Genomic DNA, 57,671 nt, shown 5'->3' on the forward strand with positions numbered 1-57,671 from the left:
GAAAAGTTGTATCACATTTCTTGATATGCTAAAATGAGAAGGAATTTGTGAAAAAGAGAGAGGATGATTGTTTTGACGAACATGACAACAGTAGAATTATTAGCAGTAAATACGATTCGTACCTTATCAATTGATGCAGTACAAAAAGCGAACTCGGGTCACCCGGGAATGCCGATGGGTGCAGCACCGATGGCATTTACATTATGGGCGGATCATATGAACCACAACCCTAAAAATCCAGAATGGTTCAACCGTGACCGTTTTGTACTTTCAGCAGGACACGGTTCAATGCTTCTCTACTCACTCCTCCATTTATCAGGTTATGATCTTGCGATGGATGACTTGAAGTCATTCCGTCAATGGAATTCGAAAACACCAGGTCATCCAGAGTACCGTCACACGGCAGGTGTTGATGCGACGACTGGTCCACTCGGACAAGGCATCGCGATGGCTGTCGGGATGGCGATGGCAGAACGTCACTTGGAAGCAAAATACAACCGTGACGAGTTAAACGTCGTCGATCACTTCACATACGGAATTTGCGGCGACGGCGATTTAATGGAAGGTGTTTCGGCAGAAGCGGCATCACTGGCAGGACATTTAGGTCTTGGTAAATTGGTCGTCCTGTATGATTCAAATGACATCTCACTCGACGGTGACTTGGATAAATCGTTCTCTGAAAACGTCCAACAACGTTTTGAAGCGTACAACTGGCAAGTCATTCGCGTTGAAGATGGAACGGATCTCGATTCGATTTCAAAAGCGATCGAAATGGCAAAAGCCGAAACAACAAAACCAACGTTGATCGAAGTCAAAACGGTCATCGGATTTGGTTCACCAAACAAATCAGGAAAATCCGCTTCACACGGTGCACCACTCGGAGACGCTGAAATCAAGTTGACGAAAGCAAGCTACATCTGGGACCACGAAGAATTCTACGTGCCGGACGAAGTCAAAGACTTGTTCGAAGAGCGGATCGTCAAACGTGGCGCTGACACGGAAGCAGCATGGGCTGAGAAAATGGAACACTACAAAGCGGCACATCCGGAATTGCATGCGGAACTCGTTCAAGCAATCGCCAACGAACTGCCAAGCAACTGGGAAGCAGATTTACCAACATATGATCTGACTTCTAAAAAAGCAACACGTCAGACAAGTGGTGAAGTCTTGAACGCCCTTGCGAAAAACATCCCGACAATCTTCGGTGGTTCAGCTGACTTAGCGGGATCAAACAACACGATGCTCAAAGGGGAAGCGGACTTCGATATCGATCCAAGTGGCCGTAATATCTGGTTTGGTGTCCGTGAGTTCGCGATGGCAGCAGCTGTCAACGGTATGGCGTTACACGGTGGTGTCATTCCTTACGGTGCGACATTCTTCGTCTTCTCGGATTATTTACGTCCAGCTGTCCGTTTAGCTGCGTTGATGGGTATCCAGTCGATCTTCGTCTTGACACATGACTCGATTGCCGTCGGAGAAGATGGTCCGACACACGAGCCGGTCGAACACTTGATGAGCTTCCGTGCGATGCCGAACTTGACGGTCTACCGTCCAGCAGATGGAAAAGAAACGATTGCGGCTTGGAAAACAGCGGTCCAATCGAAAAACAAACCAACACTTCTCGTCATGACGCGTCAAGGATTACCGGAACTTGAAGGTACGACGGTCGAAGGTGCTGAAAAAGGCGGATATGTGATCGCAGGTGACATCGAAACAGCGGATACGATCTTGATGGGAACAGGTTCTGAAGTCCATCTCTTGGTTGAAGCGCAACAACAGCTTGGTGAAAAGGTTGCCGTCGTCTCACTTCCATCATGGGAATTGTTTGAAGCTCAATCGGCAGAGTACAAAGAATCCGTCTTACCAAAACGGATCACAAAACGTCTTGCGATTGAAGCCGGTGCTTCACTCGGATGGTACAAATATGTAGGAACAGAAGGTCAAGTCATCGGAATCGACCGCTTTGGTGCTTCTGCTCCTGGGGATCTGCTCTTAAAAGAATATGGCATGTCTGTCGAAAATGTCTTGAACACAGTCAAGCAACTCGGTTAATGAAGAAAGGTGCGCAAGCGCGCACCTTTTTTTTGCATTATCTATGCAAAGGCTTTAAATTATAGTATAGTAAAAAGCGACGTTTGAAGTTAGAGGAGGAAGCAACTTGGCTACATGGATTTGGATTTTAATTGCCCTTCTTTGCTTGGTAGCTGGTGTCGCCCTTGGTTTCTATATCGCTCGCCGATACATGATGAACTATTTGGAGCAAAACCCGCCAATCAACGAAGATATGATTAAGACATTGATGATGCAAATGGGTCAAAAACCATCACAAAAGAAAGTCAACCAAGTGATGCGTTCGATGAGTGGTTCAATGAAATCACCAAAAAAATAATGACTTGTAAAAGGAGACCAGTTTGGTCTCCTTTTGTTTGCTATTTTTTAGGAAGATGGCTAATCTAAAATGTGAGACTATTAAAAATACTCAATCGATTTAAAAAAAGGGGGGACTTGTATGGGAGTCTTCAGGAAACTGAGTTGGTTTTTTCGACTCGAATGGAAGGCATACAGCCTGGGCATCATCTGTTTGATTTTTGTAGCCGGACTGGAACTGATTCCACCGAAAGTGATCGGTTCGACTGTGAACGGTCTGAGTGAAGGCAGTTTGACGAAGGATGACTTGATGAAGCTTGTCGGAACATTGGTGTTGATTGGGGTATCTACCTATGTCATTCGATATTTTTGGCGGTTTTTTATCTTTGGTGCCTCAATCCGGCTCGGGCGGTTATTACGGAGTCAACTCTATGGGCATTTTTCGGATTTAGACCAGTCATTTTATAAAAAGTACCGCAGTGGTGATTTGATGGCCCATGCGACAAACGACGTGCAGGCGGTCTCGATGACGGCGGGGGCCGGTATTTTGACACTCGTCGATTCGGTGACGATGGGGAGTTTCGTCATCATCACGATGGTGACGACGATCAGCTGGAAACTGACGGTCGTCTCATTATTACCGATGCCACTGATGGTCTATCTGACCTCACGTTACGGCAAGATGTTACACTCGCGGTTCCATGACGCCCAGGAAGCATTTTCCGATTTAAACGACAAGGTCGCGGAAAGTGTCAGCGGTGTCCGCGTCTTGAAGGCGACGGGAGAGGTCGAATCGGACGTCGGGACGTTTACATCATTATCGGACGACGTCGTTCAAAAGAACCGCCGTGTCGCGAAGATTGATGCCTTGTTTGATCCGACGATTTTTGGATTAGTCGGGTTGTCGTATATCATCGCCGTCGGATACGGTGCCTACTTACTGCAACAAGGTGAAATCCGGATCGGGGATATCGTTTCCTTTACTACATATCTAGGATTGTTAACATGGCCGATGCTGGCATTTGGTTGGTTGTTTAACATCGTCGAACGGGGACGGGCGTCCTACGACCGGATCGAGCGGATGCTTGCGATCGAACCGGAAATCAAAGATGCGAAGGAAGCGGCGACGACAGTCACGTCAACCGATTTACATGTCTCGATTGACCGTTTTCTTTATGATACGCAACCCGTCCTCCAAGAGATCGATGTGACGCTGAGACCGGGACGGACCCTGGGGATCGTCGGGCGAACCGGTGCCGGAAAATCGACGTTCGTTCGTTTATTGTCACGGGAATATGATGTCAAATACGGATCTATTTCGATTGGCGGCCAAGACATCAAACAATTGATGCGTGAAACGGTCCGGAAACAAGTCGCCATCGTCCCGCAGGATCATTTCCTGTTCTCGGCCACGATTGCTGATAATATTGCGTTCGCAAAACCGGATGCCTCGATGGAACAGATCATGGAAGCGGCTCGGATTGCGGCGGTCCATGAAGATATCCTTGGCTTCACGGAAGGGTATGCAACGATGGTTGGTGAACGGGGTGTGACGTTATCCGGAGGTCAAAAACAACGGATTTCGATTGCCCGTGCCTTACTCGCCGATTGTCCGATTCTCGTCCTCGATGATGCGTTGTCGGCCGTCGATGCGAAAACGGAAGAAGCGATCATCGATCACTTCCGGACTGCGGATGATAAACAATCACAAATCATCGTCGCCCACCGACTGTCTGCTGTCTCGCATACGGATGAGATCATCGTCCTCGATGCCGGCCGAATCATCGAGCGAGGGACACATGACGAGTTGCTCCACCGGGGTGGCTGGTATAAAGAAACCTATGACCGCCAGCAGCTCGAGTCACTCGTCGAACAAGGAGGTGGAACGTTTGAATCATGATATCAACGAAAAGGCGGTCCTGAAACGATTGCTCGGATTCGTCAAACCATTTAAAAAACAAGTGTTGGTCGCTTTTTTGCTTCTCCTGATTACGACAGGTGCAAAGCTTGGAGGACCGTATCTCGTCAAAATCTTCATCGATGACTATGTCACGGTCGGCAACTATCCCGTTCAAGAAGTGGCACTTTTGTTTGGGGTCTACTTGTTACTGCATACGACGGGAATCGTCGTCGATTATTTACAGGCGTTCGAGTTCCAAAAGATTGCCTTACAGGTCATTCAACGCCTGCGGATTGATGTGTTTCGTCATGTCATGCATCTCCGGCTCGGATACTTCGACCGCACACCAGCCGGCGTCCTCGTCTCGCGGATCACCAATGACACGGAAGCGATCAAAGAGCTGTACATCGGTGTTTTGTCGACGTTTGTCCAAAGTGGGGTCCAGTTGGTCGGGACGTACGCATTCCTCTATCTATTAGAGCCACGCTTAGCGACGATTGCCTTAGTGCTGCTGCCGCTGTTTTACTTCATCATCTGGATCTACCGCCGTTATTCAACAAGATATTATGCGGAAGTCCGGGATTTGTTGTCAAAAATCAATGGACAACTCAATGAATCGATTAACGGAATGGCGATCATTCAACAATTTCGCCAGGAAAAACGATTGATGGCAGAGTTCGAAGAAACCAACGTTGCCCACCAGGATGGGCGCTATAAAAACTTGAAGCTGGATAGTTGGTTACTTCGTCCCATCATCGAATTGTTGCTCGCGTTGACCATCGCAACGTTAGTCACCTATTTTGGTGTTTTATCCTTTTCCCAAACGGTCCAAGTCGGGGTCGTCTATGCCTTTATCAGTTACATGGAACGGATTTTCCAGCCGGTCCAGCAAATCATGCAACGCCTGTCTGAATTCCAACAGGCTGTCGTCTCGGCAGATCGGGTCTTCAAAGTGCTCGATACCGATGAGCCGGAACCTTCTAAATCGATAGCGGGTGATGCGGAAGTATCGGACGGACATATCGTCTTTGAAAATGTCCGCTTTAGTTATGACGGAGAAAAAGAAGTCTTGAAGGGGATCTCCTTTGAGGCGAAAAAAGGGCAGACCGTCGCTCTAGTCGGTCAGACAGGAAGCGGGAAAAGTTCAATCATCAATATCTTGATGCGGTTTTATTCGTATCAGTCCGGTCGGATTTTGATCGACGGTCAACCGCTCGAACAGCTACCGGAAGATGAACTGCGGCGGCATATCGGACTTGTCTTACAAGATTCCTTCCTCTTTACGGGAAGTGTCGCCGATAATATTCGTTTGTTTGATCCCTCGATTCCGTTCAAGAAAGTGGAGGAGGCCGCGCGATTCGTCCAGGCGGATGGGTTCATCAATCAGCTCGATGAGCAGTACGACAGCCCGGTTGCGGAACGCGGAGCAACGTTTTCTGCAGGGGAACGACAATTGGTTTCCTTCGCACGGACGATGGCACGGGATCCAAAAGTCTTGATTCTCGACGAAGCTACGAGTTCGATTGATACGGAAACCGAAGAAAAAGTCCAAGTGGCTTTAAAACGAATGCGGGAAGGGCGCACGACGATTGCGATTGCCCACCGCCTGTCGACGATCCAGGATGCCGACTTGATTTTAGTCCTCCATCAAGGAGAAGTCGTCGAACAAGGAAATCATCAGACGTTGATTGAAAAAGATGGATTATACAAAAAGATGTATGAGTTACAATCCGGACATGTGACATCTGTTTCATGACAAAAAAAGCCTGCCAGGCGATCTCGCCCGGCAGGTTGTTTGTGTTTAAAATTAGTAGACAGTGACTGTGACGTTTTGACGTCCCCAGTTGAGTGCTTCTTGTTGTGAACCAACGAGAAGGTCAAGTTTGTTACCTTGGATTGCGCCGCCACGGTCAAGTACGATTGCTTCACCGATACCTGAGATGTGCATGCGTGTACCGATTGGGTATTGTGCTGATGCTGCTACGATACGCATACCATTGTACGTGATCGTATTTGTTACATCATAACCGCTGGCAGTTAAGGCACGGCCGTTATAAAGCTGGCTACCATTGTTTGATGGATCATTTGTGTACGCTGTAACGTTCATCGTTACTTTCGTACCCGATTTAGCTGCTGTTGTTGTTTGTTTTGTTGCTGTAGCAGGTTTAGCTGCTGCCTTTGGAGCTGGTTTTGCAACAGGAGCTGCTTTTACTGCTGGTGCAGCTTTAGCTGTTGAACCTGCTAATGTTGTATAAGCGCTGTGTACGTAACGTGTTTTCCCGTCGATTGTTGTTTTGATCCAAGCACCGACTTTGCTTTCTACGTTAACGGACTGACCTTTATACAGGTTGCCTACATCTTTAGAGTTAGTAGTTGGTTGCGAACGAACGTTTAATACTGCCGTAGTGACTGTAGCTTTTTTAAAGTCGAACGAAGAACCGGCTGAAGTGTAAGTGCCGTGAACATAACGTTTTTGGCCGTTGATGTTTGTTTGAATCCAAGCACCAGAACGTCCTTCGACATTTAATTTTTGACCTTTATATACGTTACCTACATCCGCTGATGCCGTTGTAGGTGCTGTGCGTACATTTAATACCGCTGTATTTACCGTTACCGTCTCTGAGGCAGCCTCTGTCTCTTGGGCGAATCCTACTGATAGAGCCGTTGCTGCAAGACCTGCAGCGAAAACTGCTTTTTTCATTATTGATGTCCTCCTGACATATGCTGTGTTTACTGTTCCTACTTTACACGGCAATTCAGGGTTGTGCGTTTACAGGTCGGAGTCATTCAAGTTACAAACTGTGCTAGTGTGACAAACAGATTGCAAAAATGCGTGTTTTGTCACGCGTGGGTCATAATACATGGAAAAATGATTCCAATATAGGACTTTAGGTGGGGTATAGCGGAAATATTCTAACTATTCCTCTGACCAAAGACTCAAAAAAAAGAAATTTCGAAATGAAAAGCAGTAATGGAGGATAGGTTATGGAATCGGATGATTTTCAACCCGTTATATAGAAGAAACACGAAAAAACCGCTGACGCAGGAATATCGTCAACGGTTGTCTCTATATATTATGTTGGAGCCAAAGGAAGGGAACCTCCCGATGACACGTCTCGTAGATTCGGGTTATCCTAAAACCGAGTCGTTTGAACGTGGGTACGTATACTTTTGGACGAACCGAGAATATTCGAGCAGTAACAAATCCAGTTCGTGGCTCAGCTTTAAAACATGCGGGGAGGTGAAACTAGACCGATCGGCTTGATGATACAGTTCACTTCGCTTTGCTTCAATCGCTAAAGTCAATAGATGTTGGCTTGTCATAGCATCCTCCCTTACATTGGTGTCATATCCATATTCTAGCAAGTGCTTTTCACAAGCGCAACGCCATTTCCGTCGTTTTGTGTAAATGTAATTTTTTTGTAATTTCCGTCTTCGTGAATCTTTTTAATCTTTCGGAAGATAATAGGTGCTAAATGTTGATTAGTTTGGCAAAATAGAGAAGGAACTTCTTCTTATTAGAAAGGAGCTGCTGAAATGGAGCTCTCGCTTTGGTTAGCGTTCGGTGCAGGGGTATTGTCATTTGTTTCACCTTGTACGCTTCCGTTATATCCGGTTTTCCTATCGTACATTACCGGTGTTTCCGTAACGGATTTAAAAGAAAAAGGGGTCAGAGAAAAACGTTCATTGTTGCATACATTAGCGTTTTTAGTTGGATTTGCGATGGTGTTTGCGGTGCTCGGTCTGTCGACTTCGCTTTTAGCGGATGTCTTCATTACGTATCGGGATACGCTACGGATGATCGGTGCGCTCGTCATCTTCGTATTTGGTGTCGTCCTGCTGGGATTATGGCAACCGACATTTTTGATGCTTGAAAAAAAGCTCGATTTAGGTGAACGCAAGGGCGGTTACATCGGTACAGTCCTCGTTGGAATTGGTTTTGCTGCCGGATGGACACCTTGTACGGGTCCGATTTTGGCAGGTGTGATTGCACTCGCGGCGACGAATCCAAGTCAAGGGATGCTTTACATGTTATTTTATGTCTTAGGTTTTTCGATTCCATTTTTATTGATGGCCTTTTTCGTCGGTCGTTCGAGACTGTTCGTCCAGTACAGCTTGAAGATGACGAAATTTGGTGGGGCGTTGATGATGGTGTTCGGAATCGTCCTTTATTTTGATGGCTTAAGTGCCTTCGCAGCATGGATGAGTGATCTCGTTGGATTCACCGGATTTTAACAAGGAAGTGATGGGATGATTTGGGTATCAACAGGGGTAGCGCTCGTCATGGGATTGCTGATCAGTTTCATTCGTGTCAAAGCATCAGCTAAACCGACGAACGCTAAAAAAATCTTGATCCCGCCTTTTGCGATGTCGACGGGGATGCTGCAGTTTTTATACCCAGCCTCTCGTCTGACATGGACGGAAGTAGCGGAAGCATTATTGATTGGAGCCATCTTTAGTATTTTTTTGATCAAAACGTCCAACTTTTATGAAGCCGAAGGGCAGATTTATCTGCAACGTTCAAAAGCCTTTTTCATCGTCTTGTTCGGGATTTTGATCGTCCGGACGGTCGCAAAGTTCATCATCGGTGGTCAAATCGATATTTTTGAAACGGGAGGGATTTTTTATCTCGTTGCTTTCGGAATGATCGTGCCGTGGCGGATTGCGATGTATCTGAAATACAAACAAGTCAAGTCGGGGATTGTTCCAGTTGAACATTTACCGCAAAACTAAACGGAAGGATTCTCAAGCGAGAGTCCTTCCGTTTAGTTTTGGAAATAAAGTTCGTAATCGCGCCAGTCGATGGCGTGTTCGTTTAACGCTTTTTTCAAGAATTTATGATCGCGTTTCGGTGTCGCCGAGACATATCCTTTGACGACGAGTTCAGACGTCATCTTCGACGCACGCTCTTCAAGCGCGAACTGTCCGATCCGTCCGGCGATTTTTCGACGTGCCACATCCCGAAATGCGGTCGGAACGGGCATGACCAGTGCATTTAATAAATCAAGTGTTTCATCCGTCCATAAATGGCGGGTCTGGTCGATGTATTCATCTTCCCAGTCCATCATCGATTTGCCGTCTTCTTTCGGAAGTTTCTTTAGGAACTTCCGGAACATGAAGAAACCGCCGATTGCCATCAGTGTGATCATGATAAAGCCCCAGAGCAAAATTCCGTTCATGAACCATGCCATCCGTGACTCATCCCCCTTTCAACATCAACTATAGATTAGCATAATTTTTTTTGTCATGCTATGATAAATGACGGAGAAAGCGAGGCGGAACGATGTTACAACCTTATGTACAATTAGATGAGTCCGGACGACCACAAAAAGGACTGTTGCCGGAGACGGCGGATGGTCGCGTCGTCGAGTTTTATTATGATACGAGCGGAATGGACATTACCGTCATTTTCGTAACGATACCAGCTCAGGATGCCAGTCGGAAACGAGCGTTCACGGTCGGAAAGACGTTTAAGACGATTTCGACGCTGGAAGATTTTACGTTGTTGCGTTATGACTTAATGGACCATCAGATCCTCGCGACACTTGAGATGTTTGCCGATGGATCGAAGCGTCAAATCGATGCTTCGAGATTGCTCGATTACTGACAAAGAAGGAGACGCGGATCGCCGCGACTCCTTCTTTTTTTAGTGTCCGATCGAAATTTTTCCGTCCTCGATCTGCGCGATGCCGCCGATCGGGAACGTGAACAGAGGCATCGTATGACCAAAGTCAGCACCCGCGATGACCGGAATCGATGACAGGGATGGGTACAATTGAACTAAATACTGGAGGTGTTCGTCTGTCATCCGGGTCGTCAGTTGAAAACGACCGAAGACGATGCCACGGATCAAGTCGGCACCCGGTTGCGCCATCAAGGACGCAAAGTCACGGGCGAACGTCGCCGGATGTACTTCGTAATCGTCTTCAAGGAACAAGATGCTATCACGTAAGTCGGGGAAATAAGCAGTACCCTGCAATAAGTTGAGCGTACAGAGGTTCCCGCCCAGCAGACGACCGGCAGCAGTACCAGGTGAAAGGAAAAGATGTCCCGGGTTCGGAAGGGTGACGTCTTTACCGTCCACATGATCGTGCCAATTGTGACTTGGTTGAATGGTCATCGTCTTGTCTTCGAATAACATGTTCCGGAACGCCTGTAACGTGTAGGCATCACGAGAAGCGAGGGCACGTAACATCGGACCAGAATAGGTGACAAGACCACTTTTCGTAAAAATCGCCTGGCTGAGAGCCGTGATATCGGAAAATCCACAAAGTATTTTCGGGTTCCGGCGAATCAACTCGTAATCCAGTCCGTCAAGCAACTCATTCGAACTGAATCCACCACGGACACACAAGATGGCATCGATGGTCGGGTCGGCAAACGCCGTATGCAAATCCTCTAACCGACAGGCAGGATCACTGGAACCAAACGGATTGACTGCCCGGGCATGTTGGCTGATCGAGACGCAAAGACCAAGTGATTGAAGCACCTCGATCGCCCCGTCGAGGATGTTTGATTCGACGGTCGCTAAACTTGATGCCGGTGCCAACAACCGGACATGTGAACCGTCCGTAAGGCGTTTGGGGACGACGGCCGGAATTTGTTGTTCGATACATTCAATCCGGTTACCAAATGGGTCCTTCGTGAAAAACCGCCGGCGTGGTGCCAACCGGTCATCGAACTGAACGGGGTAACCGGCAGTTTGCAATCGAACCGCCACGTCATCCAGTTGAGAAAAGGTGAGACCGGGGTGTGCTTTTTTGGCCGGATGAAAGGGTTCTTCGATTCCGAGATGAAGAGCTGCCGCGTGTGACTGGAACCAGACACCCCCACTTGCTTGTACGCCAAGGGGCTTTTCCACTTCCTCCATATGTAAAAGCCCGGCATAAAAAGCCCGAGCTTGTTCTTCTGAGTCTTTCGGAGCGGCTAATTGTACATGATCTAACATCGCTACACGTCCTCTCAAGAAATTAAACGATGAACTCCGTCACCCGTTTGAGTTCACGTTCGACGAAATTCAAATAAAAGTGTCCATCAATCCGGCGGTCGAGCTCTTGGGCGACTTCATAAATATTCGAGCGGAGCACACCCAGATAAGCGACTTCTGCATGGCGGGCTGCGCGGTACGAAGCTGCATAATGAGCCAACAAGAATTGCAAGTATCCTCTATCCGTCAGCAGAGGGATCAATTGTTTTTTCTCTTCCATCAACCAGACATAGTTTGCGTCGTAATACATCTCGGCGTAGAGATGATACGGTTCATCGCCACCCGTGAACAGAGGTTTGACGCGTTTGACTTCTTGAATCAACTGTTCCGTCCAGTCGAATCGGTCTTTCTTTCGACTGATGAACAAAGGTAAGATATAAGGGTGGGCTTGATCGGGCATTCGTGAACAACCTCGTTCATGACGAATCGCTGCATAAAGCAGTAAGGCACGGTCCTCGAAACCACGTTCGATCGCATACGTCATTCGGCTGAATCCTTCACAAGACGGACAGTCACTTAATTCGTCGGGCGGAGCATCGATCCATTCCGCAAGATAATGGTCGGCCTGTTCTTCGTCACCGAGTTTGCTGTAGATCATAAATCCGATATAGTCCCGTGTCCGGAAAAAACCGCGGCTGTCACAAAAATCAACGAACCGGTCAAAATCTTCTTCTAATAAAGCGACGGGCATATCTTCCTGTTCGGCTGCATAAATTAAATAGGATTTATAGTTCCAGTACAGGTCAAGTTCCTGTTTAGGTGTTAACGTCAATTCCTCTTTTCGGACCCAGTCCATCAATAATGAAAAGGAAACCAAAAAGGAACGGAAGTGTCCCAAATCAAATTGATTTTGAGAAAACGTCCATAAAGCAAGGGGCCGGAGTGTAGCGTCCGTCGTATCCTCAAAGATCGTCCAGAGCGATTCGCCCCGTTCAAGTGAGGGATCGGCCTCTTTTAGGCGGAGATATAAACTGTTCAGTTCTTCATGAGGGTTCATCTGTACCCCTCCTTTCTTATATAAGTATACCACGCACGGATTCAGAAGGTGTCAGTGATGTCGGCGAACAAAAAAATGATTCCGCCCACGATTAGTCGCGGCTCGGAATCATTTCAAGGATTTGTCGATGTGTTGCGTGCGTTGGATGAAGTAGATCACGTATCGTGTAACTGTTCAAGACTTGATGAAACGCAGCAATCGCGTCATCAAAAGCTTCGCGTGCAGGGTCTAGCGAAGGAAGTTCAGACGTTCCTTCAAGTGGATCCAGAAAATGAGTTGTCGGTTCAAACAACTGCACCACGTCACCAATATAAATTTCATCCGGCGGACTTGCTAAACGGAATCCGCCACCTCGACCACGGACAGAATGAATCAATCCACTTTGTCCTAAACGATAGACGACTTTCATCAGATGATTTTTTGAAATGTCGTAACAGTCCGCTACTTCCAGGATTCGGACCAGTCGATCAGAGTGTGCCCCGGCAAATAACAGGGATCTGATTGCGTAATCCGTATAACGTGTCATGCGCATTTTCATCACCTACTTAAATACACATGTTAGAGAAGTTTGAAATGAAGTACAAGTTTAAATGTGTTTATCTAAAGATGCATTTTGAAGATTGAATTAAGCGAATCGGTCAAGCATAATAAACGAGGAGAGGTAGGTCATGTCATGCATTTCGATCAGGCGTTACATCTATTACAATCCGTCGGACCTGAAGTGGACCAAAAAGGCTTACGGATTGCCAGTCGTTTTTATAGACAGTTAGAAATGAAGCATAGCGCAGAATTACAGGAAATCGGACATCTCGAACTCCTGTCTCAAAGTATGGAACTACGGATTTTACGTCTGGGTCAACTGTTGAAACACGTGACGAACCAACAGGAATCAAGTGAATTGTTCAAGATGATTTTATTAAACGAGATCAATCAAACAAAATCGTTTATCTTAACCTATCCGGAAATCGTCAGTCGGGAGATCATCGAAGCGGTCCGGATCGAACTCGAGTTAGCACCGACGGCTCCCGTGCTCGAAGCCTGGCGGATCGTCCATCATCATCTGGTCGAGACGTGCCGCCATTTTTGCAAATACAAGCAACAGGGGGACTGGACACAACTGGATGTCTTGTTAGTCGCGGAAAGCCACCATCTCGGTGCGATCATCGACGAAGCGAAATATGCCTTGATGAGCGGACGGAAAACAACGATTTTACACGTTCGACCAACAAAACCGTCCTCGAAGGATCTGGTGGCGACACTCAACTTACTGACGAAACAAGGATTGATTTTTCACAGCATTCAGGCTGAAGGATGGGACGACGAAGTAGAGACGTTCTTAAAACTCATCTCCATCGACGATCCAATCGTTTTCGTCAGTGGTTCCGGTCGATTCATTGCCGAAGTGCAACGTACGTTAGATCCGTTGCCGGTGATTTTTGGACCATTTGTCGCAGACGGTGTGTTGCCTTCTTAATGGTTAGTTAAGAAAAACAAAAAAGATACGCCCCTAATTATATGGAATGCATCTGACATTCAGACAAAAAAAGAGTTTGTCCTATAAACGATTCGTATTCTCCAGTATTTTGCTCAGGCGGGGGGCAAGTCGCGTAACCATTATTCTAACGGACCAAGTTACCGGATCTTGCCTGCCTCTGGCAGCGCGAAACGCGCTTTTTCCCGTACGAGTAACGGAGAACGAATCGTTTTTTTTCTAAATTCAAAGGCACTTTCCGAAATCAATCGGAAGGTGCCTTTTTAACCATTAGTTGAGATTAAGCCGATTGCGACAACCGTTTGGCCCGCTGGATCGACCGGTCAAGTGCGAGGTAGACGAGTCCGGACAGACAACAAGCGATACCGACACCGGCTAACGCATATTGTCCGTTTCCGGAATCAAGGAACAGTGATCCGAGCAACGGTGCCGTCACACCACCGATCAGCCACTGGATACTCGCGGCCCCGTTGTACGTGCCGCGTAAGTGTTCCGGCGCGATCAAGGCGATGAACGTCATCTGGACCGGAGACATGATCATCTCACCGAGCGTATATAGAGCGTAGATGACAAGTAAGATCGTCACAAGGACGATGTAGTCCGTTCCGAGCGAAAACAGATAGGACGGGACGAAGGCGAGTAAAATCATACCGACTCCGAACACACACGCCCCAAGCAACATGACCTTCCCGAACGCTTTTCCGGACAAGCGCGCTGCGACCGGGAACTGGAACAGGACGACCATGATCCCGTTTAACCCCATCAAGTACGGAAATGGATTTTTGTCATTCGGAAGACCCGGTAAAGCTTCTTTCAAAAATACAGGCAACATACTTTCGACGAGCGAAAAGCCCATCGAGATGAAGACACCGGCAGCGATGAAGATTAAAAAGACATGATCTTTTCGTAAGACGGTGAAGGCGGATAATTGTGGTTCATCCCGTGTCTGTTCCAGCTGATCAGGTTTCGTCTCCGCGATAAAGAACAGCAGGACGAGAGCATAGAGGAAAAAGACGGCGGCGGCGGCGTAAAAAATTAACGACCGGTCGACGAACAAGACGGCGCTCCCGATCAATGGACCAAACGCGGCACCGACATTATGCCCCATCCGGAGGAGACCAAACGATTCGTTCAGTCGTTCGGGTGGCGTGACGTCAGCGACCATCGCGCTGGCTGCCGGGTGGAACAACGAGTTCGTCAGACCAAGCAAGGCATTCATCAGCAGCAACGGCCAAAACGAATCGGCGAATGAAAATCCGATCAACGCGATGACATCGCCGACGATCGAAATGACCATGAGTGGTTTTCGTCCATACAAGTCAGCGAGATATCCACCGACAAATGAACCGAACAACGAGGTGATCGGACCGGTCGCCATGATGATCCCGACTAAAAAGTACGAATCCAGCTGTTCCGAGTAATAGAGAACAAGAAATGGTGCAATCATGAACATCATGACCCCGGTAATCGTTTCCCCGACGAACCGGATCCAGATGTTACGATCAAGCTGTTTTAATGCAGTAAACATAAACAAAACCCCTTATACTTCCGTTTTTAGACCATGAAAAAGACGGATACGCACAATTATGGGCATACCCGTCCTGATATAAGAGGGCAGCATGTACGTATACGCATACGTACACCCTGCTTAATTAAAAATTAAACGATTGGGTGACGTACAGTTGTAGCCAATACGTAAATCGGTTGTTGCTGATTAAATGATTGTGACATTGTACGTCTCCTCCTTCTTGTAATAGTGAACGTCTTCGTCATCGTATAAAAGATTGGAATGTTTTGTCAACTAAAACTCTGAAAATTGAGTCAATAAAGTGAAATGGACGAGACTGCGAAAATTCGGTATGATAGACTAGTTGCGAAAATGAGCGAGTTAACCACTTTTTAAGAAGATTTTTAATATATAGGTGAAAGGAATTACCCTACATGACAAAATTACTCCAAACCGAAGTCGAGAAACGCCGGATCTTCGGAATTATTTCCCACCCGGATGCCGGGAAAACGACATTAACTGAAAAATTCTTACTCCACGGTGGCGCGATCCGCGAAGCGGGATCGGTCAAAGCACGAAAAAACTCGAAATTCGCAAAATCCGACTGGATGGAGATCGAAAAACAACGGGGAATCTCCGTTACGTCATCCGTCATGCAATTTGAATACGATAAAAAAATCGTCTCGATCATGGATACACCGGGTCACTCCGATTTCGGGGAAGATACGTACCGGATCCTGACAGCCGTCGACTCGGCGATCATGGTCATCGATGCCGCAAAAGGGATCGAGTCGCAAACGAAAAAACTATTCCAAGTCTGTCGGATGCGCGGGATTCCGATCTTTACGTTCATCAACAAGATGGACCGTCAAGCGCGTGATCCACTCGAATTGATGGAAGAACTCGAGGAAGTCCTCGGCATTCCATCAGTCGCCGTCACATGGCCGGCCGGATCGGGTCAACAGTTTGAAGGCGTCTATGACCGCGTCAACGAGAAGTTCCATTGCTTCAAGAATGACCGTCTGACGATTGATCTCGGCGAAGAAGGACTCGCAAACGATCAGTTGGCGTCAACGATCAACAACGAGATGTACGATACGTTGGTGGATGAAGTGGATCTGCTCGACGGAGCGGGAAATGCGTATGACGAAGAGTTGATTGCGAAAGGTGAATTGACACCGGTCTTCTTCGGTTCGGCCCTAGTCGACTTCGGAATCACACCGTTGCTTGAGCATTACCTCAACTTGTCACCGTCACCGACACCGCGTGAGTCGAACAAAGGACAAATCGAGCCGGCACAAGAATTCTTCAGCGGCTTTGTCTTCAAGATTCAAGCGAACATGAACCCGAATCACCGTGACCGGATTGCCTTCGTGCGGATCTGTACCGGGAAATTCGACCGCGGCATGGAAGTTGTCCTGACACGGACCGGCAAAAAAATGAAGTTATCCCAATCGACACAGTTCATGGCGGACGAGCGGGAAACGGTCAACGAAGCATTTGCAGGCGATGTCATCGGTCTCTATGATTCCGGCAACTACCAAATCGGGGACACGATCACAAACGGCGATCCGACGCTTCAGTACGAAGCGTTGCCGACGTTCGCGCCGGAATTGTTTTTGAAAGTTTTCACGAAAAACGCACTGAAATCCAAACAGTTCCAAAAAGGTGTCGAACAGCTCGCGCAAGAGGGTGCGATTCAGGTCTACAAGACGGAATACAACGAAATCATCCTTGGGGCGATCGGACAACTTCAATTCGAAGTCTTCGAGCACCGTCTGAAAGGCGAATATGGCGTTGACATCTTAAAAGATGCGGCGAACTTCCAAGTCGCGAAATGGGTCAAGGTGACGGAAATCAGTGAAGTCAAGAAATTGACGGATTCACGGACCGTCCTTGTCTACGACCGTTGGGAAAATCCGGTGCTGTTATTTGCCAATGACTTTGTGTATGAACGGTTTGTTCAGAAAAACGACGGTGTCATCACGCTCGTCGATTCGCCACAATTACTCAAAGACTAATTCAAACAAGGCGTGTCTTTCCGGTTTCAGCGGAAGATACGCCTTTTTTCGTTTTGCGAAGGCGAAACAAGGGTAAAAATTGGAGTCTGTAAAATCATATCTTGGTGAGAGGAATGGTGTTGACGATGGCTAAGAAATTTATCGGGATTTTCCATGATGAATCGAGCTTACATCAGAAAATGCAAGCTCTGAGAGAACAAGGTCATAAGGACTCTGATTTTTCCGTGGTTGGACGGGATGGCGCAGCGGATGAGGCATCGGGTGCTTCCTGGATTGATCAAGTCAAATCGAAGTTCAGTCACGAACCGCCGTTACGGGAAACGTTGAAGCGCGTCGGTCATTCCGATCACGAAGCAGAACAACATTATCAAGAAGTCGAGCGGGGTGGAATCGCGCTGTTCGCAAAAGACCGGCATGACGATCATGATCATGACCACTCACGTGATCATTTACATGATGAAGGGCATCGGCATGACGGAAAAGTCGAAAATCCGGGCGTCAACGATTATGAGTCGGAGCATGAATCCGATCACGACAAGAGCGATCGTTCGAAATGGAAAGCGGACGATCTAGACTAAATAGTAGACGTGAAACTGAGATACTCAGTTTTACGTCTTTTTTTAGGGGAAGTGAAGTTTGTTCATTACCGCTTTAAAAATCGCCGGTGCTATACTGAATGTATCAAAGAGGTGAAGAAAAATGAAAAAAACAGTAGCAACACTAGCCGGAATCGGCGTCCTTGGAGCAGTCTTCATGGCCCGTTATCCGTTATTTGGTCGCCGGCCGTCAAAAGCAGATCAACAGCAGTATACGCGGTCCCGTCAGTTTTCGAACGGAAAGTTTCAGAATGAATTACCGTTCCAACTGAAAATGGAATGGGAGACGATGAAAAGTATTTTAAAAGATTACGGTCGGGAATTACCATCGCTAAAGCCGGTCAAACCGTTACCGGTCGTCCCGTTTGAACGACGGACGGACGGAACAGAGCCGCGGATAACCTGGTTCGGACACTCGGCGTTCCTGCTTGAACTCGATCAACAAACGATTTTCTTTGATCCGATGCTCGGTCGTGCGCCGTCACCGTTCCCGAAACTCGGAGGCGGACGGTTCCAAACGACGGCGCCGGTCGATCTCGATTCGTTGCCGCCGATTGATCTTGTCATCTATTCGCATGATCATTACGATCACTTGGATTATCATTCGATCTTGGCGTTAAAAGACCGGGTCGGTCGATTCATCGTCCCGCTTGGTGTCGCAAGCCGTCTAAAAGGCTGGGGGGTAGATCCGGACCGGATTACGGAACTGGATTGGCACGAATCGGTCGAGACGAATGGTCTCCGTTTGACGGCAACACCAGCCCGGCACTACTCGGGTCGTAACGGGCTTGATCAATTTTCGACGCTTTGGGCGTCATGGGTAATTGAGGGATCGAAGAAAGTCTTCTTCAGCGGAGACAGTGGCTACGGTCCACACTTTAAGGCAATCGGGGAACAGTATGGTCCGTTTGATGTAACCATTATGGAATGTGGCCAATATGATACCCGGTGGTCGAGTTCACATATGTTGCCGGAACAGACACTCGCTGCGCATCTCGATGTCAAAGGGGATGTGCTGATTCCTGTCCATTGGTCGGCGTTTACACTGGCGTTTCATCCGTGGTACGAACCGGTCGAACGTTTACTGAAAGAAGCTGTAAAACATGAGGTGTCGGTCGTGACACCGATGATTGGCGAAAGTGTCACTGCTGCCAGTGAGACACGCAGATGGTGGCGTGAGGTACGGTAAAGTTAGATGAAATGAAACTTGTCTTCTTTTTCCGTGCTTTCCTCAGGCGAGACACGAGCCGTGGCGCCTGTTACTTTCGGACGAGGAGCCGGGTCTCGTTTGCCTCTGACAGCGCGAAAAGCACGCGCTTTTTCCTGTAGGAGTCACGGGAAGAAGCCGAGTTTAATGGACTACTTTCATATGATTTCAAACAAAAAATCCCCACTCTGTCGCGTTTTGCGAGAAAGTGGGGATTTACTTTGACGTATAGATTAACTGGCAAGTCGTTCTGATTTGGCATCGCGGCGTGAACGGAACCGTTCGATGACTTCAAACCCAAGCACAAGCATCGTGCCAATCAATAAGCCGTTACTGAAGAACGGACGTAACGTCAGCGGCAGGATTTCCGCCAAAACCGTCGATTGCAACAGAATACTGATTCCGATGACGGCACAAATCGCAAAGGCATGCTTGCGGCGACTGGTCGTCATGCTGCTTTCAGCAGACTGCCAGGCAATCAGGAACATGTGCGGTAACGTTGCGAGTAAAGCCGCACTGGCGACACTGCGCGGCAACGTCGCGATGATGCCGATGATACTCGGGAAAAACCCGACCAAGGCGATGACAAGTGAGGCAATCAAAAACGGACGGCGTTCCTTACTTCCCGTCTGGGCGATGAAACCACTTGTGATCGGCAACGGGACCGGAACGAGCGTCGAGAACGTCGCCGCGATCAAGTGAATGATCCCTTCGACCGTGAGCCCTTGATTCAAGGCCCCTTTTTTCTGAATCGTCGCTTCGACGGCGCTTAACGCGGCAATCAAGTTGACGATCAAAAGAATCGCAAACGGAATCGCGACCAAAAAGGCGCTGCCGTCAAATTGCGGCATCCCGAACGGTAAGGCGGACGGAACGGCAAAGATACCGGACGCTTCCGGTAACGACGGACGGCTGACCAACCAGCCGACGACTATTCCGATCATCAAGGCGAACGGCCGGAGGCGGGTCGGACCAAATTGACTGAGTCCGAGGACAAGCAGGAACGTCAGAATGCCGGCAAGACGTGTTGCTTCGACGGCGAGGACGGCACCAAGCATGACGCCTGTCAGTTGCATACATAATAAAAGCAAAAACGTTCCGCTGACGAGCGGCGTAAAGACCGGTAATAAAAAGCGGGTCCATCCCGTCAACCCGAGGAAAATCAAGACGACGCCGGCAATGACGACAGCGGCCATCGCAATCGTGAAGGCCGTCTTTGAATCGACCGGCAACGCAGCGATGACGACAAAGATGCTGACCCATGAGCCGGCCGGACCGGACACGATTGGTAAACGGTGACCAAACAATCCATGGAGAAAACAGGCAATCCCTCCGACAAAGAAGGAGCGTTGGACAAGTGCGGCCGTTTCGACACTCGAGAGATCAAACAGGCTCGCGACGACGATTGGCAAGGCAATCGTATTGGCTAATAAGAAAATAATCCACTGAATCGTGGACGTCGTACGTTTCACAAAAATCGTCTCCTTTAAAAATCGCTGATTTCAGCATCGTATCATATGATTGATGTTATGATTCATACATATTTATGATTGAAAACATATGAAAGAGATGATGAATATGGATTTACGCCAATATCGGTATTTTTGTGCGGTCGTCGAAGAACAATCCGTCACACGGGCGGCGGAACGACTGCGGATGGCACAGCCTGCTTTGACGCAACAGATCCGGAAGATGGAAGAGTTGCTTGGTGTACGGCTGATTGAACGGGCGGGACGCGGCATCCGGATCACGGCAAGCGGTGAGCGGCTGTATGAACGCGCCGTCTCCTTGTTGCGGTATGAAGCGGAAACCCGGATTGAAGTCAGTGACATCAAGGAAGGACGGACCGGCATCTTACGGATCGGGGTCAATACGTTGTCCGCCGGTCGATTGACGGGATGGGTGCAAGAGATGAAACGACGACATCCCCGGATCACGCTGCAAATTCATCAGGGCGAGTCCGCTGCCTTAATTGATCGTTTGAAGGATCATGCGATCGACGTGGCACTCGTCCGGCTGCCGATTGAGGCACAAGGTGTCACGATTGAGTGGATGGAAGAGGAACCGTTTTATCAAATCCATCATCCTGATTTTCCGGACGCCGATGTCATCATTCCGAGTCAGGAAGGACTTGGTGTCTTTCAGACGCTCAGCCAGCAGTTCGGGGTCGTCTCGCAGGAGACCTGTTCCGACGTCTTGACCTTGATTGGACTTGTCCGTTGTGGACAAGCGGTGACACTGTTACCGGAAAGTACGCTCCGCGAGCTCGACATGACGGGACTGGTGCGGGAAAAGTTACCGGACGCGACGAGTACGACGGCTCTTGTCTGGTTGACGGAAGACGGTCAATCGGCGCTGACCCAACAATGGGTCTCGATTGTGCACGAGTAAGAACGAATTGTTAAAAAAGGGATTTTATAGGATAATTGAACAAGAGACAGGAAGGTAAGGGGGAGGATGAAATGAAGACGATTCGCGGAAAATACGGCGAAGCGAAGATTTTTACCCACAACGTCGATGACATGACGATTGAACAAGTGACGGGGATGCTGAACGAAAACATTGCTGTCGACGGCAATGTCCGAATCATGCCCGATTGTCATGCGGGCAAGGGCTCGGTCATCGGAACGACGATGCGGATTCACGATAAGGTGGTTCCGAATCTCGTTGGTGTCGACATCGGCTGTGGGATGTTATGTACACAAATCAACCGTGAAGGAACAGCCGGCGTCGATTATGAGAAATTGGATGCTGCGATTCAGGCACTGGTTCCGAGCGGCATGTCCGTCCGCAATCAGCCGCACCGGTTGTCGGAACAGATTCCGTTTGACCAAGTGTTGGCACCATTCAACGAAACGCGGGCCCGATTGTCGATCGGTACGTTAGGCGGCGGCAATCATTTCATTGAATTGAATACAGACGAGGAAGACAATCTCTACCTCGTGATTCATTCCGGCAGCCGGAACCTCGGAAAAACGATTGCCGAACATTATCAAAAATTAGCGGAAGCGTCGCAATTCACCGTCGATACGGAGGTAATCGTCGCATCGCTGAAAGAACAGGGACGTGAACAAGACATCCAATCGACTTTGGTCGAGTTGAAGAGTCAATTCAATGAAACGAATAAAGATTTAGCGTACGTGTCCGGTTCCGATATGGACAACTACTTACATGATCTGAAAATCGCCCAACGCTACGCGGCATTAAACCGTCAAGCGATGACGGACGTCATTGTTGAAGCGATGGGCTGGTCGGTCACGGAACAGTTCGATACGATCCATAACTACATTGATCTCGAGCAGATGATTCTCCGGAAAGGTGCGATTTCAGCGCAAGCCGGTGAAGTCGCCATCATTCCGATGAACATGCGGGACGGTTCACTGATCGTCAAAGGAAAAGGCAATCCGGACTGGAACTATTCGGCACCACACGGGGCAGGACGGATCATGTCCCGTTCGAAAGCCTTTAAATCCGTTGACCTCAAAGAGTTTGAAGCGACGATGCAGGACGTCTGGTCGAGTTCGGTCGTCGAATCGACGCGTGATGAGTCACCGTTCGTCTATAAGCCGATGGAGGAAATCATCCTGAACACAATGGATACGGTCGAATTACTCAAAGTCATCAAGCCGCTCTATAATTTTAAAGCGAAGTGATTGGCGGAAGCCGGAGTTAACTTTTTTAAAAAAGTAGACATACCAAAATGCAACCTTTTGATTGGAAATGAATCAGAAGGTTGCAAGGTGTTTGCTTTCACAAAGGGAGTCAGGGAGAAATGAACTTATACGTGTCTTCGTCATGCGTACTCTTTACGAATCCAGCTTTTAGAAGTACGGATTGCGAGGCGTGATTATCAAGCTCGGTATAGGCGCAAACTTGTGTGACCTTCATGTCCTGCAGTCCGAACCGGGTAACTGTTTGGACGGCTTCTGTCATATAGCCGTAACCCCGAAAGTCCGGTTTTAATACATACCCAATTTCGGCGATGTTATTTTGATAGCCTCTGCAAAAACAGCAGTTCCCGATAAATTCGCCGGTCGACTTTAAATACAGTCCCCACGTAATGCCGTCCCCGTTGAGGTAATCAAGGGCAATCTGACTCAAAATCCGGATGACATCCCGGCTGTTCTGTGCCTGGTGACCATCATAGACCGTAATCTCAATCATGTGGTTCGCTTCACTTAACCGGATTTCTCTTAAGAGGAGCCGTTCGCTCGTCAGTTCAGGAAAGACGTCAAAATAGTATTTTTCTTTCACGGGGCATGCCTCCTTGAATTTGCTTCTTACCTCAAGTGTACGTTATCCGATCCGAATCGGAAGCAAAACATCATCAAAACTAAAAAATCCGTTCATTAATTCAGGAGGAGTTTACATGCAAAAGAAAGCCCTAGTCGTCATTGATATTCAAAACGACATGACAAAAAACTACAAAGAAGTCATCGGTACGATCAATCAGTCAATCGATTGGGCAGTTGGACAGGACATGCATGTGGTCTACATCCGACACGAAAATTTATCAGCCGGGACAAGAACGTTTAAAACCGGGACACGTGGTGCCGAGTTAGCACCTGATTTGAACATCGTGTCAGATCATGTATTCACAAAATATAAGGGGAATGCCTTAACGAGCGAAGCGTTTGCGGCATTCATTGAGCAAAATAACATCACCGATTTTTATCTGACCGGTGGAGACGCGACAGCTTGTGTCAAATCGACTTGTTTCAACTTACGTAAACTGGATTACGACGTGACGGTGATTACGGACGGCATCACGAGTTACGATAAAAAGAAACTTCCGGAAATGATTGAATACTATGCGAAAAAGGGCAGCAACATCATTCAGTTCAATGATTTACTTTCGGTTGATTAACGTTGTTGAAGGAGGTTGTTAACATGAAAAACGTCATTAAGTCACTGGTTGTTTTGTCCGCCTCATTAGGTCTGATGTTGACGAGTTATCCGCCAAACGAAGCCGTGGCAAAAACTAAAAAAGAAACGCAGCACGACATCTTTAAAAAGCTAAAATTGAACGCCTCGATGACCAGTGTTGCGGAAGTTATGTATGGCAAAAGCTACAAAAAACATCTGTGTGACCGCTCAGAAGATGAGGTGAAAGTAAATCTTTTATGCAGTGGAGAGGTATACGATTCCAATAAGTACGATAAGGATGAGAAACTAAAATATTTGAAGTATGAGTTTTATCTGTACCCGAATCCAAAGGTGCCGAATGAATCGGATGACCCGGATGAAGTGACGTTCCAAACCGTCCGGATGTTGCTCGTATTTAAGTCGAAAGAGCACAGCAAGCAGTTAAAGCTTGTCGAAAAACACTGGTTTGATTCATCCGTTGTGAATTCAACACGTGTCTACAATAATCAAAAAAATTAAAAAAGGCATGACGAAAAAGCAGTTGGATGACGTGCTGACGGGAACAGGGATCGGGAAACATGAGAGAGTCGCGTATATCGACTATTCAAAAGTCGGAAAGCAAGCTGGTAAAAAACAGCCTGTTTTTCCAAAAGCGTACAAGACGTATTCGTATTCCGTTTTGAATCAGAAAGAGAATGTCCTCTATTACTTCGAAACGAAGTACAGTCGAATGAAAAAAGAGTACGTCGTTTCGTATGTTGATACGTGGACGGAAGATAAAGAATAAAACCAATGAGAGAACTCCCGAATGAAGGAGTTCTCTCATTTTTAATCTCTATTTCAAACATTTTTTAAGGGGAATGGAATAATCAGCGGATCGTTTTTAAAGCACCGGCCCAAGGAATGACCTGGTCGAGCATTTGGTTAACGGAGTCTGCTTGAACCGGTGCTGCTTTTAACACCGCCCCATTCTCAAAATCAGTGAATAAGGAGAGGGCAGGGTGGACGCGGACGTCTGCAATCAACAATTCGCCTAAAATCCCGCGTAAATGTTCTGCTGCGCGTGCGCCGCCGACTGAACCGTACGAGACGATTCCGGCTGCTTTGTTATTCCACTCAACACGAAGGTAATCGAGGGCATTTTTTAAGGAAGCGGAAATCGAGTGGTTGTATTCCTGTGTGATGAAAACAAATCCATCTTGAGCGGCGATCGCTTCAGACCAGGCAGCTGCACCGGATGCATCGCCGTCTTTTTCGCCGAGCAACGGCAATTTGTAGTCTGCGATGTCAATGATCGTATAGTTGGCGTCCACACGTTTGTCCGCGATTTCTTTGACCCAGTTCCCGACCTGCGGGCTTAAGCGACCTTCACGTGTTGATCCTAAGATAATCCCAATGTTCAATTTTGTCATGTTCGTTTCCTCCTCTTGTTGTGGTGTTTCTTTTGAACCAAATAATTTACTGAATAGACTCAAGTTAATTCCTCCGGATTATAAATATTCTTTTTCGATTGTCCGCGTGCTTCGGACGGTATCAATCGGACGGACCATTTGTTCGATTTGTTGACGTTGTGATTCTAAGAACGGTGGCAATGATAATTTCTCTCCGACCGTTTCATACGGCTCATCTCCCATGAAACCAGGACCATCTGTTGCCCATTCGAACAGGATACCTTGGGCGACACGGGCATATAAGGATTCGAAGAAGAAACGATCGACGTAGCCGGATGTATTGAATCGTAAGTTCTGCATGCGGCTGATCCATTCATTTAAAGCGGCCGTATCTTCGACTCGGAACGCAACATGGTGAACGGTACCAAATCCTTGCTGTCCACTTGGAAGGAGGAGGTTATGCTCAACGATGACTTGCGCACCATTCCCGCCTTGACCCATTTCAAACAGATGCAGGGATCCTGCCTGATCGATCTCTCGCATCAACATCGCTTTTTCCAACACTTCTTTTAACCGGTCAAATTCGGCAATCCGGATATGGATCGGACCTAAACCGGTGATCGCGAATTCTAATGGGACCGGACCGTTTTGCCATGGAATGCCGGATGCAATGCCTTCATTATGCTCGTCTGAAATCAGCATGTACTGCTGGTCATCGAAATCGACGAACGAGAGGGTTTTCTTCCCGAATTGTTCTTTGATGCCGCGATGTTTGACGTCATATTTGTCAAACCGTTTGATCCAGTAGTCAAGTGCTTCATCCGTCGGCACGCGGAAAGCGGTTTTGTAGATTTCATTTGTTCCGTGTATTCTTTTTGGAATGCCCGGGAAGTCAAAGAACGTCATATCGGTACCGGCTGATCCTTTATCGTCAGCGAAGAATAAATGATAGGTCTGAATATCATCCTGATTCACCGTTTTCTTGACTAAACGCATGCCTAAGACGTTGGTGAAGAACGCATAATTTTTCTCGGCGCTGCTCGTGATGGCTGTTACGTGATGGATTCCTTTTAATTCATTCATGTAGATCGCTCCCTTAATCATCATTATCTCGAATTCGAGATATATAGGTAAAAAAATTTAATTGTTTTGGGCTTGGTAGCCTATTTTTTTAGCAGTCTTAATGAACAATTCGATTTCCGCCTGATCAATCCCTTGGAAAACCTGATTAATGGCTTGTTCATGTTCCGGAAAAATCGTATCCATTAAAGTTTGACCGTCTGTGGTGAGTTCCGCAAATGTCACACGCCGATCCTCCGGACAGGCTTTGCGAACGACGTAGTTCTTTTTTTCGAGCTTATCGATGACATAGGTGATGCTGCCGCTTGTGATCAATACTTTTTTTCCGATTAGTTGAATTGGCTGCCTTCCTTTATGATACAGCAATTCGAGTACGGAAAAATCTGTCGGATTTAGTCCGGACTTCGCAACATCCTGTTTGATGACTTCATGAAGCGCATCGACTGCGCGGACCATGACTGTCAGTGCTTTTAAGTTCGGATTCGGCTGTTCCATTTCGTTCACCTCTTTTTATCTTTAATTCATATATCTTTAATTCGAGATAAATATACCATCTGTTTTTTATGGCGTCAATGGTTTTGATTGGTTTCTGATTGCAGGAGCCTAGATTCATACAGCAGTATGAAAAGAGACAGCCCGTTGAATGCGGACTGCCTTTAAAGGGGATTAATACATCACCATTTCAGTTTATTTAAAAACGCAAGAATGTCTTGATTAATTGCGTTCATATCTTTTCCTAACGTCATCAAGTGTTTCGAATGCGCAAAACCTTTAATCGTTTTTTGATCCGAGGTTACGCTTTGGAAAATCGTTTCGGCACTCGTCTTGTACGAGGGATCATCCAATTCCCCGTACAGGACGCAAATAGGAGAGACGACGCGTGCCAACTGGTCTCTCGTCCGGTTAATGATTTGTTCAAAGTCGGTTAATGAATCGAAGGGGAGGTGATCAAGTTCAGCCATTTCAGAGGCAATCTGCTGGTCCTTTTTCCCTTCGAGTTGTTTATACCGCCGGGCATAATAAATTATTCGTTCTTTTAGAACGGCTGCTTCCTTGTACATGGGCACGGACATAGTGACGATACCGTTCACCTGCGACTCCTGTCCCATTTTTAGGGCAAGTACACCGCCGAGGGATAGTCCGACGACCGCTATACGTTCGTATCCCTTGTCTTTCAACAGTTGATAACCGTTGAGAGCATCCTGCCACCAGTCGGCTGGTCCGTGCGACAAAAGGTCTTCCGTCGGCAGTCCATGTCCACTCAGTGTTGGAGCGTAGCAAGAATACTGATTTTGTTGCAAATAGCTGCCAAGCTTTTTCATGTCATTCGGATTGCTCGTGAAAGAATGCAAGAGCAGAACAGCTCTTTCGCCGCCTTCGTAATAAAAGGGCTTCGGTGGTAATAATTTCATGGTTATGTGATTCCTCGTTTCGTAGTGTTCATTATTTTTATATCCAATAGTTACTATCGTTTCATTTTCCTGATTTGTTAACTTTATTCATTTTACTTGTGATAATTAGGTATTATCACAAGTAAAATGAATAAGTCTCTACTAAAACTATCGACATCAAAAACGCCCCCGAAAAACGGGGACGAAGCAATAATATTTTTTAATTAAACCGTCTCATCCGTAAACGTTTCACCGGTCCGGCGCACGGTCGCTCCGAGTTCAGCGGCAATCGCGTTGATCGCTTCCGAATCCTCGTTGACCTCGCTGATGATGATGACGCCGTAGTGGTCGGGATTGATCTGGTTGAGTGTGCGGTTAAACAAATCAAACGAATCGCGTTCGTTTTTTTCGTCACGGTTCGCGCCGATCAGATAACCGGCGACGGAACCGACGAGCATGCCGAACGGTCCACCGACAACTCCGACTGCCATCCCAATCATGGAACCTTTGAACGATTGATCCTGTTGCGTAAAGTCGATTGCATCGATGAACGAGAAGCCGTCCGTCTCATTGCGTTCGGCGAGGACCATCTGTTCCATTTCAATCTCTTTGATCGCTTCGAGGTCCTTGATCATCTCAAAACCGGTTTTTGCTTTTTCCAGATCGTTGAAAACGATCGTCGTAACGACGTGTGTTGCCTCATTTTTATATTGTGCCATAATTTCCGCCTCCAGAAAGTTCTGATGTCGTTCTACAATTTACTACTACCCGTAACAGAACCATTAAAAACTAGGAACCGTTGATCCGTGTAAGCATATGATTGATATAGTTTCTCAATTAGGTGATAAGAAAAACTTATTGGAGGTCTTTTGTTCTTTCAAATTGTAACGGGGCTCATATTATACTATGATAGAGCTGTACAAGTAAGCGGTATCAGGGGCTTGATGTCGTCAACACTTAAAGGGGGAATCAGCATGAAGCAAACGCAACCAACGCAAGACGTCTTTGGTGCACGCCGTTCGTTTGAAGCAAACGGTAAAAATTACAACTATTACAGCATTGAGAAATTGGAAGAACTCGGTCTGACGGAAGTCAAACGCCTTCCGTATTCCATCCGTGTGCTGCTTGAATCCGTCCTTCGTCAACAAGACGGTCGTTCGATCACACAAGAGCATGTCGAAAACTTGGCGAAATGGGGAACTGCCCAAGTATCGAATGATATCGATGTGCCGTTCAAGCCGTCACGCGTCATCTTGCAGGATTTCACAGGCGTACCGACTGTCGTCGATCTCGCATCACTTCGTAAAGCGATGCAAGACCTCGGTGGCGATCCATCTGTCATCAACCCGGAAGTTCCGGTTGATCTCGTTGTTGACCACTCGGTTCAAGTCGATGCTTACGGATTCGCCGGCGCACTCGCTGAAAACATGGACCTCGAGTTCGAACGGAACGAAGAGCGTTACAAATTGTTACGCTGGGCCACAACAGCATTCGATAACTACCGTGCTGTCCCGCCTGCAACAGGAATCGTCCACCAGGTCAACCTCGAGTACTTGGCATCTGTCGTTCTTGAAAAAGAAACAGCTGACGGTTCGGTTGACGTCTATCCGGATACACTCGTCGGAACGGATTCCCACACGACGATGATCAACGGACTTGGTGTCCTTGGTTGGGGTGTCGGCGGAATCGAAGCGGAAGCCGGTATGCTCGGACAACCGTCATTTTTCCCGGTTCCTGAAGTCATCGGTGTCCGCATCACAGGTGAAATGCACCCTGGAACAACAGCGACGGACGTTGCCCTTCGCGTAACGGAAATGTTGCGTCAACACAACGTTGTCGGTAAATTCGTTGAGTTCTTCGGACCATCACTTCATCTGATGTCACTGTCTGACCGCGCGACAATCGCCAACATGGCACCTGAATACGGCGCGACATGCGGATTCTTCCCGGTTGATACGGAAACGTTGACGTACCTCCGTCTGACAGGCCGCGATGAAGCCTTGATCGAAAAAGTTGAGAACTACTCAAAAGCAAACGGCTTGTTCTACACGCCGCAAAACGAAGATCCGACGTTCACGAAGACGGTTGAACTTGATCTGTCGACGATCGTTCCTGCACTTGCCGGACCAAAACGTCCACAAGACCGGATTGATTTGACGGACGTGCACACGTCGTTCCAAAAAGCATTGACGGCACCACAAGGAAACGCCGGTTTTGGTCTTGCGGAAGAAGAAGCAAGTAAAGTCGCTGTCGTTCAATTTAAAGACGAAGCGGTTGAGATGCGTACGGGAGACCTCGCGATCGCAGCGATCACGAGCTGTACGAATACTTCGAACCCTTACGTCATGATCGGTGCCGGACTCGTTGCGAAAAAAGCAATCGAACTTGGATTGACGGTTCCGAAATACGTCAAGACATCACTTGCACCGGGATCAAAAGTCGTAACGGATTACCTTGAGAAATCAGGTCTTCAACCGTACCTCGATCAACTCGGCTTCAACACAGTCGGTTACGGATGTACGACATGTATCGGAAACTCAGGCCCGCTTGACCTTGCCGTCGAAAACGCGATCCTCGGATCAGACCTGCTCGTCTCGTCTGTCCTCTCAGGAAACCGGAATTTCGAAGGACGGGTGCACCCGCTCGTCAAAGCGAACTACTTGGCATCACCACCACTCGTCGTCGCCTATGCGATTGCCGGAACAGTGGATGTCGACATCACGAACGCGTCACTCGGAACAGGCAAAGACGGACAAGAAGTCTTCTTCGCGGACATCTGGCCGTCACGTGACGAAATCCAAACGATCATCAACACCGTCGTCACGCCGGAAAGTTTCCGTGCGGAGTACGATTCGGTCTTCTCAGGAAACGAACGTTGGAACAACCTTGACGTGCCGACAGGCGATCAGTATGACTTCGATGCAGAGTCGACATACATCCAAAATCCGCCGTTCTTCGAGAACTTGGCGAAAGAAGCGGGTCATGTCGAAGCATTGAACGACCTCCGTGTCTTTGGTAAGTTTGCGGATTCGGTCACGACGGACCACATCTCACCAGCCGGTTCGTTCTCGAAAACAACACCAGCCGGACAATACCTTGTCAGCAAAGGTGTCGCACCAAAAGACTTCAACTCATACGGTTCACGCCGTGGTAACCACGAAATCATGATGCGCGGAACATTCGCAAACATCCGCATTCGCAACCAGGTCGCTCCAGGGACAGAAGGCGGTTTCACGACGTACTGGCCAACAGGCGAAACGATGGCGATGTACGACGCTGCGATGAAGTATAAAGAAGATGGCACAGGTCTTGTCATCCTTGCTGGTAAAGATTACGGGATGGGTTCATCACGTGACTGGGCAGCAAAAGGAACAAACCTGCTTGGCGTCAAAGCCGTCATCGCCGAGAGCTTTGAGCGGATTCACCGTTCGAACCTCGTCATGATGGGTGTCCTGCCACTCCAATACGTAGCTGGCACATCGGCTGACTCGCTTGGACTGACAGGTGAAGAAGCAATCAGTATCGCGATCGACGAGTCGGTTCGTCCACGTGACGTCGTCGAAGTCACAGCGACAGCTGCAGACGGAAAAGTCACGAAGTTCGAAGCGATTGCTCGTTTTGATTCAGAAGTCGATATCGACTACTACCGTCACGGCGGAATCTTACCGATGGTTCTCCGCGAACGCTTGCAAAACTAAACCGTTTACATTAACGTTTGAGGTGGGGGTAACCCCACCTTTTTTGATGCAGAAAGGGGCGAGGCCGTGAACCGCTTTAAGAAATGGTTTCAACCAAAAGAAGAACCGGAATTGCCTGTTCGCGATGTCACGCTCGATGAAGTCAAACGGGCGACACACAAATTTGAATTGACGTTACCGAAAGGGACGAACCGGACGATTCTACTCGACGACGAACAACGGATCGACATGACACGGCTGGCACCACATCTCGGTGTCCGTTCGACACAAGTTTTTTATATGTCACGTGAGACGTTTGCGATCATGGAGGCAAAAGACCGCTTGACGGTCTATGAGATGGATCATGTCCAAGTCGCGGTCGACCGTTATTTCGACAAAGAACGCAAGTTACCGCTCAAACCGTATTCGAAGACGTTTCAAGTCGATTGTGCGAAGTTATTTGAACAAGGGTATTTACGTGAGTTGCCTCATCAAACGTATTACCTCGTCGATGAATCGATGATCGTCTCGCTTGAACCAAAAACCGATTAAACGAAGATGGACTGCCGGATGAACGGGAGTCCATTTTTGAGTTGGCTATCGGTCGTTTGCTTGACGAGTCTGCTGCCGCTTGTATTCCCTGAGCGAAACGGAATCAATTGTTCAAAAGTCTGACGCATTTCTTCAGAAATGCAGGAATCTTGGACAAACCCTTTGTATTCTAAGCCTAAAACCGATACGATTAACATGAAACGAGACAAATCTAGGATGGTGTACATGGCATGACGAAACGAACGAGCACATGGATTGCAGTCGCAATCGTGGCAATGGCGATACTCCTTGCCTATAATTTTTATCTCCTGAATAAGACACAGACCGCAAACGAAGATAAGACCAAACCGGTCAAGCCGTTTTATACGATGTCACGCATCCAGTATGTCGAAAAGAAATTGTCGACGACGGAAGATGCGCTTGAAACACGGACGTATGAAGTTGTATTTGACGACAAAGGTCACTTCCGGACAGAAGTCATCGACGGTCCCTCGAAAGGGACGATGGCGATCTGGGACGGTGACATGTTCCGTGAATACAATGCGGATGGAAAATTGCTGAACGAAACCAAGGCTTCGAAAAGCGTCAGTGCACCGCGTCCGTTCCTCTCGCGTGGTTTTAATGAACAGATCATCAAGTTCATCGAAGACGGCGACTTCGGTCAAGTCGAAGGGGAAGCCGATATCGCAGGGCTCGCAGCAGACGTCTACGTCAAAAAAGAGCCGGCAAGCACGGTACCAAAAGAATGGATCAAACAATACCCGTCGTTCTTCGACAAGGAAGACAATTCGGAAGAAGCAACGTACTATGTTGCGTCCGACCGGTCAAAAGTACTTGGCGCCGAGTCGCGTAACAACGGAAAGCTGTTTTATTCCGTCAAGATGAAAAAACTCGAGACACTGGATACATTCGATCCGAACTGGTTAAAAGTCAATTGAGGACAAACCGACTTGCGCGTCACACCGTGACGCGCAAAGTCGGTTTTTTCGAGAAGTAGGAGGAATCAACTCAAGATGGAGACGTTCTCAAAAGAGGAGATGTTCAAACAGATTGCCGCATGGGAAGATGGAGCGAAGGTCGAAGAAGTCCTCGCACTACGTTATGCCCAAAGCAGCCGGCTCTTACAAGAAACAGAGGCGTTGGTCCGCATTTTAGCGTTGCTCGTCGAACACCGGTATATCATGACGGGACGCATCGATGCGTTAGCCGAAAGTTGGATGCAGGAAATCCGGCAACACGACCGCCTGCCGGAACGGCTGGAACAATTGCTGATCGAACAACAATTGCAGACAAGTTATCAATTACTGGTCGCACATACCTTCCCAACGATTCGCGAGACCGACAATGCCAATGCCAAACGTTCGGCGACGACGGAGCTGATTCAACAGACGGATCAGATTCTTCATGAAACGGAACAGGTCGTCGAGTTGACGGAACGCCTGCGGCGGATCGACGCCAGTCGCTGGTCGGAACTATTTGAAGCGGGGAAAGCGTTGTTGTTGTCGAGTGCGACGCTTGAGCAGACGGCAACCGAGTTTCTCAACAGCCTGCAGGAACGATTTTATTCGCGGGATGCATTCCGGGAGATGACGGAACTGAAGGCGACGGCAATCCAGGACTTACGGCGGGTCGTCTCGTTGTTGCCGGCTGAAATCAAACAGGTCGAACGGTCGGCGCTTGAGGAACTGGATGCGATGATCGGGCTCGAGGACATCAAGCTGCGTGTCCATCAAATGTACCGTTTTTTGAAGTACCAGCAAAAACGGACGGCAGACGGTTACCGGTCGAGTGACCAACCGTCCCTGCATATGATTTTCATGGGAAATCCCGGGACCGGCAAGACGACGCTCGCCCGGTTGATGGCAAAAATCTATCATGAGTTAGGTTTACTTGAACGACCGGAAGTCGTCGAGACGGATCGCTCGTCGCTCGTCGGCGCCTTCGTCGGACAGACGGAAGAACAGGTCATGAGTAAAGTCCGGGAAGCGGTCGGAGGTGTCCTGTTCATCGATGAAGCGTATGCCTTGAAGCGGGCCGGACAAAGCGGCAACGATTACGGGCAGGCGGCGATCGATACGCTCGTCGCAGCGATGACGAGTGGGGAGTATGCAGGACGGTTCGCCGTCGTCCTCGCCGGGTACCCGGAGGAGATGCGTGATTTTCTAAAGGCGAATCCCGGTCTCCGGAGCCGATTCCCGGAATCGAACCATTATCTGCTCGCCGACTATACCGATGCAGAACTGCTTGAGATCGGACGCTCGATTGCGACGGCAAACGATTATGTCTTGACGGAACAAGCCGAACGGGCGTTGCTCGCCCGACTTGAACGCGAACGGGTCGATGCCAGTTTCGGAAACGGGCGTGCCGTCCGGAATATCGTTCTTGACGCGATCTTTAAAAAAGGTGCGAGCCTCGGGGAAAGTGCCAGTCATGAGGACTTTGCCTTGCTCGAACAAAGCGATTTCGAACTTGTTGCATCAGACGATAATACCGTCGAGGAACGACTGGAACGATTGGTGGGTCTTCACCCGTTAAAAGCCGAAATCAAACAGATCCAAGCGTTGTTGTCGATGCAAAAACGCCGGCAGGAGGCAGGATTTAAGGTCTTACCGGTCGAACTGCATACTGTCTTCAGCGGAAACAGCGGCACCGGTAAGACGACGGTCGCGGCGCTTTATGCCGACGTTCTCCGCCAATGCGGTTACTTGAAGCGGGGGCACTTGAAAGTCGTCAGTCGGGCGGATCTCGTCTCGGGCTACGTCGGTCAGACGGCGCAGCAAACACGGGATGTCATCCGTGATGCCCTTGGTGGTGTCCTGTTCATCGACGAAGCGTATGCGCTGAACGGTGGGGCAAACGACTTTGGCAAGGAAGCGATTGATACGCTCGTCGATGAGATGACGAAACATGCCGATAATCTCGTCGTCGTCCTTGCCGGTTACGAGCAGCCGATGCAGTCTTTACTCGCCAGTAACCCAGGACTGAAGTCGCGTTTTAAACGTGAGTTCCATTTTCCGAACTATGAAAAAGGTGAGTTGATCGAGATCATCGTCAACTATGCGGCGGATTACGGGTACCGTTTGACGGAAGATGCGAAGCAGACACTCGAACAAGCGATCGAGACGGTCCCGAACGGAAATGCCCGGGCAGCGATCACGATCGTCGAGCGGGCCATCGCTAAACAATCCGTCCGATTAATTGACAAACTTAGCTTAACCGGTTCAGAATGGTCCTATCTTGAAAAAGAGGATTTTTAAGGGGGAAGCTGCATGCACACAATTGAAATACCAGTCCGTTACGCAGAAACCGATATGATGGGAATCGTCTACCATTCCAATTATCTCGTCTATCTCGAGATTGCGCGGACGGAACTGATCAAGTCACTGGGGCTCGACTACAAGGAAATGGAAGAAACGGGGTACGTCTCCCCGGTCACGAACGTCAACCTCGATTATAAACGGTCGTTGACATACGGTGATGTCGCACACGTCTCCGTCTGGATCGATCATTATGACGGCTTGCGGACGATTTACGGATACGAAGTGAAGAATGCTGAGGGGCAACTGGCCGTTTCGGCCAAGACGACGCACGTCGTCGTGAAAAAAGAGAACTTCCGACCAATTCGTCTGCCGAAAGTCTTTCCAAACTGGCATGCGATCTATGAACAAGTCCGTGCCGAAGATGCCGTGCTCGTCTCCAATTAAGTCTCAGCCCTCAGCAGGATTTCTTGCGTGAGGGCTTTTCTAATTGCCCGATTAGAGGTAACATAGAATAGCACCAAGGAAGTGGGGAATTAAAAATGAAAAAAATCGTAGCAGTCAGTACATTGGCGCTCCTCCTTGCAGGTTGTAATCCTGGGGATCAGGAAGCGGAAAAAGACACAAAAACAGAAGAACAGGCGAATCAAAACGCAGATGAAAAGGTCGCACAAGATAATGAAAAAAGTGATGCCGAGGTAGCGAAAGAAAAAGAAGCTGCTGAAGCCAAAAAAGAAGCCGAGGCAAAAGCCGCAGCGGAGAAAAAAGCAGAAGAACAAGCAGCCGCTGACCAAAAAGCAGCCGAAGATAAAGCAGCAGCCGACAAAAAGGCAGCTGAAGAAAAAGCCGCTGAAGATAAGAAGGATGAGTCGGCAACAGAAGAAAAAACAGATGATACAAAAGAAGAGAAGAAAGATGACGGAAAAACCGATTCTGTACAGGATCCGGAACCGGCGAAACCATCGAAACCGGAATCTGAGACACCAGACGTCGACAAATCGGATACAAAAGCCAATCTGTCCCTCGGCGAGTTAGTCGTCGTCAATAAAAAGTACAGCTTACCGATCGACTATAAACCGTCGGATCTAGTCGTGCCGGACGTCAGCTTTTCCTATTCAGGAGTCTTAGAACAAAGCTACATGCGGGCACCAGCAGCAAAAAAAATGGAAAAAATGTTCGCAGCAGCAAAAGCAGACGGCGTCACACTTAATGCCGTCAGTGGTTTCCGTTCAGGGGCACGACAAACGGTTCTCTACAACAACTATGTCGCCCGTGACGGAAAAGAAGCGGCGGATCAGTATTCGGCCCGTCCTGGTCACAGTGAACACCAAACCGGACTTGTCTTTGATATCTCTGCTCCAAGTGTCGGGAATGGTTTGACGGCAGCGCTTGGCGATACAAAAGAAGGAAAATGGATTGCGGACAACGCAGCGAAATATGGATTCATCGTTCGATATGACCGCGGCTTCCAGTCACGGACGGGTTACACGTATGAGCCGTGGCATATTCGTTACGTCGGTGTTGGTCCAGCCACACAAATTAAAAATAATGGACAGACTCTTGAAGAATATATGAAGGTCGGTCACTAATACGTTGGAGGTTGACCATGATTGAAATCATCGGGATTTTAATTTTAGGCTATTTGCTCGGATCGATTCCGTTTGCCCTGCTTGTCGGAAAATGGGGACACGGCATGGATATCCGCCAGCATGGCAGTGGGAATCTGGGCACGACGAATACGTTTCGGGTGCTTGGAAAAAAGGCGGGGATCATCGTCCTGATTGGTGATCTCGGTAAGGGCGCAGTAGCCAGTCTCGTACCAATTCTACTTGGATCAGAATTACATCCCTTGTTTGCCGGACTAGCGGCGGTCATCGGTCACATCTATCCAATTTTCGCGAAGTTCAAGGGAGGGAAGGCCGTCGCGACGTCTGGCGGAATGTTACTCGTTTCGAGTCCGATTCTGTTTCTCATCTTGTTGATTTCGTTTTTGACGACGTTACGATTCAGTCGGATGGTGTCACTCAGCTCGATCGTCGCCGCAAGCATCGGGATTGTCGCCGCCATCACGATCGGCATCGTCGAGCAGGACTGGATCGTGCCAACGTTCTTTACGGTCCTTGCGCTGTTCGTCATCTTTAAACACCGCGAAAACATCAGTCGGATCCGTCAAGGGACGGAATCGAAGATTAACATGTTCGCAAAAGATAAAAAAGAAATCGATTGATTCGAGTCGGTGGATGTCCTCCTTCCTGTCAGGAAGTGAGGGGATCCACCGACTTTTTTAGCTATTTCGGACAGCCGACGACTTTTGAAAGCCACTCTTTCTGAAAAATAAACGAATACAACAACATTTCATAGGAATTACACGTTTTTTTACACCGGATTTACAAGACCTTTACAGACGTTCGCTACACTAGAAGTAGTACTTGTCTGTGAAGGGAGTAGTTCATGTGTCGTTATTAGGAGAGGAACGAAAATCACAAATCATGCAATGGCTTGAAGAAGAAGGAAAAGTCATGACGAAGGATTTGATTGACCGCCTGGATGTCTCCGGGGAGACTGTCCGGCGTTATCTCGAGGAACTCGAGCGGGAACGGCAACTGAAACGGGTCTACGGGGGAGCGATCTATCAAGGGGGCAAACAAGAGTCGCCGGTTTCAAGACGGACCGATCAATTGTCCCGCCGGCTGGCGCGGTATGCGAAAGGCTGGCTTGCGGACTACTCCTGTATCTTTTTAGGCAAAGGGGAGCCGGTCGAACATCTGTTACCGTATTTGAGCGGCAGCGCAACGATTGTCACGAATTCGCTGTCGATCGCCAGTCATCTCGAACAGTGCCGGGAAACGGGACCGTTCCACGGCGAGATTCGATTACTCGGCGGAACCGTCGATTCATATGGACAGACGGTTGGGGTCGAAGTTTTGCAGGCGCTTGACGCCTACGCGTTTGACGCGTCTTTTTTGACGTTCGACGGAGCCGAAATCGAACGGGGATTCGTCAGCGATGACATCGAGTCGTCATTGATTCAAAAAGCCATCATTGGTCGGACGAAGGATGTCTATGCCTTTTTAGCGTGTGACGAATTCGAGGGCAACCGGAAATATAAAGTCGCGGAATTCCGCCGCGCTAAAATCGTTCTCAGTCCGTCGACCTATCCGCCGTCTTGGGAGATGAAGCTGTTTAATGAACGGGTGAATTGGACCGTCGTCTCATGATACACTAGGGTGGGAGGGATGTATCATGTTAGAAATCATTGCAGCCACAGTAGAAGAAGCAACAGCCGCCGAGCGGGCGGGAGCCGACCGGCTTGAACTCGTCTCGGCCTTATCAGAAGGCGGATTGACGCCGAGTTACGGATTGATCCGGCAAGTCTTGTCTTCGGTCGAGATTCCGGTCCACGTCCTCGTGCGACCGCACAGCAAATCGTTTGTTTATTCGAAAGCCGATCAGGAAACGATCATCACGGACATTGATTTGATTCGGGAACTCGGAGCAGCCGGAATCGTCGTCGGTTCATTGACGGCAGACGGACGTGTTGACGAAGGATTCCTTGGACGAATCATCAAACATAAGGGCGATTTGTCGCTGACGTTCCACCGGGCAATCGACAGCAGTCGTGACATCGTGGAAGCAGCTGAAGTATTGGCTGATTTTCCAGAAGTCGACCGGATCTTAACGTCAGGCGGACACGCGACGGCACTGGAAGGTCAAGCCGTCATCGCCCAGTTGATTGAGCAACACCCCGACTTGATCGTCTTGCCGGGTTCCGGCATCACGGTTGAGCGGGCGGAAGAATTACTTAAAGCAACCAATGCAACCGAGTTACATGTTGGATCCGCTGTTCTCGTCGACGGTCAAGTTGATCCTGATAAAGTCGCTGCTCTGAAACAGCTGCTTGCGCGTTAAAAAGAGCTTTAGCTTTAGGGTTTGAGGAAGAAATCATTCTGCTTTTCACTCGCTTTCCTCAGGCGAGACACAAGCCAGTTTCCCTGCCCTTATGGTCAGGGAAGCGGGTCTTGTTTGTCTCTGACAGCGCAAAAAATGCGCTTTTTCCTGTAGGAGTCTCATGAAGCGAATCATTTCTTCGAAACGAATGTAGGGAGGCGGACTTTCAAATCCGTCTCCCTATTTTTTGTGAAAATAACGATTGGATTCATTATTTCATTTTGATAGGTATTTAGCTGCTCTCATTTCCGACAAGAAATGCTTACGGAGAGAACAAAGTCTTATTAGAGCCAGCTGTCCAAAAATCGACACATCTTGAAGGAATCGAGACAGGGATTGCTATTTTTTCAAGACAGACTACGGTAAACTATAACAGGAAAGTTGAAAGGTAAAGGAGTTCATCATGACAAATCTACAGTACAAACAAGCTGCACTTGCGACGCTAAAAGGGAAGTGGCTGACAGCGCTCAGCATCTCGATCGTTTATTTCTTGATCTTTGCCCTGGCAGCCAGCCGGATGTCGTTTGATCAGGACAATCTCGACAGTATGCTTCGCTTCGTCGCCTTGAACATCGTCGTGACGATCGTACTCGCGCCCGTCACGGTTGGACGGACGATTTCCTATCTACGTCTCGTCCGCGGTGAGACAGCAGGCATCGGCACGTTATTCGAGGGCTTTGCGTCCGTCCGTTTTTACCTGAAGGTGATGGCTGCCTATACGATGGTCACCTTGCTCGTCTACCTCGGCTCCTTTTTGGTTGTTCCAGCGATCTATTTCTATTTGATGTACCGATTGGTTCCGTTTTTATTGGTCGACCGACCGGATCTGTCGTTTTTCCAGGTCCTTGGGGAAAGCCGACGGATGATGTATGGTCATAAGTGGCGTCTCGTGAAGCTGTACCTCAGCTTCATCATCTGGGGCATCCTCGCCTTACTCAGTACCGTCGGAGTTGTCCTGTTGACACCGTATTTCGATACGACGATGGCACATTTTTATGAACAATTGAAAAAAGAACAACAGACAGCGACACGTTCAGCGTAAAAAACGAGTCTGACCTCCCATCACTGGGTAGTTCAGACTCGTTTTGTCGTGCCGTCGCTTAACGTGACGGTGTTTTTTCTTTTAGTAACAAGTAGAGGGCTTGTGTACCGGATTCCGCGTGACCGGATGCTGCCAGTTCCTCATACAATTTCTTGACGAGTGCAAGGCCCGGTGTCGAGATGCCCATCTCATCGGCGCGTTCGAGCGCTAAATTCATATCTTTGATGAAGTGTTTGACGAAGAAACCAGGCGAATAATTTTCCGCAATGACACGCGGTATCAGATTTTCAAGCGACCAGCTGCCGGCCGATCCACTTTTGATCGTCGCAACGAACTGCGTCGGATTGATCCCGGATTTTGTGACGAACAACAGCATTTCAGCCGTTCCGATCATCGATCCCGCAATCGCGATCTGATTGGCGAGTTTAGCCGACTGACCTTGTCCCGGACCACCAAAGCGGGCAATCGATGTGCCCATCGCCTCGAACAATGGTTTGACCGTATCGAAGGCTGCTTCTTCGCCACCGACGAGAATCGCGAGTGTCCCGTTTTTTGCACCGAGATCCCCGCCTGTGACCGGTGCGTCAAGGGCGGAAAGTCCTTTTTCTGCCGCTTTCTCCGCAATCTGAATCGCAAGCGCCGGGCTTGATGTCGTCATATCAATCACGATCGTTCCCGGTTTCGCCGATGCCAGGATGCCGTCCTCAGCGAAATAAATCTGTTCGACATCTTGCGGATACCCGACGATCGAGATGACGACGTCGACATTTGTTACGGCTTCCTGAATCGTATCGACGATGACAGCACCGTCCTGCTCAAGTGGTAATCCTTTTTCCTTGGTCCGGTTATACCCTTTGACGGAAAAACCGGCTTTTAATAAGTTACGAACCATGCCTTGACCCATGACACCTAATCCGATGAAGCCGATTGTTTTTGTCATCACTTACTCCCCCTTGTTGTTTCGGTTTGCCCGATGAATTGTTGCGTTACGAGTTTATTATACAAGACATTCGACTCGACGAGAGAGTCATGCGTCCCGATGCCGGAGACCCGTCCTTGTTCAAGAACAACGATTTGATCGGCGTGACGGACCGTTGCGAGACGATGGGCGATGACGAATGTCGTCCTTCCTTCCATCAAACGTTCGAGGGCTTCCTGGACGACCCGTTCCGATTCCGAGTCAAGACTCGATGTCGCTTCATCGAGTAATAACAATTCGGGATCACGGAGCAACGCACGGGCGATCGCGATCCGTTGCCGTTGTCCACCGGATAGTTTGACACCCCGTTCACCGATTTCCGTTTCGTATCCGTTCGCGAACGAGCGGATGAATTCGTCAGCATTGGCCATTTCAGCCGCTTCCCGGATTTGTTGTTCCGTGACATCCCCCGTTAATCCATACAACAGGTTGTCACGAATCGTCCCGGACAAGACAGGAGAATCTTGGGCGACATAGCCGATCGCATTACGCCAGCTCGCGAGCTCGAACTGGTCGATTGCATGTGGTCCCAGTTCGATCTGACCAGACGTCGGCAGATAAAAACGTTCGAGTAAGGCGAATAAGGTCGATTTCCCGGAACCACTCGGACCGACGATTGCCGTCGTTTGACCACGTGGCAAGGAAAAGCTGACGTCATGCAGCAAGGTGGTGTCATCATAACCAAAGGACAATTGATTAAAATGAACAGCTGAAAATGGTCGTTCGACGTGTCGTGTCCCGTCGTGTTCCGGCTGTTCTTCCAGGAGTTCGGAAATCCGTTCTGTCGCGCCACGTGCTTTTTGTAATTTAGAGATGAACTCCGTCATCATGATGAGAGGAGACATGATTTGGAACAGATACAATGAAAAGGCGACGAGCTCACCGGCCGTAATCTGATTGGTCGAGACGCGGTAGGCGCCAAAGCTGATGATGACGATCAACATCGAGGTCAGGGCGACATTAAAGACAGGTAACAAGATGGCTTGGACTTTCCCTTCCTTGACACCAAAACCAAACAGATGCTCGATCCGAGTCCGGCCCCGATCCATCTCGTATTGTTCCGTCGCTTGCGATTTGATCAAGCGGACTTCACCTAACATCTCCGCGAAAAATCCGGACAAGCCGGCCAGTTCTTTCTGAGTCTCGCGGGAAATTTGATGCAGTTTCCGGACGAGCGGAATGATGATCAGTAACGTAAACGGGACGGCAATCACCATGACGAGCGTCATCTGCCAGTCGAGGAAAAATAAAATCGTGATTGCACCGACGATCGAGACGATTGACGTCAACAGACGGACGAGTTGTTCCGATAATAATTGTTGTAAGGTCGTCGCATCATTGTTGAGACGGGAGACGAGTTCACCGGACTTCGTTTCGTCGTAGAACGGAATGGGTAAACTTAGCAAGTGTTTCCACAACATTATCCGTAAATTAGCGACGATTCGTTGTCCCGCTACCTGGAGCCAGTAGATCGAAAACGCATTGCTGACCATCTGGATGACGAAAACGAGCACGAACAAGGTAATCAATCCCGGTGTGATCCGGTCGACGGAAAAATTATCAATCAACGATTTTAAGAACCAGGGAATCATCAGGGCGGCAAGCGCTTGAATGATCGAGACTGTCACGGCAGCAGACAATAGGCCGACAGGTGGTTCACTTTTTTTGAGTAGCGATAAAAATGATTTAAACGTGGCAGGTTTCAAGTTGGCACATCCTTTCCTACCTATTGTCTGTTCTAAAGGAATTACGGTCAACTTCGAACGATTCACTTGACAGTAATTCCTTTCGTCACGGACACTAAAAGAAAGTGTTGGGAAATAAGGAGTGACATGAGACGTGAGAATATGGATTGATGCAGACGGATGTCCGGTCGTCGATCTGACGATTCGTCTGAGTACAGGGTATGAGGTTTTTTTAGTTTGTGATACCGCACACCAATTTAGCCGAGAAGGCGCGACGACGATTACGATTGGTCAAGGGGCGGATGCCGTCGATTTTGCCATCGTTAATCGAATGGCTCCAGGCGATATCGTCGTGACTCAAGATTACGGTCTTGCAGCATTGTCACTGGCACGGAAAGGGCGCGCAATCGATCAGAATGGGCGGATCTTCACGAACGAGAACATTGATTTTCTGTTACATACACGGCATGTCGGACAAGAAATTCGACGTGCGGGCGGACGAACAAAGGGACCAAAGAAGCGGACTCGTCAGGAAGATCTGGCGTTTGAGCAGTCCTTTGTCCGTTTGTTAGCGGATGCAAGCTCGATTTCTTAAGGCGTAACAAGGTGAGATGCGACGAAAAAACTGCGTCCCATGTTATAATTTTAGACAACTATTTACGAATTGGGAGGAAGAGGCGCATTGAAGAAAATCGTACGGTATCGTCCGGAAAAAAAGGTCCGCCCTTATCGCTTGAAGACCAGTCCTTTTCCAGCGTATGAGCTGAAAACGACGGATCAACAAAAAATTGGTCAGCTGACACAAAACTTGGCAGAAGTCGAACATAAATTGAAGCACCGTAACGAAATCATGGAAGCGTTGGCGACACAAAATGTCGAATCAGCCTGTGAGACGTTACTGGTCAAGCTGCTTAAATTCGTTGATTTAGAGGCCGGTGCCATCTTGTTGTACCGTCGTGAACAGTTGAGTCATCTCGTGACGCAAGGTGTCGAAGACATTGAATTGATCGAAAAAGATTTGGATCAGTATTCAGTCTTACGCCGGGCCTTCGTCATGCGGAAGTCTGTCCAGTTGCCCTTGACAGAAGGGGTGTATGAATCCGCGATTCCCGTCCAGTCACCTAGCAACGGGGGGGTCGTCGGTGTGATTTATTTGAAACATCCCTTTGAACAGTTTAATTTGGAACAGGTCGGTGACATTCTCGACTTGTCCCGTAAACTTGGGATGACACTCGAACGGCATTTATTGTTTCATCAGATGGAACACGAAAAAATCAAGACCTATCAGCTGCTCGATTCGATTCGGGAAGCCGTTTTATATATTGAAAGCAGTGGCGAACAGATTTATGCCAACCAGGCGTTATTGAACATGTTCCCGCCGAAGCTGGTCAGTCAGGCACAAGGGTTTCGACATGCCTATGAACGGGCGACGTCTTTATTTGAACACGTCGATCAGCCGGATGCGCTTCATGACTACATCGGTCAACTGATGAATGGGGACATACCAGGTGAAACGATTGAATTGTCGGCGTTTCGGGGCAACTTGTTGCTCAGTGCCTATGCCGAGCGGATTGCGATCGCCAATGTCGAATGGGGCATGATGCTTGTCTTACGGGACGTCACGAAAGAAAAAGAATTGGACTTAAAACAGTCCGAGTTCGTTTCGATCGTGTCGCATGAGTTGCGGACACCGCTCTCGTCCATCATGGGATTTACAGAATTGTTGATGCGCCGGACGTTAGATGGACCGCGTCAGAAAAAGTATTTAGAGACGATCCATTCGGAAACGGTCCGTCTCGCGGAATTGATCGATGATATCCTGGAAATTCAAAAGGGTGAAGATGTGTCGCAAGGAACGGTCAAAAGACGCCTCGATCTGAAAAGATTGATCTTTGACATGAAGCCGATGTTTGATCTCGCGAGTCATCTGCATCGGATTCGCGTTTCATTTGAAGAAGGGGATTACCGGATGACGGCAAGTGAAGAAAAAATGAAACAGCTCTTTACGAACTTGATCATGAATGCCATTAAGTATTCACCGGATGGCGGGACCATTAAAATTCATGGGCAAGTGAAGGACCAATTCATTTCTCTGATGGTTGAAGATGAAGGAATCGGCATTCCTGAAAAAGCACTGCCGTTCATTTTTGATAAATTTTACCGGGCGGATAACTCCGATACACGGAAGATTGGCGGGACAGGTCTTGGTTTGGCGATCTGTCAAATGATCGTCATGGATCACGGCGGGACTATCACCGTTCAATCGGAAGAAGGGCACGGGAGTGTATTTACGGTTCAGTTTTCGATTGAGACGATCGCTGAATAATCGAGAAAGGAGGAAGCGGCATTGGATAATTCACAAATGCGATATGAAGCATTACACCCGCTTGTCGAAGAGATTTTAGGAAAGTTGAGTGAAAAAATCGGAGTCAACACGCTGTTTTTTGCGCTCAATGATTTGAACAGTAATTTCGTCGTCAAGGCGATCAACCATGACAAAGAGTTGATTGAAGAAGGGACGACACATGTCTTTCAGCATGTGCTCTGTAAGCTTGTCATCGATGAAACGGACGGGAAGATTCAAATCAATGATTTGTTGGCAAATCCGCAGACGGTCAATCATCCGGTCACACAGAACCTTGGAACGGGTAGTTTTTTAGGCGTCGCGATCAAAAATGCTGACAATGAAAAAATCGGGACGTTGTGTGCGTTTGATGATCGACCGTATGAATTCGATTCAGCGGATTTGAAACTGATTGAAAGTTATGCAGACATCATCAGTAAATCGATCAGTGTCGAGACGTATGTCATCAAGGATGCGTTGACGGATGTGTACAATGAACGGTATATGAATCGGTTGATTTCCAGTGTGACGAACCATCCTGCCTTTTTGATGGTCCTGAATCTCGATAACTTTCATGCGATAAATGCCACGTACGGGTACCGGGTCGGAAATCGTGTCTTGCAGGAAATCGCGTCTCGTCTCAAGCATGTTCCGATCCCAGAGCATGTCGTCGGCCGGATGGACGGAAATGAATTCATCATCTTGGCGCCACTCGAACAAATGGCGTTTGCCGATCAAGGCAAAAAATTCGCGCAATCCATCATCGAATCGATTGAGCGGCCGATCGTGCATCTGGCCGACGAACCGATTCACTTGACGGCATCGTCCGGGGTCAGTCTGTTGACGGGCGACCATATGAACCGGCAGAACCAGGTCTATGCGGCAGAAGCATTGATGCAACAGGTCAAGCTCGATGGCAAAGCGGGCATTTTATTTGTCGATCAGCAGCGAGATCTCGAACAACACCCGTTTAATCATGTCCTCGAACAAGAACTGAGCCATGCGTTAGAGCGGGGGCAGTTCGAGTTGTATTACCAACGGATCCTGAATGCGAAACTCGGACAGACGGTTGCAGCCGAAGCGTTACTCCGTTGGAATCATCCCATCCTAGGATTCGTCAGTCCGACAGATTTCATTCCGATTGCAGAGCGAATGGGGAAATTCGGTCAGATCGGACGTTTTACGGTCTGCCAGGCCATTTCAGATAGTCTGCGATTGGAAACCGAGCTGGGACGACCCGTGATGATTTCCGTTAATCTGTCAGCGAGTCAGTTCCAGTCGGATTCGATGATTGCTGAACTCTTACAATTTGCTGGTCAAGACACGTTCAAACGAGACCGGATTGTCCTTGAGATTCGGGAAGAAGTACTCCAAACGGGGAAACGGACGGCGATCGAACGTTTAGAAAGCCTACGCCAAGCAGGATATCGATTAAGTGTCGATCATTTTGGGAGCCACTATGCGTCACTTAACTCATTGTTACGGTTGCCGGTCCAATCGGTCAAACTTGATCCAATCTTCACGAGAAGATTGGCACAAAACCAGCTCGAACAGTCCATGTTGCAATCGGTTTATGCATTGACACAGGCCCTTGAGATCGCGCTTGTCATACAGGAAGTCGAGACCGTCTCGCAATTCCGGCAAATCGTTGCACTCGGAGAACGGTTATACGTCCAAGGGCATTATCTCCATCATCCCCAGCCGATTAGCAATCTGATTGCTGATTTCTCAAAAGTGATTCATACGTCGGATGTTTAATCGTTCCTCGTGAGGGAATACTCTTAACATCACAGCTTGAGGGGGATTTTCAATGGCAGACCAACATGAAAAAGAAACAGATCCGATTACATCAGGTAATAAAATGACAAAAGATGATATCGCCGGTCGCGACCAATCCGATACGGCGTCACAAGAAAAATCCGATTCACAGACGGTCGAAGCGTCAAACCAAGCGTCTGATCAAAAAACAAGTGATCAACCGGATTCATCAACATCTGACGAAGCACCTGATCTCTCACATGAAGCCGATGAGGACGGGGACGTGACTCCGTCTGATGCGGACAACCAAGAAAAATAATCAAAAGAACGGACTGGCTTGTCGTTCTACTAAATAAGAAGACGGAAGCGCTTTTGAAGTCGCTTCCGTCTTTTTGTCATGGGCAGGAATGGTATTGGTTTGTCGGCACAGGTATGTTCCGTCGAAGTGGACGATCAATCACCCCCACTGCCCCCCCCATCGCCCCCATCAAATCCACCGTCCGCCATTCCGCCATCGGTTGCATGTGACGTATCCGTCAGGTCGACGGGGAATAGATAGACGGGCAAGAAGTCGGACGAGTCTGTCAGATTGGACGGACTCAACGGACCAAACAGCTGATGTAGTGTCGGATGATCAGCCACATATAATCGAACGGCGGTCAGGAACACTAAATCTTTCCGGTACTTAAAGTGCGAATTGTGGCGTAACTGTTCCGTCATTTGTTGTAACGCCGGTTGATGGCTGCGCGGATCGCCAAGCAAGGCGAGTAAACCATGAAACGACAACGGAATACCTTGTTTCCGGTACAAGTTACGGGACTGGGTCAGTTGGTCGATGTAAGTCGAATGATCCTCGACCGGTACTAAGGAAAGAAGCAGAGCCGTGACATAGGTCTGCTGGGACCGACCAAATTGTTTTTTTAGCACTGCATAGGTCGACTCGATCTGGTCGTGAATGTCCGTCAGCTCTCCACGGCGTAAGCTGTTTAAGAACAGAAACGACATGAGTAAAGGTGAGACGATGAAGCGGTGGGAGTCCTTGACAAGTCGGTATAGGTCGACCGTTCGTTGCAGCTGCGCATCGGTCGCATCCAACCGGCTGATCAATAATGCCGTCGAATAGGCATTCAGCGGATGGACAAGCCGATGGGTCGCAAAAAAGCTGTAGATCGACATCATTTGGGTGACTCGTTCTGATGGTGACGCGTCATAGGCGTGAATCTTTGACGCAAGCAATAATGCTTGCGTCTGGTGGGAACGTAATCGTTTTTCGAGATCGGCAGCGGTTTGCTCCAAATCGGTAAACGTCCTATGATGTCGACCGACTGTGTCATCAAAAGCAAGTTCAATTAAAATCCCGTCCTGATAATTCACGAAATAGTGTCCTGTTTCCTCAAGTCGCGCTAAAAAGGGTCCGACGACATCCATCCTGTCCACCTCGCTGTTCATTTTCCCTATTTTACCATGAGAGAGGGCGAAAAGTTAATCTTCTAATTGATCAATCAACCGTTCGGCTGCCCGGCGATACAAGTTGCTCATATGGGCCAGTGACAAAATCAGCTGTAACTGTTCTAAATGATCCAGGTCATCAGGAAGCTGCTGTTGTTCTTCAAAAAAAGTCTGGTTGGTCGTCGTCGTGTCGAGATACGTTTGATAAAAGGCTTCGAGGTCAATCGTCTGATTGGTGATTCCTGTATTCAAGTCCGTCAGAATCGTTTTGATGTCGTTGATCGAAAATGTTCCTTTGAGCTGATAAATCAGACTGATCAAGATGAGGTGGTTTTTCGTATATTTTTTATTCGTCACCGGGAAAAACAATTTCTTTTTTGCATAGTTGTTGATCATCGTTTTCGTCAAAATCGTCTCGCCTTCGGAGCGGGTCGTCTCTTCGAATGTCCGTTCAAACAATTGAATGACCTGGTCCATGTACAGATCGATATTCGGGATATCCGTTAAATCCAGCTGCCGGTCAAGTGATGGTTTTGGTTGATCTGCGTGTGTCATGAAAAAACCTCCAAAAAAATAATACAGAATGACTTCCTATTTCTCTACTATATGATAGAATGTTCATATAACGCCATGTAGTATTGAAAACTACATAACAACGGAGGGAAATTATGAAATCGTATATGAGAGAACCCATCAATGGGCTAACCCACCTCGGAGGAGCCGTCTTTTCCTTCATCGGTCTGCTTGCACTGGTCATCAAAGCAGCACTTGAGCGGGGGGCGGGATTACCGATTGTCGCGACGATCATCTTCGGAGTCAGCATGATTGCCTTATATGCTGTCTCAGCAACGTATCATATGGTATTAGCAAGCGACCGGGCGATTGCGACTTGGCGACGTCTTGATCACTCGATGATCTATTTATTGATTGCCGGATCGTACGCCCCGTTTTGCCTGATCAGCCTCAACGGACCGACCGGCTGGGTACTATTCAGTATCGTCATGCTGATTGCTGTCTTTGGCATTACCTTCAAACTGGTCTGGTTCAACAGTCCACGCTGGTTGTCGACGACGCTCTACATCGGGATGGGATGGATCATGGTCTTTGCAATCACACCACTTGCCGCTGTGTTGTCACCGATCGGTATCGGTCTTCTGTTCCTCGGTGGGATTTTCTATACGGTCGGCGGTGTCATTTATGGCTTGAAACCAGCTGCATTATCGTTTAAGCACCTTGGGTTCCATGAGATTTTTCATGTGTTTGTCTTGCTCGGCAGTTTAGCGCATTTCCTTTGTGTCTATTTCTTCGTCATCTAATGGACGTGTTCATCCTTTCAATCAGAAAGGATGTTTTTTTTTATGGGAATAATTAGAAAAACAGGATTTCATCTTAAAAGGCACGAAAGCAGAATAGGAAAACAAAAGGAGGAACAGATATGTCGGTCACCGCACCCCGTTGGCATCTCGCATCACTATACTCGAACGAGGATGTCACACGTACGTTAGAAAGTATACAAGAAGGGATCAAGCGACTTCAAAACGATCCAGGAACGTTTCGATCACAATTGATGGTGTTTCAGGATCTTATGAAGCAGTCGGAAGAAGTGAATGATTTCGTGTACTGTCTCTATGCAGAAGACGTCTCACAGAAAGATATCATCGATTTACTAGAGCAAACGGAAATATTGCAGGCCGATCTCCGCGGGATGAAGACCGCGTTTGAGGAGCGGTTACAGAAGTTGTCGGAAGACGAGTGGACAGAGTTACGGAGTGGAGAGACTGCATCTTATTATCTAGAGGAGCGTCATGCCATCATGGACCGTCGATTACCACCGGAACAGGAACAATTGATTCAAGCCTTGTCGATCGATGGGTTTGCAGCGTGGGAACAGCTCTACGAACAACGGTTCATGGGACTGCGGATTCCAATCGATGGACAAGAGGTCACGATTGGGCAGGCACTCTACGAAGCGACGCACGGTGTGACGCGGACATCCCGGCAACAAGCCGCAACGGCCATCATGAAGATGTGCGAAAAAGAGAGCGATACGTTTGCACTGATGCTGAACCGGATTGCTGGATTTCGACTTCATGTATATGCGAAACGGGGATGGGATGATCTTTTGACCGAGTTATGTGAACAAAATCGGATCAAGCGAACGACACTTGAAGCGATGCTTTCAGCCATCGATCAACATCAGTCTTTGTTTCAGTCCTATTATGCGCGGAAGATCCGTCTTGCTAATGTTGTCACACCACAATGGCATGACCTGGAGGCGAATACGTTTTCATCAGCCCGGCATATTTCCTACACGCAAGCACAAGAACTCATCCTGAAACAATTCAGGCGGGTGTCTTCTCAGCTGTCGACGTTCACAAAAAAATTGTTTGATGCCGGCTGGGTCGATGCCGAAAATCGTCCGAACAAATCAGAAGGCGGATTTTGTGCCTCGTTCCCCGTCGCCAAGGAAAGCCGGATCTTCATGACGTATCGCGGCGCCTATCAGGACGTCGTCACGCTGGCGCATGAGTTGGGTCACGCCTACCATAATTCATTGCTGCATGATCTTACGTTCTTCAATCAGATCAAAGGAACGAGCATCGCCGAGACCTCCTCGACCTTCATGGAGAATTTGGTCCTTGATGCTGTCATCGAGGAGTCGGAACAGGAAGAGCGCCTCGCCATGCTTGAAATCAAGATTCAAGAAGGATTGAAGTATGTCGGAGTCGTTCCCAGTCTGTTTCGTTTTGAGCAACGGTTTTATACGGAACGGAAACAAGGGCCGGTTTCGAGCGTTCGGTTGTCGGAACTGTTACTCGAAGAGGAGATGCATCATTACGGCGATGTCTTAGCGGAGTCGGCTCCTTTCAAATGGATCTATGCCAGTCACCTCTATAATACCCGTTTAGCATTCTACAACATTCCCTATACAGTCGGTTACTTGCTGAGCAATCAGTTGTACACGAAGGTCAAACAATCAACGGCGGCGTTCGAAACACAATTTGAACCATTGTTGCGTACATCAGGACAAGCAGCGATTGAAGAGCTGGTCGAACGTCATATCGGTGGTGATCCGGAGTCCTTCGTTTTTTGGCAACAGGCACTTGAACCGTTGCTTGGCGCAATCGGGATGTATCTGAGCGAGACGGAAGCGCTTGTTCCTGTCGATTGAACTCGCCGGCAATCGGGAATAGATAATTAACGAAGGAGGGGTGCCGATGTATGAACAGGAGAAACGATTGCTGGCGGAAGCTGCATTGAAGCATGTCAAAAACGGGATGGTTCTCGGACTCGGGACAGGTTCGACGGCCCGTCTCTTCATCGAAGTGTTAGGGAACTGGGTGCAGGACGGTGGACAGATTCAAGGGGTCGCGACCTCAGACGCAACAGCGGAGCAGGCGAAACAATTAAACATTCCGCTTTTATCGCTTGAAGAAGCAACGCATATCGACCTGGTCATCGACGGAATCGACCAAATTGATCGCCAGTTCCAGGTGCTAAAAGGGGGCGGCGGCGCCTTGTTTCGGGAAAAAGTTGTCGCCTTGATGAGCCGTGAAGTGCTCTACCTCGCAGATGCGTCGAAGTTCGTCCATCATCTCAGTGGACCGTTGCCGGTTGAAGTCGAGCCGTTTGCGGGACCTTATGTCGAGCAACGTCTGCAGGAGAAACATCTTGTCTTTACGTTACGTCAACAAGACGGACAACTTTTTGTCACGGATGGTGGCCACTTGATTATTGATGTGGATCTAGAACGTATACAAGATGTGCGTCATTTCGCACAAGAACTGAAGGGATGGTCAGGTGTCGTCGAGACAGGATACTTTGAACGCCAGCCGGATCACGTCTTGACGGTGGAGCAGGGGAACGTCCGGCAGCTCGCTCATCCGAATCTGCGGGATGGCGGAGGTCTTGTCTAGCGGGGCAAGTTGATGTTTGAAGCAGAAAGAAGGGGAACACATGCGATTACGAAAACGGTATTTGTTTGGTGCCAGTATGCTTGCCGGTGCCGGCCTCTTGTTATTAAAAAAGAAAGAGCCGGCCTCGACCAGCCACCTCAAGGAATATTTGTCACATCTGGACGAAGATTTGAGTCCGGATGCGGATAAAGATCCGGATGAAGTCGGGTTGACGAAACTGGATTCGATTTATCGTGCCGAGTGGCAAGCGAACGGCTATCCACGTTCCAGAAAAGAACTCGAGGATTTAGAAAAATAAATCACGCCAGCACTCCGGTTCGGGGCGCTGGCGTGATTTTAGTATGTAAGGGAACCGGCGATGATCAATCCGATTGAAATCGATAGAAACAGTAATAACAAACCAACCGCTTCGTTGTTGGCATCAATTTCTTTTGTCATGCTGAGACGTGGAATGATCAAGTCAGCCAAGTAGAACAAGACGATCTGGAAAACAATCGCAAGCGCTCCCCACAACACCATGTCGAGAATGCTGACGGAGTTCGTGATGCTTGAATAAAGAACGATCGCAAGACCAAGGATCCGTCCGCCGAACGCATAGACGGCTGCTTTTTTCCCTTGACGGATCAGCTCCATCTCTTTTGACTTCGTCGTCACTTCAAACAGGACGACCCCGATTGCTAGCAGGAGTGTTGCGACCCCGATATACGCAAGCGTCGATAAAAACAGTTCACTAAAACCCACTGTACTTCCCCCTTAGGAATGATTTGATTTGTTTCGTTCTTTTCGTTGTTGCCACGAGACATACCCTTCGAGCATCGCACCGACTAAAATCCCGGCTGAGACGTACAGATAAAAATTATCACCGATGAAGCCGAAGACCAGCCCGAGGATCAGACCGATTAAAATGTAAGGTCCTTTTGTTAATTGCATCAAATTCACCTACCTCACTGTCAAACGTAGCTGATTTTTTCAGATTCGTCCATCCCTAATCCGAATGATGTGTCGTCGCCACCTCTTGTTCGATTGAAAAAAGAGTGACTTGGTTCCGACCATTTTGTTTCGAATGGTAGAGGGCGGCATCGGCATCGGTGACAAGATGTTGGATCTCTGTTGTCGTTTTTGGAAAACTCGCGACCCCGAACGAAGCGGTCAACGGCAGAAAGACACCGGTCGATAACTGAAAAGGGGAGGTCGCGATCCGTTCCCGTAACTGTTCTGCGAGAGCGACGACCTTAGCGATCGTCAGCTGCTCGACGAGAATCGAAAACTCTTCACCGCCGTTTCGGGAGACATACCCGGCATCCGTCACACCATCCCGCAGGCGGGCTGCGAATTGACGTAACACTTCATCACCGGCCTCGTGCCCATACGTGTCGTTGACCTGCTTGAAATGATCGATATCAATCGTAATCAAAGCAATTTCGTGTTGGTGTAGGATGGTTTGTTGTTTCAAGTCATCAAAATGATCCGTGAAGGCACGGAAATTATGTAGACCGGTCAAAAAATCACGTTGAGCCGTCTGTTGTAACGTCCGCATTGACTGTTTCGTCAGCCGGATGTCACGGATGATGACAAGGGCGAGCCAGCTGCTGACGAATGAGGCGGGAAGGACGACGCTCAAAATCGTTGTCATCAGTCCGGTCGCCGCCAGCACGTAGGTCAGGACGGCACCGTGCAGAACAGTCGCATAAATCGTGACGAGCGTAAAGGTTCGTTTCGAGTAGATCGGGAACCAGTTGACGAGCAAAGACGTCCCGCCGGCAACCAATATGATGAAAAGCGTGGCGGCATAGGCGGCGGCGTTCGTACTGATACTGAACCGGTAGAGGACGATGACCGCCGTGACGATGACCGTCGGTAAGGGTCCGGCAAAATAGGCGGCAACGATGACAGGAATATGTCGTAAATCGACAAGCACGCCGGGGACGGGCTCAATCGTCAACTGCATTAACAGAAGCGACAGGACACTTAAACTGATGCCATAGAGAATCCGGACCGATCGTTTGGAGTCGACGGTGATCGGATGTGGTGATAATTTACCAAGCAGATAAAAACCACTCATCAATAGAGTCACGTTATGCAGCACATCATATAAAATCACTTTCAAGCTTATTCACCTTGCTTTCGTCAAACAAATCATACTTATCGTTAGAATACGCTAGTTGCTGTACAAAATCCTGTATTCTGATAAAAGATTTCTAGAAAAAGCATCTAAAAATCAAGTATGTCCATAATGTGAACTTATAGAACCTATAAGCTGTACTTATAGGTTCATGGATTTTGATTGACCGTTGCCAGATTCAATTGTTAAATGATGAAGAAGCAATTGAAAGCGCTTACTAAAATTAAAAGGAGACACACCATGGAACTTGTCATCATTCTTCTTGCCTTATCTTTATTGATGTTCGTGGCATATCGAGGGTTTTCGGTCATCTTGTTTGCTCCAATCTGTGCCTTGTTCGCTGTCTTACTGACGAACCCGGATTGGGTCTTACCATTCTTCTCCAACATCTTCATGGAAAAAATGGTCGGCTTTATCAAGGCCTATTTCCCTGTCTTCCTCCTCGGAGCGATTTTCGGGAAAGTCGTCGAGATGTCAGGGATCGCTGAATCGATCGCGAAGTCGATCATTCGGATGATCGGGACGAAACGGGTCGTCATCATCATGGAACACGTCAATAAGTACGGCGAGTCGAAGGTCAAGACGAGTTGTACGTTACCGTTGACCGGGAGCCAAGTCGTCAATCGGCTGATCACGGATAAAGCCGTCTTTGATTTCACGGAATCGGGGATGGTCCTGATCGAGGCGTTAAACGGACTCACCGTCGAAGACATTCGCGCTGTCACAGAAGCGAACTTCACGGTCAGTCCGGAACTTGAACGAATGCCAGTAGGGGAGTGAGTCAAATGGTCAAGGGAGATATCGTCCTCGTGACGGGAGCAGGAAGCGGGATTGGTCTTGAAATTTCAAAAGCGTTTGCCGAGGCAGGGGCGAAGGTCGTCATCACGGACGTCATCTACCCGCTTGTTCCGCAAAAACGGTTGCTCGCCGTCGAAGAAATCGCCGACTATGCGTTATTCCTCGCCAGTCGGAAAGCAAAAGGCATCACGGGACAGGCCAACGTCTTGGACGGTGGTTATACGATTCAATAAGGGGGAAATCAGGATGAGTGAACAAGTTGTCATCGTCAGTGCGACACGAACGGCAATCGGCAGTTTTAACGGCAGTTTAAAAGATGTCAAGGCAACGACGCTTGGGGCGACGGTCATCCGGGCAGCACTGGAACAAGCGAACGTCGCGCCCAATCTCGTCGAAGAAGTCATCATGGGCAACGTCCTTCAGGCAGGACTCGGACAAAATCCGGCGCGTCAGGCAAGTCTCCTCGCCGGTCTTCCGGAAACGGTTCCGGCGATGACGATCAATAAAGTCTGTGGTTCCGGCTTAAAGGCGATTCATCTCGCGTTTCAGGCGATCAAGTCCGGAGAGGCGGATATCATCGTCGCCGGCGGGATGGAAAACATGAGCCAGGCGCCGTACGTGTTAAGTGGTGCCCGGACCGGCTTACGGATGGGTGACCAGCCGCTTGTCGATACGATCATCAAGGACGGACTCGAATGTGCCTTTAACGATTACCATATGGGGATCACAGCGGAAAATCTGGCCGAGCAATATACGATTTCCCGGGAGGCGCAAGACCAGTTTGCAGCGACAAGTCAACAAAAAGCAAGCCAAGCCATTGAAGCGGATCGTTTCCAAGCGGAAATCACACCGGTTGAAATTCCGCAACGTAAAGGCGAGCCTGTCGTATTCACGCAAGATGAGTTCCCGCGTGCCGGTACGACAAACGAGTCCCTCGCACGACTGCGCCCGGCCTTCAAGAAGGACGGGACGGTGACGGCCGGTAACGCATCCGGGATCAATGACGGAGCGGCAGCAGTCGTCGTCATGTCTGCTCGCAAAGCGAAAGAACTCGGACTGACACCCCTCGTCGAGATTGTCGCAAACGGCACGTCCGGCGTCGACCCGAGCATCATGGGGATCGGTCCGGTCAAGGCGGTCGGACAGGCGTTGCAAAAAGCCGGTCTTGAACTTGACGCCATCGAGGTCATCGAGGCGAACGAAGCGTTTGCTGCGCAATCACTTGCGGTTGACGCGGAACTCCGGTTTGATCCGGCGAAGTTGAACCGTAACGGCGGAGCGATTGCACTCGGTCATCCGATCGGCGCCAGCGGAACACGGATCATGGTGACATTGATCCACGAGATGTTACGGACCGGCGAAAGCCATGGTCTCGCGACACTCTGTATCGGCGGCGGTCAAGGGATTGCGACGATCGTCAAGAAGTTTGAAGAATGATTCTGATTGTTAAACAGTAAAAATTGAAGAGGCTGACTCTAAAAGGAAGCACTCATTTTTTCACGCCCTTTCCTCAGGCGAGACACAAGCCAGCTTTCCTGCCTCAATCAGGCAGGAAAGCGGGTCTTGTTTGTCTCTGACAGCGCAACAATGCGCTTTTTCCTGCAGGAGTCGCGTGAAAAGAGTGTTTCTTTTTTTATGAGATCAGGGTGGCAGAATAAAAATCTGCCACCCTTCTTTTGCGTTTGGTTTAAATGATTTACTGGATTAGCGAAATGACGCGGGAAAGAAAAAGAGCACAAGACATGACAAAAAGAAACGGCTTACGGTAAAATGAAACACGTTGTAAGGGAGGGTGTCAGATGATTTTATTACAGAATGTCAGTAAAGCTTTTTCCGGACAACCGGTCATCCAGTCCGTCGCCCTCTCGATTGAACAGGGCGAGATTCATGGCATCATCGGTGCGAGCGGTGCCGGGAAATCGACCTTACTCCGGCTGATGAACCTGCTCGAACGGCCGGATACCGGGCGGGTCGAATTTGACGGGATGGATTTAACAAACCTGCCGAACCGACAGCTGCGGCAGACCCGACAAAATATCGGGATGATTTTTCAAGACTTTAATCTGGTCGGAAACAAGACGGTCGAACAAAACATTGGTGTTTCGCTTGAACTGGCCCGTGTCAAAAAATGTGAGCAGGCGGACCGGATTCAGGAGTGTCTCCGGTTTGTCGGACTGGAATCCTTTGCCCGGAAGTATCCGTCCGAACTGAGCGGAGGACAGAAGCAGCGTGTCGCGATTGCCCGGGCGCTCGCCAACCGCCCGCGCGTTTTGCTGTGTGACGAACCGACGTCTTCGCTTGATCCGAGTACGACGTCGGAAATTTTAAGGGTGCTGCAGG

Annotated in this window: 59 protein-coding genes and 2 pseudogenes (1 of these 61 running past the window's edge); 39 read left to right on the top strand and 22 right to left on the bottom strand. The window is 48.6% G+C overall.

The genetic code is table 11. The features are described 5' to 3' along the window. Positions 1-81: 81 nt before the first annotated feature. The 4 genes from tkt to P404_RS0114840 all read left to right on the top strand — a co-directional run bounded on the left by tkt (position 82) and on the right by P404_RS0114840 (position 6,023). Positions 82-2,052 (top strand): transketolase, encoded by a 1,971-nt coding sequence (gene tkt / locus P404_RS0114825; protein ID WP_236624420.1) that lies wholly within the window; start codon positions 82-84, stop codon positions 2,050-2,052. A 106-nt stretch (positions 2,053-2,158) separates the two neighbouring features. After that, positions 2,159-2,389 (top strand): YneF family protein, encoded by a 231-nt coding sequence (locus P404_RS0114830; protein WP_012370001.1) that lies wholly within the window; start codon positions 2,159-2,161, stop codon positions 2,387-2,389. A 120-nt stretch (positions 2,390-2,509) separates the two neighbouring features. Then, positions 2,510-4,267, top strand: a complete 1,758-nt coding sequence (locus P404_RS0114835) for an ABC transporter transmembrane domain-containing protein (RefSeq protein ID WP_026831160.1) — start codon at positions 2,510-2,512, stop codon at positions 4,265-4,267. Then, a complete protein-coding gene (locus tag P404_RS0114840) occupies positions 4,257-6,023 on the top strand; it encodes an ABC transporter ATP-binding protein (protein ID WP_026831161.1) in 1,767 nt (588 codons plus the stop codon). The genes P404_RS0114835 and P404_RS0114840 overlap by 11 nt, the downstream gene beginning before the upstream one ends. A 51-nt stretch (positions 6,024-6,074) precedes the next feature. Here P404_RS0114840 and P404_RS0114845 read toward each other — a convergent pair whose 3' ends face one another. Together P404_RS0114845 and P404_RS0114850 are read right to left on the bottom strand one after the other, a co-directional pair. Continuing rightward, positions 6,075-6,968: an SH3 domain-containing protein gene (locus P404_RS0114845; RefSeq protein WP_014970078.1), complete on the bottom strand. Its 894-nt coding sequence runs from the start codon at positions 6,966-6,968 to the stop codon at positions 6,075-6,077. A gap of 428 nt (positions 6,969-7,396) precedes the next feature. Beyond that, a complete protein-coding gene (locus P404_RS0114850; protein WP_014970079.1) occupies positions 7,397-7,591 on the bottom strand; it encodes an aspartyl-phosphate phosphatase Spo0E family protein in 195 nt (64 codons plus the stop codon). A gap of 213 nt (positions 7,592-7,804) precedes the next feature. Here P404_RS0114850 and P404_RS0114855 point away from each other — a divergent pair, with 213 nt between their 5' ends. Then, entirely contained in the window at positions 7,805-8,503 is a 699-nt protein-coding gene (locus tag P404_RS0114855; RefSeq protein ID WP_026831162.1) for a cytochrome c biogenesis CcdA family protein, read from the top strand. Positions 8,504-8,518: 15 nt separating this feature from the next. Further along, the gene (locus tag P404_RS0114860; RefSeq protein ID WP_026831163.1) at positions 8,519-9,001 is read left to right on the top strand and encodes a CcdC family protein; all 483 of its coding nucleotides are present in this window, start codon (positions 8,519-8,521) and stop codon (positions 8,999-9,001) included. A gap of 32 nt (positions 9,002-9,033) precedes the next feature. Here the strand turns inward: P404_RS0114860 and P404_RS0114865 are convergent, their stop codons facing one another. After that, positions 9,034-9,459 carry a DUF2621 family protein gene (locus tag P404_RS0114865; RefSeq protein WP_026831164.1) on the bottom strand — a complete coding sequence of 142 codons (426 nt, stop codon included), beginning with the start codon at positions 9,457-9,459 and terminating at the stop codon, positions 9,034-9,036. Positions 9,460-9,551: 92 nt separating this feature from the next. Between P404_RS0114865 and P404_RS0114870 the strand changes: the two genes are divergently transcribed. After that, positions 9,552-9,875: a hypothetical protein gene (locus P404_RS0114870; RefSeq protein ID WP_026831165.1), complete on the top strand. Its 324-nt coding sequence runs from the start codon at positions 9,552-9,554 to the stop codon at positions 9,873-9,875. A 39-nt stretch (positions 9,876-9,914) separates the two neighbouring features. On the opposite strand, the gene P404_RS0114875 is transcribed toward P404_RS0114870, so the two are convergent. The 3 genes from P404_RS0114875 to P404_RS0114885 form a co-directional block, all read right to left on the bottom strand. Next, complete coding sequence (locus tag P404_RS0114875; RefSeq protein WP_051590524.1) at positions 9,915-11,216, bottom strand: VOC family protein; 1,302 nt, start codon at positions 11,214-11,216, stop codon at positions 9,915-9,917. Positions 11,217-11,238: 22 nt separating this feature from the next. Then, complete coding sequence (locus P404_RS0114880; RefSeq protein ID WP_026831167.1) at positions 11,239-12,252, bottom strand: hypothetical protein; 1,014 nt, start codon at positions 12,250-12,252, stop codon at positions 11,239-11,241. 91 nt (positions 12,253-12,343) lie between these two features. Beyond that, positions 12,344-12,784 (bottom strand): RrF2 family transcriptional regulator, encoded by a 441-nt coding sequence (locus tag P404_RS0114885; protein WP_026831168.1) that lies wholly within the window; start codon positions 12,782-12,784, stop codon positions 12,344-12,346. A gap of 141 nt (positions 12,785-12,925) precedes the next feature. Between P404_RS0114885 and P404_RS0114890 the strand changes: the two genes are divergently transcribed. Further along, complete coding sequence (locus tag P404_RS0114890) at positions 12,926-13,726, top strand: hypothetical protein (protein WP_051004049.1); 801 nt, start codon at positions 12,926-12,928, stop codon at positions 13,724-13,726. 298 nt (positions 13,727-14,024) lie between these two features. On the opposite strand, the gene P404_RS0114900 is transcribed toward P404_RS0114890, so the two are convergent. Next, positions 14,025-15,272: an MDR family MFS transporter gene (locus tag P404_RS0114900; protein ID WP_014970087.1), complete on the bottom strand. Its 1,248-nt coding sequence runs from the start codon at positions 15,270-15,272 to the stop codon at positions 14,025-14,027. A gap of 413 nt (positions 15,273-15,685) precedes the next feature. On the opposite strand from P404_RS0114900, the gene P404_RS0114905 reads away from it, so the two are divergent. The 3 genes from P404_RS0114905 (at position 15,686) to P404_RS0114915 (ending at position 19,057) form a co-directional block, all read left to right on the top strand. Continuing rightward, positions 15,686-17,272 carry a peptide chain release factor 3 gene (locus tag P404_RS0114905; RefSeq protein WP_014970088.1) on the top strand — a complete coding sequence of 529 codons (1,587 nt, stop codon included), beginning with the start codon at positions 15,686-15,688 and terminating at the stop codon, positions 17,270-17,272. Between the two features lie 125 nt (positions 17,273-17,397). After that, positions 17,398-17,850, top strand: coding sequence for a general stress protein (locus P404_RS0114910; RefSeq protein ID WP_236624421.1), 453 nt, complete (start codon positions 17,398-17,400; stop codon positions 17,848-17,850). A 121-nt stretch (positions 17,851-17,971) separates the two neighbouring features. After that, on the top strand, positions 17,972-19,057 hold the full coding sequence (locus tag P404_RS0114915; protein ID WP_014970090.1) for an MBL fold metallo-hydrolase: 1,086 nt from the start codon (positions 17,972-17,974) through the stop codon (positions 19,055-19,057). Positions 19,058-19,308: 251 nt separating this feature from the next. Here P404_RS0114915 and P404_RS0114920 read toward each other — a convergent pair whose 3' ends face one another. Beyond that, positions 19,309-20,547, bottom strand: a complete 1,239-nt coding sequence (locus P404_RS0114920; RefSeq protein ID WP_026831169.1) for a purine/pyrimidine permease — start codon at positions 20,545-20,547, stop codon at positions 19,309-19,311. 106 nt (positions 20,548-20,653) lie between these two features. On the opposite strand from P404_RS0114920, the gene P404_RS0114925 reads away from it, so the two are divergent. Together P404_RS0114925 and P404_RS0114930 are read left to right on the top strand one after the other, a co-directional pair. Then, on the top strand, positions 20,654-21,466 hold the full coding sequence (locus P404_RS0114925; RefSeq protein WP_026831170.1) for a LysR family transcriptional regulator: 813 nt from the start codon (positions 20,654-20,656) through the stop codon (positions 21,464-21,466). Positions 21,467-21,537: 71 nt separating this feature from the next. Beyond that, positions 21,538-22,728 carry an RNA-splicing ligase RtcB gene (locus P404_RS0114930; protein ID WP_026831171.1) on the top strand — a complete coding sequence of 397 codons (1,191 nt, stop codon included), beginning with the start codon at positions 21,538-21,540 and terminating at the stop codon, positions 22,726-22,728. A gap of 109 nt (positions 22,729-22,837) precedes the next feature. Here P404_RS0114930 and P404_RS0114935 read toward each other — a convergent pair whose 3' ends face one another. After that, positions 22,838-23,329 carry a GNAT family N-acetyltransferase gene (locus tag P404_RS0114935; RefSeq protein WP_026831172.1) on the bottom strand — a complete coding sequence of 164 codons (492 nt, stop codon included), beginning with the start codon at positions 23,327-23,329 and terminating at the stop codon, positions 22,838-22,840. Between the two features lie 115 nt (positions 23,330-23,444). Between P404_RS0114935 and P404_RS0114940 the strand changes: the two genes are divergently transcribed. Genes P404_RS0114940 through P404_RS18840 form a run of 3 tightly spaced genes read left to right on the top strand, consistent with a single transcriptional unit; the run spans position 23,445 to position 24,728 of the window. Beyond that, on the top strand, positions 23,445-23,942 hold the full coding sequence (locus tag P404_RS0114940; protein ID WP_026831173.1) for a cysteine hydrolase family protein: 498 nt from the start codon (positions 23,445-23,447) through the stop codon (positions 23,940-23,942). Between the two features lie 23 nt (positions 23,943-23,965). Next, a complete protein-coding gene (locus tag P404_RS18835) occupies positions 23,966-24,460 on the top strand; it encodes a hypothetical protein (RefSeq protein ID WP_026831174.1) in 495 nt (164 codons plus the stop codon). Positions 24,461-24,467: 7 nt separating this feature from the next. Next, complete coding sequence (locus P404_RS18840; RefSeq protein ID WP_026831175.1) at positions 24,468-24,728, top strand: hypothetical protein; 261 nt, start codon at positions 24,468-24,470, stop codon at positions 24,726-24,728. Between the two features lie 82 nt (positions 24,729-24,810). Here P404_RS18840 and P404_RS0114955 read toward each other — a convergent pair whose 3' ends face one another. The 5 genes from P404_RS0114955 to P404_RS0114975 form a co-directional block, all read right to left on the bottom strand. Further along, on the bottom strand, positions 24,811-25,353 hold the full coding sequence (locus tag P404_RS0114955) for an NADPH-dependent FMN reductase (protein ID WP_026831176.1): 543 nt from the start codon (positions 25,351-25,353) through the stop codon (positions 24,811-24,813). 78 nt (positions 25,354-25,431) lie between these two features. Beyond that, the gene (locus P404_RS0114960) at positions 25,432-26,415 is read right to left on the bottom strand and encodes a ring-cleaving dioxygenase (RefSeq protein ID WP_026831177.1); all 984 of its coding nucleotides are present in this window, start codon (positions 26,413-26,415) and stop codon (positions 25,432-25,434) included. A 57-nt stretch (positions 26,416-26,472) separates the two neighbouring features. After that, positions 26,473-26,907, bottom strand: a complete 435-nt coding sequence (locus P404_RS0114965) for a MarR family winged helix-turn-helix transcriptional regulator (RefSeq protein ID WP_026831178.1) — start codon at positions 26,905-26,907, stop codon at positions 26,473-26,475. Between the two features lie 179 nt (positions 26,908-27,086). Then, positions 27,087-27,824, bottom strand: a complete 738-nt coding sequence (locus P404_RS0114970) for an alpha/beta hydrolase (RefSeq protein ID WP_026831179.1) — start codon at positions 27,822-27,824, stop codon at positions 27,087-27,089. A gap of 203 nt (positions 27,825-28,027) precedes the next feature. Then, complete coding sequence (locus tag P404_RS0114975; RefSeq protein WP_026831180.1) at positions 28,028-28,522, bottom strand: hypothetical protein; 495 nt, start codon at positions 28,520-28,522, stop codon at positions 28,028-28,030. Between the two features lie 255 nt (positions 28,523-28,777). On the opposite strand from P404_RS0114975, the gene acnA reads away from it, so the two are divergent. Beyond that, positions 28,778-31,501, top strand: a complete 2,724-nt coding sequence (acnA, locus tag P404_RS0114980; RefSeq protein WP_026831181.1) for an aconitate hydratase AcnA — start codon at positions 28,778-28,780, stop codon at positions 31,499-31,501. Positions 31,502-31,567: 66 nt separating this feature from the next. Continuing rightward, positions 31,568-32,032: a DUF3939 domain-containing protein gene (locus P404_RS0114985; RefSeq protein ID WP_026831182.1), complete on the top strand. Its 465-nt coding sequence runs from the start codon at positions 31,568-31,570 to the stop codon at positions 32,030-32,032. Here P404_RS0114985 and P404_RS18845 read toward each other — a convergent pair. After that, positions 32,029-32,229, bottom strand: a complete 201-nt coding sequence (locus P404_RS18845) for a hypothetical protein (RefSeq protein WP_026831183.1) — start codon at positions 32,227-32,229, stop codon at positions 32,029-32,031. The genes P404_RS0114985 and P404_RS18845 overlap by 4 nt on opposite strands. A 33-nt stretch (positions 32,230-32,262) precedes the next feature. Here P404_RS18845 and P404_RS0114995 point away from each other — a divergent pair, with 33 nt between their 5' ends. The 8 genes from P404_RS0114995 (at position 32,263) to P404_RS0115030 (ending at position 40,279) form a co-directional block, all read left to right on the top strand. Next, the gene (locus P404_RS0114995) at positions 32,263-32,970 is read left to right on the top strand and encodes a hypothetical protein (protein WP_014970111.1); all 708 of its coding nucleotides are present in this window, start codon (positions 32,263-32,265) and stop codon (positions 32,968-32,970) included. A 75-nt stretch (positions 32,971-33,045) separates the two neighbouring features. After that, positions 33,046-35,289, top strand: coding sequence for an AAA family ATPase (locus tag P404_RS0115000; RefSeq protein ID WP_026831184.1), 2,244 nt, complete (start codon positions 33,046-33,048; stop codon positions 35,287-35,289). Between the two features lie 12 nt (positions 35,290-35,301). After that, complete coding sequence (locus tag P404_RS0115005) at positions 35,302-35,736, top strand: acyl-CoA thioesterase (protein ID WP_014970113.1); 435 nt, start codon at positions 35,302-35,304, stop codon at positions 35,734-35,736. A gap of 95 nt (positions 35,737-35,831) precedes the next feature. Continuing rightward, positions 35,832-36,878 (top strand): M15 family metallopeptidase, encoded by a 1,047-nt coding sequence (locus P404_RS0115010; RefSeq protein ID WP_014970114.1) that lies wholly within the window; start codon positions 35,832-35,834, stop codon positions 36,876-36,878. 17 nt (positions 36,879-36,895) lie between these two features. After that, positions 36,896-37,516 carry a glycerol-3-phosphate 1-O-acyltransferase PlsY gene (gene plsY / locus P404_RS0115015; protein ID WP_014970115.1) on the top strand — a complete coding sequence of 207 codons (621 nt, stop codon included), beginning with the start codon at positions 36,896-36,898 and terminating at the stop codon, positions 37,514-37,516. Between the two features lie 226 nt (positions 37,517-37,742). Further along, a complete protein-coding gene (locus P404_RS0115020) occupies positions 37,743-38,507 on the top strand; it encodes a DeoR/GlpR family DNA-binding transcription regulator (protein WP_026831185.1) in 765 nt (254 codons plus the stop codon). A 25-nt stretch (positions 38,508-38,532) separates the two neighbouring features. Beyond that, complete coding sequence (locus tag P404_RS0115025; protein ID WP_034774571.1) at positions 38,533-39,198, top strand: copper homeostasis protein CutC; 666 nt, start codon at positions 38,533-38,535, stop codon at positions 39,196-39,198. Between the two features lie 442 nt (positions 39,199-39,640). Continuing rightward, complete coding sequence (locus P404_RS0115030; RefSeq protein WP_014970118.1) at positions 39,641-40,279, top strand: DUF975 family protein; 639 nt, start codon at positions 39,641-39,643, stop codon at positions 40,277-40,279. A 58-nt stretch (positions 40,280-40,337) separates the two neighbouring features. On the opposite strand, the gene P404_RS0115035 is transcribed toward P404_RS0115030, so the two are convergent. Both P404_RS0115035 and P404_RS0115040 read right to left on the bottom strand, forming a co-directional pair. Next, entirely contained in the window at positions 40,338-41,219 is an 882-nt protein-coding gene (locus P404_RS0115035) for an NAD(P)-dependent oxidoreductase (RefSeq protein WP_026831187.1), read from the bottom strand. Further along, complete coding sequence (locus tag P404_RS0115040; RefSeq protein ID WP_026831188.1) at positions 41,219-42,964, bottom strand: ABC transporter ATP-binding protein; 1,746 nt, start codon at positions 42,962-42,964, stop codon at positions 41,219-41,221. The genes P404_RS0115035 and P404_RS0115040 overlap by 1 nt, the downstream gene beginning before the upstream one ends. 133 nt (positions 42,965-43,097) lie before the next feature. Between P404_RS0115040 and P404_RS0115045 the strand changes: the two genes are divergently transcribed. From P404_RS0115045 to P404_RS0115060, 4 genes are all read left to right on the top strand, one after another. Then, complete coding sequence (locus P404_RS0115045; protein ID WP_014970121.1) at positions 43,098-43,538, top strand: YaiI/YqxD family protein; 441 nt, start codon at positions 43,098-43,100, stop codon at positions 43,536-43,538. Positions 43,539-43,625: 87 nt separating this feature from the next. Then, complete coding sequence (locus P404_RS0115050) at positions 43,626-45,269, top strand: sensor histidine kinase (protein WP_236624423.1); 1,644 nt, start codon at positions 43,626-43,628, stop codon at positions 45,267-45,269. Between the two features lie 21 nt (positions 45,270-45,290). Then, positions 45,291-47,045: a sensor domain-containing protein gene (locus P404_RS0115055; RefSeq protein ID WP_236624424.1), complete on the top strand. Its 1,755-nt coding sequence runs from the start codon at positions 45,291-45,293 to the stop codon at positions 47,043-47,045. A gap of 52 nt (positions 47,046-47,097) precedes the next feature. After that, positions 47,098-47,364: a hypothetical protein gene (locus P404_RS0115060; RefSeq protein WP_026831191.1), complete on the top strand. Its 267-nt coding sequence runs from the start codon at positions 47,098-47,100 to the stop codon at positions 47,362-47,364. Between the two features lie 134 nt (positions 47,365-47,498). On the opposite strand, the gene P404_RS0115070 is transcribed toward P404_RS0115060, so the two are convergent. Both P404_RS0115070 and P404_RS0115075 read right to left on the bottom strand, forming a co-directional pair. Beyond that, positions 47,499-48,473, bottom strand: coding sequence for a DUF4003 family protein (locus tag P404_RS0115070; protein ID WP_026831192.1), 975 nt, complete (start codon positions 48,471-48,473; stop codon positions 47,499-47,501). 54 nt (positions 48,474-48,527) lie between these two features. Further along, complete coding sequence (locus P404_RS0115075) at positions 48,528-49,049, bottom strand: DUF1836 domain-containing protein (protein WP_014970124.1); 522 nt, start codon at positions 49,047-49,049, stop codon at positions 48,528-48,530. A 113-nt stretch (positions 49,050-49,162) separates the two neighbouring features. On the opposite strand from P404_RS0115075, the gene trhA reads away from it, so the two are divergent. From trhA to P404_RS0115095, 4 genes are all read left to right on the top strand, one after another. Beyond that, positions 49,163-49,810, top strand: coding sequence for a PAQR family membrane homeostasis protein TrhA (gene trhA / locus P404_RS0115080; protein ID WP_026831193.1), 648 nt, complete (start codon positions 49,163-49,165; stop codon positions 49,808-49,810). Between the two features lie 119 nt (positions 49,811-49,929). After that, the gene (locus P404_RS17720) at positions 49,930-51,666 is read left to right on the top strand and encodes a M3 family metallopeptidase (protein ID WP_051590525.1); all 1,737 of its coding nucleotides are present in this window, start codon (positions 49,930-49,932) and stop codon (positions 51,664-51,666) included. Between the two features lie 46 nt (positions 51,667-51,712). Beyond that, positions 51,713-52,411, top strand: a complete 699-nt coding sequence (rpiA, locus tag P404_RS0115090; protein ID WP_026831194.1) for a ribose-5-phosphate isomerase RpiA — start codon at positions 51,713-51,715, stop codon at positions 52,409-52,411. 40 nt (positions 52,412-52,451) lie between these two features. Further along, complete coding sequence (locus tag P404_RS0115095; protein ID WP_014970129.1) at positions 52,452-52,709, top strand: hypothetical protein; 258 nt, start codon at positions 52,452-52,454, stop codon at positions 52,707-52,709. Positions 52,710-52,747: 38 nt separating this feature from the next. Here P404_RS0115095 and P404_RS0115100 read toward each other — a convergent pair whose 3' ends face one another. From P404_RS0115100 to P404_RS0115110, 3 genes are read right to left on the bottom strand one after another with little or no spacing between them, the layout of a single operon-like run. Continuing rightward, entirely contained in the window at positions 52,748-53,152 is a 405-nt protein-coding gene (locus tag P404_RS0115100; RefSeq protein WP_012370068.1) for a DUF350 domain-containing protein, read from the bottom strand. Positions 53,153-53,164: 12 nt separating this feature from the next. Further along, on the bottom strand, positions 53,165-53,350 hold the full coding sequence (locus tag P404_RS18620) for a hypothetical protein (RefSeq protein ID WP_236624433.1): 186 nt from the start codon (positions 53,348-53,350) through the stop codon (positions 53,165-53,167). A 46-nt stretch (positions 53,351-53,396) separates the two neighbouring features. After that, entirely contained in the window at positions 53,397-54,512 is a 1,116-nt protein-coding gene (locus tag P404_RS0115110; RefSeq protein ID WP_236624431.1) for a GGDEF domain-containing protein, read from the bottom strand. A 261-nt stretch (positions 54,513-54,773) separates the two neighbouring features. Between P404_RS0115110 and P404_RS19005 the strand changes: the two genes are divergently transcribed. The 5 genes and pseudogenes from P404_RS19005 to P404_RS17725 all read left to right on the top strand — a co-directional run. Beyond that, positions 54,774-55,313 carry a CoA-transferase gene (locus tag P404_RS19005; RefSeq protein ID WP_026831195.1) on the top strand — a complete coding sequence of 180 codons (540 nt, stop codon included), beginning with the start codon at positions 54,774-54,776 and terminating at the stop codon, positions 55,311-55,313. A gap of 5 nt (positions 55,314-55,318) precedes the next feature. Then, a pseudogene (locus P404_RS19140) lies at positions 55,319-55,411 on the top strand (SDR family NAD(P)-dependent oxidoreductase); the annotation flags it as partial. Next, positions 55,412-55,564: pseudogene (locus P404_RS19145) on the top strand (SDR family oxidoreductase); the annotation flags it as partial. It lies immediately after the preceding pseudogene. Between the two features lie 13 nt (positions 55,565-55,577). Further along, entirely contained in the window at positions 55,578-56,768 is a 1,191-nt protein-coding gene (locus P404_RS0115125; RefSeq protein ID WP_026831197.1) for an acetyl-CoA C-acetyltransferase, read from the top strand. 362 nt (positions 56,769-57,130) lie between these two features. After that, a protein-coding gene (locus P404_RS17725) for a methionine ABC transporter ATP-binding protein (RefSeq protein WP_051590526.1) crosses the window boundary here: on the top strand, positions 57,131-57,671 show its 5' portion. It continues 206 nt past the right edge of the window; 541 of the gene's 747 nt are visible here — the first part of the coding sequence; its start codon is at positions 57,131-57,133; its stop codon lies off the right edge, out of view.

Source organism: Exiguobacterium antarcticum DSM 14480 (assembly GCF_000685865.1).
Taxonomy (GTDB): domain Bacteria; phylum Bacillota; class Bacilli; order Exiguobacteriales; family Exiguobacteriaceae; genus Exiguobacterium_A; species Exiguobacterium_A antarcticum.

Bases quoted from the DNA above. Each gene is read 5' to 3' on its own strand.
- tkt (WP_236624420.1), top strand. From the start codon at position 82: ATGACAACAGTAGAATTATTAGCAGTAAATACGATTCGTACCTTATCA.
- P404_RS0114835 (WP_026831160.1), top strand. From the start codon at position 2,510: ATGGGAGTCTTCAGGAAACTGAGTTGGTTTTTTCGACTCGAATGGAAG.
- P404_RS0114845 (WP_014970078.1), bottom strand. From the start codon at position 6,968: ATGAAAAAAGCAGTTTTCGCTGCAGGTCTTGCAGCAACGGCTCTATCA.
- P404_RS0114850 (WP_014970079.1), bottom strand. From the start codon at position 7,591: ATGACAAGCCAACATCTATTGACTTTAGCGATTGAAGCAAAGCGAAGT.
- P404_RS0114855 (WP_026831162.1), top strand. From the start codon at position 7,805: ATGGAGCTCTCGCTTTGGTTAGCGTTCGGTGCAGGGGTATTGTCATTT.
- P404_RS0114860 (WP_026831163.1), top strand. From the start codon at position 8,519: ATGATTTGGGTATCAACAGGGGTAGCGCTCGTCATGGGATTGCTGATC.
- P404_RS0114865 (WP_026831164.1), bottom strand. From the start codon at position 9,459: ATGGCATGGTTCATGAACGGAATTTTGCTCTGGGGCTTTATCATGATC.
- P404_RS0114870 (WP_026831165.1), top strand. From the start codon at position 9,552: ATGTTACAACCTTATGTACAATTAGATGAGTCCGGACGACCACAAAAA.
- P404_RS0114875 (WP_051590524.1), bottom strand. From the start codon at position 11,216: ATGTTAGATCATGTACAATTAGCCGCTCCGAAAGACTCAGAAGAACAA.
- P404_RS0114880 (WP_026831167.1), bottom strand. From the start codon at position 12,252: ATGAACCCTCATGAAGAACTGAACAGTTTATATCTCCGCCTAAAAGAG.
- P404_RS0114885 (WP_026831168.1), bottom strand. From the start codon at position 12,784: ATGCGCATGACACGTTATACGGATTACGCAATCAGATCCCTGTTATTT.
- P404_RS0114890 (WP_051004049.1), top strand. From the start codon at position 12,926: ATGCATTTCGATCAGGCGTTACATCTATTACAATCCGTCGGACCTGAA.
- P404_RS0114900 (WP_014970087.1), bottom strand. From the start codon at position 15,272: ATGTTTACTGCATTAAAACAGCTTGATCGTAACATCTGGATCCGGTTC.
- P404_RS0114905 (WP_014970088.1), top strand. From the start codon at position 15,686: ATGACAAAATTACTCCAAACCGAAGTCGAGAAACGCCGGATCTTCGGA.
- P404_RS0114910 (WP_236624421.1), top strand. From the start codon at position 17,398: ATGGCTAAGAAATTTATCGGGATTTTCCATGATGAATCGAGCTTACAT.
- P404_RS0114915 (WP_014970090.1), top strand. From the start codon at position 17,972: ATGAAAAAAACAGTAGCAACACTAGCCGGAATCGGCGTCCTTGGAGCA.
- P404_RS0114925 (WP_026831170.1), top strand. From the start codon at position 20,654: ATGGATTTACGCCAATATCGGTATTTTTGTGCGGTCGTCGAAGAACAA.
- P404_RS0114930 (WP_026831171.1), top strand. From the start codon at position 21,538: ATGAAGACGATTCGCGGAAAATACGGCGAAGCGAAGATTTTTACCCAC.
- P404_RS0114940 (WP_026831173.1), top strand. From the start codon at position 23,445: ATGCAAAAGAAAGCCCTAGTCGTCATTGATATTCAAAACGACATGACA.
- P404_RS18835 (WP_026831174.1), top strand. From the start codon at position 23,966: ATGAAAAACGTCATTAAGTCACTGGTTGTTTTGTCCGCCTCATTAGGT.
- P404_RS18840 (WP_026831175.1), top strand. From the start codon at position 24,468: ATGACGAAAAAGCAGTTGGATGACGTGCTGACGGGAACAGGGATCGGG.
- P404_RS0114955 (WP_026831176.1), bottom strand. From the start codon at position 25,353: ATGACAAAATTGAACATTGGGATTATCTTAGGATCAACACGTGAAGGT.
- P404_RS0114960 (WP_026831177.1), bottom strand. From the start codon at position 26,415: ATGAATGAATTAAAAGGAATCCATCACGTAACAGCCATCACGAGCAGC.
- P404_RS0114965 (WP_026831178.1), bottom strand. From the start codon at position 26,907: ATGGAACAGCCGAATCCGAACTTAAAAGCACTGACAGTCATGGTCCGC.
- P404_RS0114970 (WP_026831179.1), bottom strand. From the start codon at position 27,824: ATGAAATTATTACCACCGAAGCCCTTTTATTACGAAGGCGGCGAAAGA.
- P404_RS0114975 (WP_026831180.1), bottom strand. From the start codon at position 28,522: ATGGCACAATATAAAAATGAGGCAACACACGTCGTTACGACGATCGTT.
- acnA (WP_026831181.1), top strand. From the start codon at position 28,778: ATGAAGCAAACGCAACCAACGCAAGACGTCTTTGGTGCACGCCGTTCG.
- P404_RS18845 (WP_026831183.1), bottom strand. From the start codon at position 32,229: ATGTTAATCGTATCGGTTTTAGGCTTAGAATACAAAGGGTTTGTCCAA.
- P404_RS0114995 (WP_014970111.1), top strand. From the start codon at position 32,263: ATGACGAAACGAACGAGCACATGGATTGCAGTCGCAATCGTGGCAATG.
- P404_RS0115000 (WP_026831184.1), top strand. From the start codon at position 33,046: ATGGAGACGTTCTCAAAAGAGGAGATGTTCAAACAGATTGCCGCATGG.
- P404_RS0115005 (WP_014970113.1), top strand. From the start codon at position 35,302: ATGCACACAATTGAAATACCAGTCCGTTACGCAGAAACCGATATGATG.
- P404_RS0115010 (WP_014970114.1), top strand. From the start codon at position 35,832: ATGAAAAAAATCGTAGCAGTCAGTACATTGGCGCTCCTCCTTGCAGGT.
- plsY (WP_014970115.1), top strand. From the start codon at position 36,896: ATGATTGAAATCATCGGGATTTTAATTTTAGGCTATTTGCTCGGATCG.
- P404_RS0115025 (WP_034774571.1), top strand. From the start codon at position 38,533: ATGTTAGAAATCATTGCAGCCACAGTAGAAGAAGCAACAGCCGCCGAG.
- P404_RS0115030 (WP_014970118.1), top strand. From the start codon at position 39,641: ATGACAAATCTACAGTACAAACAAGCTGCACTTGCGACGCTAAAAGGG.
- P404_RS0115035 (WP_026831187.1), bottom strand. From the start codon at position 41,219: ATGACAAAAACAATCGGCTTCATCGGATTAGGTGTCATGGGTCAAGGC.
- P404_RS0115060 (WP_026831191.1), top strand. From the start codon at position 47,098: ATGGCAGACCAACATGAAAAAGAAACAGATCCGATTACATCAGGTAAT.
- P404_RS0115070 (WP_026831192.1), bottom strand. From the start codon at position 48,473: ATGGATGTCGTCGGACCCTTTTTAGCGCGACTTGAGGAAACAGGACAC.
- P404_RS0115075 (WP_014970124.1), bottom strand. From the start codon at position 49,049: ATGACACACGCAGATCAACCAAAACCATCACTTGACCGGCAGCTGGAT.
- trhA (WP_026831193.1), top strand. From the start codon at position 49,163: ATGAAATCGTATATGAGAGAACCCATCAATGGGCTAACCCACCTCGGA.
- P404_RS17720 (WP_051590525.1), top strand. From the start codon at position 49,930: ATGTCGGTCACCGCACCCCGTTGGCATCTCGCATCACTATACTCGAAC.
- rpiA (WP_026831194.1), top strand. From the start codon at position 51,713: ATGTATGAACAGGAGAAACGATTGCTGGCGGAAGCTGCATTGAAGCAT.
- P404_RS0115095 (WP_014970129.1), top strand. From the start codon at position 52,452: ATGCGATTACGAAAACGGTATTTGTTTGGTGCCAGTATGCTTGCCGGT.
- P404_RS19005 (WP_026831195.1), top strand. From the start codon at position 54,774: ATGGAACTTGTCATCATTCTTCTTGCCTTATCTTTATTGATGTTCGTG.
- P404_RS0115125 (WP_026831197.1), top strand. From the start codon at position 55,578: ATGAGTGAACAAGTTGTCATCGTCAGTGCGACACGAACGGCAATCGGC.